Source organism: Streptomyces sp. NPDC086023 (genome assembly GCF_044540325.1).
In the GTDB taxonomy this organism is placed as follows: Bacteria; Actinomycetota; Actinomycetes; order Streptomycetales; family Streptomycetaceae; genus Streptomyces.
Genome location: NZ_JBITRX010000010.1, coordinates 45,810 through 101,579, shown reverse-complemented (window position 1 = coordinate 101,579; position 55,770 = coordinate 45,810). Strand labels below are relative to the sequence as shown.

Annotated in this window: 61 protein-coding genes and 1 tRNA gene (1 of these 62 cut by a window edge); 46 read left to right on the top strand and 16 right to left on the bottom strand. The window is 71.0% G+C overall.

Annotated elements, in window-relative coordinates:
* From thrC to ACIF6F_RS20840, 5 genes are all read right to left on the bottom strand, one after another.
* Positions 1-676, bottom strand: the 5' portion of a protein-coding gene (gene thrC, locus ACIF6F_RS20860) for a threonine synthase (RefSeq protein WP_399948590.1). It extends 395 nt beyond the left edge of the window; 676 of the gene's 1,071 nt are visible here — the first part of the coding sequence; it begins with the start codon at positions 674-676; the stop codon falls past the left edge of the window.
* A 7-nt stretch (positions 677-683) separates the two neighbouring features.
* Positions 684-1,976, bottom strand: a complete 1,293-nt coding sequence (locus ACIF6F_RS20855) for a homoserine dehydrogenase (protein ID WP_399948588.1) — start codon at positions 1,974-1,976, stop codon at positions 684-686.
* 117 nt (positions 1,977-2,093) lie between these two features.
* Complete coding sequence (gene lysA / locus ACIF6F_RS20850) at positions 2,094-3,485, bottom strand: diaminopimelate decarboxylase (protein WP_399948585.1); 1,392 nt, start codon at positions 3,483-3,485, stop codon at positions 2,094-2,096.
* A gap of 30 nt (positions 3,486-3,515) precedes the next feature.
* The gene (gene nrtL, locus ACIF6F_RS20845) at positions 3,516-4,487 is read right to left on the bottom strand and encodes an ArgS-related anticodon-binding protein NrtL (RefSeq protein WP_399948583.1); all 972 of its coding nucleotides are present in this window, start codon (positions 4,485-4,487) and stop codon (positions 3,516-3,518) included.
* 231 nt (positions 4,488-4,718) lie between these two features.
* Positions 4,719-5,219 (bottom strand): response regulator, encoded by a 501-nt coding sequence (locus ACIF6F_RS20840; RefSeq protein WP_399948581.1) that lies wholly within the window; start codon positions 5,217-5,219, stop codon positions 4,719-4,721.
* 105 nt (positions 5,220-5,324) lie between these two features.
* On the opposite strand from ACIF6F_RS20840, the gene ACIF6F_RS20835 reads away from it, so the two are divergent.
* Positions 5,325-5,396: transfer RNA gene (locus tag ACIF6F_RS20835), tRNA-Arg, on the top strand.
* Positions 5,397-5,607: 211 nt separating this feature from the next.
* Here the strand turns inward: ACIF6F_RS20835 and ACIF6F_RS20830 are convergent.
* The 7 genes from ACIF6F_RS20830 to ACIF6F_RS20800 all read right to left on the bottom strand — a co-directional run bounded on the left by ACIF6F_RS20830 (position 5,608) and on the right by ACIF6F_RS20800 (position 12,049).
* Positions 5,608-6,903 (bottom strand): tyrosine-type recombinase/integrase, encoded by a 1,296-nt coding sequence (locus tag ACIF6F_RS20830; RefSeq protein ID WP_399948579.1) that lies wholly within the window; start codon positions 6,901-6,903, stop codon positions 5,608-5,610.
* Positions 6,904-6,980: 77 nt separating this feature from the next.
* Complete coding sequence (locus tag ACIF6F_RS20825; RefSeq protein ID WP_399948577.1) at positions 6,981-7,154, bottom strand: helix-turn-helix transcriptional regulator; 174 nt, start codon at positions 7,152-7,154, stop codon at positions 6,981-6,983.
* Between the two features lie 383 nt (positions 7,155-7,537).
* Positions 7,538-7,696 (bottom strand): hypothetical protein, encoded by a 159-nt coding sequence (locus ACIF6F_RS20820; protein WP_399948978.1) that lies wholly within the window; start codon positions 7,694-7,696, stop codon positions 7,538-7,540.
* 786 nt (positions 7,697-8,482) lie between these two features.
* Positions 8,483-9,376, bottom strand: a complete 894-nt coding sequence (locus tag ACIF6F_RS20815; protein ID WP_399948575.1) for a phosphotransferase family protein — start codon at positions 9,374-9,376, stop codon at positions 8,483-8,485.
* Positions 9,373-10,755, bottom strand: a complete 1,383-nt coding sequence (locus tag ACIF6F_RS20810; protein ID WP_399948573.1) for a helix-turn-helix domain-containing protein — start codon at positions 10,753-10,755, stop codon at positions 9,373-9,375. The genes ACIF6F_RS20815 and ACIF6F_RS20810 overlap by 4 nt, the downstream gene beginning before the upstream one ends.
* 189 nt (positions 10,756-10,944) lie before the next feature.
* Positions 10,945-11,133 (bottom strand): DUF397 domain-containing protein, encoded by a 189-nt coding sequence (locus tag ACIF6F_RS20805; RefSeq protein WP_399948571.1) that lies wholly within the window; start codon positions 11,131-11,133, stop codon positions 10,945-10,947.
* Between the two features lie 7 nt (positions 11,134-11,140).
* Complete coding sequence (locus tag ACIF6F_RS20800; protein ID WP_399948569.1) at positions 11,141-12,049, bottom strand: helix-turn-helix domain-containing protein; 909 nt, start codon at positions 12,047-12,049, stop codon at positions 11,141-11,143.
* 96 nt (positions 12,050-12,145) lie between these two features.
* On the opposite strand from ACIF6F_RS20800, the gene ACIF6F_RS20795 reads away from it, so the two are divergent.
* From ACIF6F_RS20795 to ACIF6F_RS20720, 16 genes are all read left to right on the top strand, one after another.
* A complete protein-coding gene (locus ACIF6F_RS20795) occupies positions 12,146-12,793 on the top strand; it encodes an ATP-binding protein (RefSeq protein ID WP_399948567.1) in 648 nt (215 codons plus the stop codon).
* The gene (locus tag ACIF6F_RS20790; RefSeq protein ID WP_399948565.1) at positions 12,787-13,251 is read left to right on the top strand and encodes a hypothetical protein; all 465 of its coding nucleotides are present in this window, start codon (positions 12,787-12,789) and stop codon (positions 13,249-13,251) included. The genes ACIF6F_RS20795 and ACIF6F_RS20790 overlap by 7 nt, the downstream gene beginning before the upstream one ends.
* A gap of 83 nt (positions 13,252-13,334) precedes the next feature.
* Positions 13,335-14,483, top strand: a complete 1,149-nt coding sequence (locus ACIF6F_RS20785; protein ID WP_399948563.1) for a GntR family transcriptional regulator — start codon at positions 13,335-13,337, stop codon at positions 14,481-14,483.
* Positions 14,480-15,091 (top strand): DUF6624 domain-containing protein, encoded by a 612-nt coding sequence (locus ACIF6F_RS20780; RefSeq protein ID WP_399948561.1) that lies wholly within the window; start codon positions 14,480-14,482, stop codon positions 15,089-15,091. The genes ACIF6F_RS20785 and ACIF6F_RS20780 overlap by 4 nt, the downstream gene beginning before the upstream one ends.
* Before the next feature lie 57 nt (positions 15,092-15,148).
* Entirely contained in the window at positions 15,149-15,616 is a 468-nt protein-coding gene (locus ACIF6F_RS20775; protein ID WP_399948559.1) for a DUF6082 family protein, read from the top strand.
* Positions 15,617-15,888: 272 nt separating this feature from the next.
* On the top strand, positions 15,889-16,056 hold the full coding sequence (locus ACIF6F_RS20770; protein WP_399948557.1) for a hypothetical protein: 168 nt from the start codon (positions 15,889-15,891) through the stop codon (positions 16,054-16,056).
* Positions 16,053-16,772 carry a winged helix-turn-helix domain-containing protein gene (locus ACIF6F_RS20765; RefSeq protein ID WP_399948555.1) on the top strand — a complete coding sequence of 240 codons (720 nt, stop codon included), beginning with the start codon at positions 16,053-16,055 and terminating at the stop codon, positions 16,770-16,772. Before ACIF6F_RS20770 ends, ACIF6F_RS20765 begins: the two co-directional genes overlap by 4 nt.
* Positions 16,769-16,996, top strand: coding sequence for a hypothetical protein (locus tag ACIF6F_RS20760; protein ID WP_399948553.1), 228 nt, complete (start codon positions 16,769-16,771; stop codon positions 16,994-16,996). The genes ACIF6F_RS20765 and ACIF6F_RS20760 overlap by 4 nt, the downstream gene beginning before the upstream one ends.
* Positions 16,993-17,895: a hypothetical protein gene (locus tag ACIF6F_RS20755; protein WP_399948551.1), complete on the top strand. Its 903-nt coding sequence runs from the start codon at positions 16,993-16,995 to the stop codon at positions 17,893-17,895. The genes ACIF6F_RS20760 and ACIF6F_RS20755 overlap by 4 nt, the downstream gene beginning before the upstream one ends.
* Before the next feature lie 59 nt (positions 17,896-17,954).
* A complete protein-coding gene (locus ACIF6F_RS20750; protein ID WP_399948549.1) occupies positions 17,955-18,527 on the top strand; it encodes a hypothetical protein in 573 nt (190 codons plus the stop codon).
* On the top strand, positions 18,524-19,315 hold the full coding sequence (locus tag ACIF6F_RS20745; protein ID WP_399948547.1) for a hypothetical protein: 792 nt from the start codon (positions 18,524-18,526) through the stop codon (positions 19,313-19,315). The genes ACIF6F_RS20750 and ACIF6F_RS20745 overlap by 4 nt, the downstream gene beginning before the upstream one ends.
* 69 nt (positions 19,316-19,384) lie before the next feature.
* Positions 19,385-19,579, top strand: a complete 195-nt coding sequence (locus ACIF6F_RS20740) for a DUF5999 family protein (RefSeq protein ID WP_017236920.1) — start codon at positions 19,385-19,387, stop codon at positions 19,577-19,579.
* A 14-nt stretch (positions 19,580-19,593) separates the two neighbouring features.
* Positions 19,594-21,462: a glycoside hydrolase family 15 protein gene (locus ACIF6F_RS20735; RefSeq protein WP_399948976.1), complete on the top strand. Its 1,869-nt coding sequence runs from the start codon at positions 19,594-19,596 to the stop codon at positions 21,460-21,462.
* The gene (locus tag ACIF6F_RS20730) at positions 21,459-22,385 is read left to right on the top strand and encodes a helix-turn-helix transcriptional regulator (RefSeq protein WP_399948544.1); all 927 of its coding nucleotides are present in this window, start codon (positions 21,459-21,461) and stop codon (positions 22,383-22,385) included. The genes ACIF6F_RS20735 and ACIF6F_RS20730 overlap by 4 nt, the downstream gene beginning before the upstream one ends.
* A complete protein-coding gene (locus tag ACIF6F_RS20725) occupies positions 22,382-22,762 on the top strand; it encodes a hypothetical protein (RefSeq protein WP_399948542.1) in 381 nt (126 codons plus the stop codon). The genes ACIF6F_RS20730 and ACIF6F_RS20725 overlap by 4 nt, the downstream gene beginning before the upstream one ends.
* Positions 22,759-24,066 (top strand): M14 family zinc carboxypeptidase, encoded by a 1,308-nt coding sequence (locus ACIF6F_RS20720; RefSeq protein WP_399948540.1) that lies wholly within the window; start codon positions 22,759-22,761, stop codon positions 24,064-24,066. Before ACIF6F_RS20725 ends, ACIF6F_RS20720 begins: the two co-directional genes overlap by 4 nt.
* Before the next feature lie 136 nt (positions 24,067-24,202).
* Here the strand turns inward: ACIF6F_RS20720 and ACIF6F_RS20715 are convergent, their stop codons facing one another.
* A complete protein-coding gene (locus ACIF6F_RS20715; protein WP_399948538.1) occupies positions 24,203-25,612 on the bottom strand; it encodes a Twin-arginine translocation pathway signal in 1,410 nt (469 codons plus the stop codon).
* Positions 25,613-25,954: 342 nt separating this feature from the next.
* Here ACIF6F_RS20715 and ACIF6F_RS20710 point away from each other — a divergent pair, with 342 nt between their 5' ends.
* The 13 genes from ACIF6F_RS20710 to ACIF6F_RS20650 all read left to right on the top strand — a co-directional run bounded on the left by ACIF6F_RS20710 (position 25,955) and on the right by ACIF6F_RS20650 (position 35,975).
* Positions 25,955-26,365: a 6-carboxytetrahydropterin synthase gene (locus ACIF6F_RS20710; RefSeq protein WP_043224529.1), complete on the top strand. Its 411-nt coding sequence runs from the start codon at positions 25,955-25,957 to the stop codon at positions 26,363-26,365.
* On the top strand, positions 26,362-27,093 hold the full coding sequence (locus ACIF6F_RS20705; RefSeq protein WP_399948536.1) for a 7-carboxy-7-deazaguanine synthase QueE: 732 nt from the start codon (positions 26,362-26,364) through the stop codon (positions 27,091-27,093). The genes ACIF6F_RS20710 and ACIF6F_RS20705 overlap by 4 nt, the downstream gene beginning before the upstream one ends.
* A gap of 53 nt (positions 27,094-27,146) precedes the next feature.
* Entirely contained in the window at positions 27,147-27,770 is a 624-nt protein-coding gene (folE, locus tag ACIF6F_RS20700) for a GTP cyclohydrolase I (RefSeq protein ID WP_399948534.1), read from the top strand.
* A 34-nt stretch (positions 27,771-27,804) separates the two neighbouring features.
* On the top strand, positions 27,805-28,338 hold the full coding sequence (locus ACIF6F_RS20695) for a phosphoribosyltransferase (RefSeq protein ID WP_399948532.1): 534 nt from the start codon (positions 27,805-27,807) through the stop codon (positions 28,336-28,338).
* Positions 28,325-29,146: a class I SAM-dependent methyltransferase gene (locus tag ACIF6F_RS20690; RefSeq protein WP_399948530.1), complete on the top strand. Its 822-nt coding sequence runs from the start codon at positions 28,325-28,327 to the stop codon at positions 29,144-29,146. The genes ACIF6F_RS20695 and ACIF6F_RS20690 overlap by 14 nt, the downstream gene beginning before the upstream one ends.
* On the top strand, positions 29,143-29,868 hold the full coding sequence (locus ACIF6F_RS20685) for a thymidylate kinase (RefSeq protein ID WP_399948528.1): 726 nt from the start codon (positions 29,143-29,145) through the stop codon (positions 29,866-29,868). Before ACIF6F_RS20690 ends, ACIF6F_RS20685 begins: the two co-directional genes overlap by 4 nt.
* Positions 29,858-30,892, top strand: a complete 1,035-nt coding sequence (locus ACIF6F_RS20680) for a radical SAM protein (RefSeq protein ID WP_399948526.1) — start codon at positions 29,858-29,860, stop codon at positions 30,890-30,892. The genes ACIF6F_RS20685 and ACIF6F_RS20680 overlap by 11 nt, the downstream gene beginning before the upstream one ends.
* Positions 30,889-32,001, top strand: a complete 1,113-nt coding sequence (locus tag ACIF6F_RS20675; RefSeq protein ID WP_399948524.1) for a DegT/DnrJ/EryC1/StrS family aminotransferase — start codon at positions 30,889-30,891, stop codon at positions 31,999-32,001. Before ACIF6F_RS20680 ends, ACIF6F_RS20675 begins: the two co-directional genes overlap by 4 nt.
* 74 nt (positions 32,002-32,075) lie before the next feature.
* Positions 32,076-32,840 carry a thymidylate kinase gene (locus tag ACIF6F_RS20670; RefSeq protein ID WP_399948522.1) on the top strand — a complete coding sequence of 255 codons (765 nt, stop codon included), beginning with the start codon at positions 32,076-32,078 and terminating at the stop codon, positions 32,838-32,840.
* On the top strand, positions 32,837-33,538 hold the full coding sequence (locus ACIF6F_RS20665; protein WP_399948520.1) for an HAD family hydrolase: 702 nt from the start codon (positions 32,837-32,839) through the stop codon (positions 33,536-33,538). The genes ACIF6F_RS20670 and ACIF6F_RS20665 overlap by 4 nt, the downstream gene beginning before the upstream one ends.
* Positions 33,539-33,566: 28 nt before the next feature.
* Positions 33,567-34,535: a phosphoribosylaminoimidazolesuccinocarboxamide synthase gene (locus tag ACIF6F_RS20660; RefSeq protein ID WP_399948518.1), complete on the top strand. Its 969-nt coding sequence runs from the start codon at positions 33,567-33,569 to the stop codon at positions 34,533-34,535.
* Positions 34,536-34,623: 88 nt separating this feature from the next.
* Positions 34,624-35,286, top strand: a complete 663-nt coding sequence (locus ACIF6F_RS20655; RefSeq protein WP_399948516.1) for a PolC-type DNA polymerase III — start codon at positions 34,624-34,626, stop codon at positions 35,284-35,286.
* A gap of 59 nt (positions 35,287-35,345) precedes the next feature.
* Positions 35,346-35,975, top strand: a complete 630-nt coding sequence (locus ACIF6F_RS20650; protein ID WP_399948974.1) for a disulfide bond formation protein DsbA — start codon at positions 35,346-35,348, stop codon at positions 35,973-35,975.
* A 158-nt stretch (positions 35,976-36,133) separates the two neighbouring features.
* On the opposite strand, the gene ACIF6F_RS20645 is transcribed toward ACIF6F_RS20650, so the two are convergent.
* Entirely contained in the window at positions 36,134-36,685 is a 552-nt protein-coding gene (locus tag ACIF6F_RS20645) for an NUDIX hydrolase (RefSeq protein WP_399948514.1), read from the bottom strand.
* Positions 36,686-36,992: 307 nt separating this feature from the next.
* On the opposite strand from ACIF6F_RS20645, the gene ACIF6F_RS20640 reads away from it, so the two are divergent.
* The 4 genes from ACIF6F_RS20640 to ACIF6F_RS20625 all read left to right on the top strand — a co-directional run bounded on the left by ACIF6F_RS20640 (position 36,993) and on the right by ACIF6F_RS20625 (position 41,511).
* Entirely contained in the window at positions 36,993-38,864 is a 1,872-nt protein-coding gene (locus ACIF6F_RS20640; protein ID WP_399948972.1) for an ATP-binding cassette domain-containing protein, read from the top strand.
* Between the two features lie 241 nt (positions 38,865-39,105).
* Positions 39,106-40,266 (top strand): NUDIX domain-containing protein, encoded by a 1,161-nt coding sequence (locus ACIF6F_RS20635; RefSeq protein ID WP_399948512.1) that lies wholly within the window; start codon positions 39,106-39,108, stop codon positions 40,264-40,266.
* Between the two features lie 35 nt (positions 40,267-40,301).
* Positions 40,302-41,075 carry a PIG-L deacetylase family protein gene (locus ACIF6F_RS20630; RefSeq protein ID WP_399948510.1) on the top strand — a complete coding sequence of 258 codons (774 nt, stop codon included), beginning with the start codon at positions 40,302-40,304 and terminating at the stop codon, positions 41,073-41,075.
* A gap of 70 nt (positions 41,076-41,145) precedes the next feature.
* Positions 41,146-41,511, top strand: coding sequence for a MazG-like family protein (locus ACIF6F_RS20625; RefSeq protein ID WP_399948508.1), 366 nt, complete (start codon positions 41,146-41,148; stop codon positions 41,509-41,511).
* 69 nt (positions 41,512-41,580) lie between these two features.
* Here the strand turns inward: ACIF6F_RS20625 and ACIF6F_RS20620 are convergent, their stop codons facing one another.
* A complete protein-coding gene (locus tag ACIF6F_RS20620) occupies positions 41,581-42,888 on the bottom strand; it encodes a helix-turn-helix domain-containing protein (protein ID WP_399948506.1) in 1,308 nt (435 codons plus the stop codon).
* A 289-nt stretch (positions 42,889-43,177) separates the two neighbouring features.
* Between ACIF6F_RS20620 and ACIF6F_RS20615 the strand changes: the two genes are divergently transcribed.
* From ACIF6F_RS20615 to ACIF6F_RS20580, 8 genes are all read left to right on the top strand, one after another.
* Entirely contained in the window at positions 43,178-43,612 is a 435-nt protein-coding gene (locus ACIF6F_RS20615) for an NUDIX domain-containing protein (protein ID WP_399948504.1), read from the top strand.
* Positions 43,613-43,652: 40 nt separating this feature from the next.
* Positions 43,653-45,539, top strand: coding sequence for a radical SAM protein (locus ACIF6F_RS20610; protein ID WP_399948502.1), 1,887 nt, complete (start codon positions 43,653-43,655; stop codon positions 45,537-45,539).
* Positions 45,536-46,180 carry a hypothetical protein gene (locus tag ACIF6F_RS20605; protein WP_399948499.1) on the top strand — a complete coding sequence of 215 codons (645 nt, stop codon included), beginning with the start codon at positions 45,536-45,538 and terminating at the stop codon, positions 46,178-46,180. The genes ACIF6F_RS20610 and ACIF6F_RS20605 overlap by 4 nt, the downstream gene beginning before the upstream one ends.
* Entirely contained in the window at positions 46,177-46,908 is a 732-nt protein-coding gene (locus ACIF6F_RS20600; protein WP_399948497.1) for a hypothetical protein, read from the top strand. Before ACIF6F_RS20605 ends, ACIF6F_RS20600 begins: the two co-directional genes overlap by 4 nt.
* A gap of 5 nt (positions 46,909-46,913) precedes the next feature.
* Positions 46,914-47,549: a dTMP kinase gene (locus ACIF6F_RS20595; protein ID WP_399948495.1), complete on the top strand. Its 636-nt coding sequence runs from the start codon at positions 46,914-46,916 to the stop codon at positions 47,547-47,549.
* A gap of 16 nt (positions 47,550-47,565) precedes the next feature.
* A complete protein-coding gene (locus tag ACIF6F_RS20590; protein ID WP_399948493.1) occupies positions 47,566-48,459 on the top strand; it encodes a protein kinase in 894 nt (297 codons plus the stop codon).
* Positions 48,460-48,564: 105 nt separating this feature from the next.
* Entirely contained in the window at positions 48,565-48,723 is a 159-nt protein-coding gene (locus tag ACIF6F_RS20585) for a hypothetical protein (RefSeq protein WP_399948491.1), read from the top strand.
* A gap of 92 nt (positions 48,724-48,815) precedes the next feature.
* A complete protein-coding gene (locus ACIF6F_RS20580) occupies positions 48,816-49,715 on the top strand; it encodes an aKG-HExxH-type peptide beta-hydroxylase (RefSeq protein ID WP_399948489.1) in 900 nt (299 codons plus the stop codon).
* 291 nt (positions 49,716-50,006) lie between these two features.
* Here ACIF6F_RS20580 and ACIF6F_RS20575 read toward each other — a convergent pair whose 3' ends face one another.
* Entirely contained in the window at positions 50,007-51,410 is a 1,404-nt protein-coding gene (locus tag ACIF6F_RS20575) for a helix-turn-helix transcriptional regulator (RefSeq protein ID WP_399948487.1), read from the bottom strand.
* Positions 51,411-52,438: 1,028 nt separating this feature from the next.
* Here ACIF6F_RS20575 and ACIF6F_RS20570 point away from each other — a divergent pair.
* The 4 genes from ACIF6F_RS20570 to ACIF6F_RS20555 all read left to right on the top strand — a co-directional run.
* Positions 52,439-53,506, top strand: coding sequence for a hypothetical protein (locus ACIF6F_RS20570; RefSeq protein ID WP_399948485.1), 1,068 nt, complete (start codon positions 52,439-52,441; stop codon positions 53,504-53,506).
* Positions 53,506-54,267 (top strand): ATP-binding protein, encoded by a 762-nt coding sequence (locus ACIF6F_RS20565; RefSeq protein WP_399948970.1) that lies wholly within the window; start codon positions 53,506-53,508, stop codon positions 54,265-54,267. The genes ACIF6F_RS20570 and ACIF6F_RS20565 overlap by 1 nt, the downstream gene beginning before the upstream one ends.
* 114 nt (positions 54,268-54,381) lie before the next feature.
* Positions 54,382-54,996 (top strand): WhiB family transcriptional regulator, encoded by a 615-nt coding sequence (locus ACIF6F_RS20560; protein WP_399948483.1) that lies wholly within the window; start codon positions 54,382-54,384, stop codon positions 54,994-54,996.
* Positions 54,997-55,029: 33 nt separating this feature from the next.
* Positions 55,030-55,770, top strand: a 741-nt coding sequence (locus ACIF6F_RS20555) for a DUF2637 domain-containing protein (RefSeq protein WP_399948481.1), incomplete at its 3' end; no start/stop codon positions are given.

Here is a 55,770-nt window from a genome sequence, read left to right as displayed (position 1 = left end):
CGGAGGCCTGGAAGCCCCAGACCCGCGGGGTGTGCGTGGCGAGGTCGTCGGCCGCGTACTCCTTGAAGCCCTTCCAGTACGCGGTGATGTTGCCCGCGTTGCCGACCGGCAGGACGTGGATGTCGGGGGCGTCGCCGAGCGCGTCGACGATCTCGAACGCGGCCGTCTTCTGGCCCTCGATGCGCACCGGGTTCACCGAATTGACCAGCGCCACCGGGTAGTTGTCGGAGAGCCGGCGGGCGAGGGTGAGGCAGTCGTCGAAGTTGCCGTCCACCTGGAGGATCTTGGCGCCGTGCACCAGCGCCTGGCCCATCTTGCCCAGCGCGATCTTGCCCTGCGGTACGAGGACGGCGCTGACCATGCCGGCGCGCACCGCGTACGCGGCGGCGGAGGCGGAGGTGTTGCCGGTGGAGGCGCAGATGACCGCCTTGGCGCCCTCCTCCTTCGCCTTCGTGATCGCCATGGTCATGCCGCGGTCCTTGAAGGAACCCGTCGGGTTCGCGCCCTCGACCTTGAGGTGGACCTCACAGCCCGTGCGCTCGGAGAGGACCTGGGCCGGGACGAGCGGGGTGCCACCCTCGCGGAGGGTGACCACGGGAGTCGTCTCCGTGACCGGAAGCCGGTCCCGGTACTCCTCGATGATCCCTCGCCACTGATGGGTGCGATTGCTGCTCATGGGTCCTTTACTCCCCTTCAACACGCATGATGCTGGCGACACCGCGCACGGTGTCGAGCTTGCGCAGCGCTTCGACGGTCCCCGAGAGGGCCGCGTCGGCCGCGCGGTGGGTGACGACGACGAGGCTCGCCTCGCCGTCCTTGCCCTGCTGGCGGACGGTGTCGATGGACACGCCGTGCTCCGAGAACACCGTGGCCACCTGCGCGAGGACACCCGGCTTGTCCGCCACATCGAGGCTGATGTGGTAGCGGGTGACGACCTCGCCCATCGGGCTGACCGGCAGCTGGGTGTACGCCGACTCGCCGGGCCCCGTTGCCTCGGCGAGCTTGTTCCGGCAGACCGCGACCAGGTCGCCCAGGACCGCGGAGGCGGTCGGCGAGCCGCCCGCGCCGGGCCCGTAGAACATCAGCCGGCCGGCCGCCTCCGCCTCGACGAAGACGGCGTTGTACGCCTCGCGGACGGAGGCGAGCGGGTGGCTGAGCGGGATCATCGCCGGGTGGACACGGGCGGTGACGGACCGGCCGTCCGCCGCGCGCTCCAGGATGGCGAGGAGCTTGATGGTGCAGCCCATCCGCTTGGCGGATGCGAAGTCCGCGGCACTGACCTCGGTCATGCCCTCGCGGTACACGTCGTCGAGGCGGACGCGGGTGTGGAAGGCGATGCCGGCGAGGATCGCGGCCTTGGCGGCGGCGTCGTACCCCTCGACGTCGGCGGTCGGGTCGGCCTCCGCGTAACCGAGGGCGGTGGCCTCGTCGAGGGCCTCCTGGTACCCGGCGCCGGTGGAGTCCATCTTGTCGAGGATGAAGTTCGTCGTGCCGTTGACGATGCCCATCACGCGGTTGATCTTGTCGCCGGCGAGGGACTCGCGCATCGGGCGGACCAGCGGGATGGCGCCGGCCACGGCGGCTTCGTAGTACAGGTCGAGTCCCGCCTGCTCGGCCGCCGCGTGCAGCGCGGCGCCGTCCTGGGCCAGCAGCGCCTTGTTCGCCGAGACGACGGAGATGCCGTGCTCGAAGGCGGTGGTGATCAGGGTGCGGGCGGGCTCGATGCCGCCGATGACCTCGATGGCCACGTCGATGTCACCGCGTTTGAGCAGCGCGGTGGCGTCGGTGGTGATCAGCGCGGGGTCGATGCCCTCGCGCACCTTGGAGGGACGGCGCACGGCGACGCCCGCGAGTTCCACGGGCGCGCCGATCCTGGCTGTGAGGTCGTCGGCGTGCGTCGTCATGATGCGCGCCACCTCTGAGCCGACCACTCCACAGCCCAGCAGCGCCACCTTCAGCGGACGCGTACGCATCATCTCGACCTACGCCTTTCGTCATGACCCGGCTTGCTCGTGCAAGCACGGTGTGAACCAGTCTCACGCACTGGACAGGACTTTCCATCCCCTGTCCAGATCGCGAGATGTCTATTTCATTTATCCGAGGTCGAGACGCAGGAGATCCTCCTCCGTCTCGCGCCGGACGATCACGCGCGCCTCCCCGTCGCGGACCGCGACGACGGGCGGGCGCAGCGCGTGGTTGTAGTTGCTCGCCATGGAGCGGCAGTACGCCCCGGTCGCCGGTACGGCGATCAGGTCGCCCGGCGCCAGGTCGGCGGGCAGGAAGGCGTCCCGGACCACGATGTCACCGCTCTCGCAGTGCTTGCCGACCACGCGCGACAGCATGGGTTCCGCGTCGGAGCGGCGCGAGACGAGCGCCACGCTGTACTCGGCGTCGTACAGGGCGGTGCGGATGTTGTCCGACATGCCGCCGTCGACGCTCACGTACGTCCGCAGGCCCTCCAGCGGCTTGACCGTGCCCACCTCGTACAGCGTGAAGGCGGTGGGGCCGACGATCGCGCGGCCGGGCTCGACGGAGATGCGGGGGGTGCGCAGGCCCGCGGACTCGCACTCGCGGGTGACGATCTCGCCGAGGGCCTTGGCGATCTCGTGCGGCTCGCGGGGGTCGTCCTCGGGCGTGTAGGCGATGCCGAGGCCGCCGCCGAGGTCGATCTCGGGCAGCTCCACGCCGTGCTCGTCGCGGACGGCCGCGAGCAGCTGGACGACGCGGCGGGCGGAGACCTCGAAGCCGGCCATGTCGAAGATCTGCGAGCCGATGTGCGAGTGGATGCCGATGAGCTCCAGGCTCTCGTGGCCCAGCGCGCGGCGCACGGCCTCGGCGGCCTGGCCGCCGGCCACGGCGATGCCGAACTTCTGGTCCTCGTGGGCGGTGGCGATGAACTCGTGGGTGTGCGCCTCGACACCGACGGTGACGCGGATCTGGACGCGCTGGCGCCGTCCCAGCTCGGCGGCGACGTGGGCGACGCGGGCGATCTCCTGGAAGGAGTCGAGCACGATCCGTCCGACGCCGGCCTCGATGGCGCGGCGGATCTCGGCGACGGACTTGTTGTTGCCGTGGTACGCGATCCGCTCGGCGGGCATCTCGGCGGCGAGCGCGGTGGTCAGCTCGCCGGCGGAGCACACGTCGAGGTTGAGCCCCTCTTCCTTGAGCCAGCGCACGACGGCCTTGGAGAGGAAGGCCTTTCCGGCGTAGAAGACGTCGGCGTCGGTGCCGAAGGCGTGGGCCCAGGCGCGGCAGCGGGCGCGGAAGTCGGTCTCGTCGAGGAAGTAGGCCGGGGTGCCGAACTCCTCGGCGAGGCGCGTCACTTCGAGGCCGCCGACGGACACGACGCCGTCGTCGTTGCGGCGCACGGTCCGCGACCAGACCTTCTCGTCAAGGGCGTTGAGGTCGGCCGGCGGCGCGGTGTAGTGGCTCTCGGGCAGCACGTCACCGTGGCGGGGGCCTGCGGGGTGTGCGGAACGGCTCATGACGGCGTGGCTCTTTTCTGCGGTCTGCGTCTACGAAGTCTCGGGTGCGTCGATGCCGAGCAGGGACAGGCCGCCCGCAAGCACCGTCCCGGCGGCCTCGACGAGGGCCAGGCGGGAACGGTGGGCGGCCGAGGGTTTCTCGTCGCCGAGGGGCAGCACCGTGTGCTGGAGGTCGAGCAGGGCATCCCCGAGGGTGACGAGATGCCTGGCCAGCCGGTCGGGCGCGCGTTGGTGGGCGGCCGCTTCCAGTACGAGGGGGTACTCGGCGAGGGCGCGGAGTACGGGGTCGTGGTCGGGGGTGGCCCCGGCCTCGGGCGCGAATCCGAGCCGGGCGGCGTTGCGGAGCAGGGCGCGGGCGCGGGAGTGGGCGTACCGGACGAGGAAGAAGGGGTTGTCCTCGGTCTGCACGAGCAGGGTCGCGGGGAACGCGGGTGCCTCGGCGGGCGGCACGCTGAGCATGGCCCACCGGGCGGCCTGGTCGCCGTACCGCGCGACGGCGTCGGCGTCGCGGCGGGCGAGGGGGGCGACGTTCGGCCCGTCGTAGGGGTCGGCGATGCCGCGGGCCCGGAGCAACCGGACGACGACCTCGCGGACGACGCGGCGGCGGAGGTCGGTGGCGGTGTCGACGTCGAAGGGCTCGACGGGCAGGGGCGCGGAGGCGAACCCGTACGCGGCCCCCTTCCCACCCACCTCGCGCACCAGCTCGCCCGCGGAAGCCGGACGCAGCTCGAAATTGAGGAACCCGCCCCCGGTGACGACGACGCTCCGGATCCCGGGCTCGCGGGACAGGGAACCGGCCAGCACCTCGGCGACCCGCCGGGGCCCGCCCTCCACACCCTTGCCGACCCGGAAGGCGACGGGGGTGGCGTACTCCCCCACCCCACCCGGCCGGGTGCGCTCGACGACCACCCGCTCGGGCACGGTCACACCGCACAGCTCACCCCGCGCGACGGCACTGCGCACGGCACGCGCCACGGTGCGGGAGAGATCGGCGGGGGTCACGGGACAAGCGTATGGGAGAGGCCCCCCCTCCCCGCGAACCGATTCCGGCATGTGAACGCCGAGCCACCGGAATCCCCGACGCCCAAGCCCCCCGGGGGCCCGCCAAGCACTCGGGCACGGGGGCACCCGGGCACCCCAGGACCAAGGAACCCAAGCACCACCCGGGCACCACCCGGACACTCAGGCACCCGGACACTCAGGACTCAGGCAAAACCCAGGACTCAGAGACACTCAACGAATGACGGACCCGGCCCCCATCCGCCCCTCACCACTCTCGTCCTCGCCCTCCGGCCGCTCGTCGGCAGCCGGCCGGGTGTCGATCAGTCGCCGCACGAGCCGCACCAGCTCCGCCGGCTCGAAGGGCTTGGCGAGGAAGGCGTCCACCCCGGCCGCGACCCCGGTCTCGGCGTCGTACTGGGTACAGGCGCTGACGATGGCGACGGGCAGGTGGCACGTCCGCGGATCCGACCGCAGCCGTGCCGCGGCGTTGATCCCGTCCAGCCGCGGCATCACGACGTCCATGGTCACGACATCGGGCCGCACCTCATGGACCACGTCCAGGCATTCGGCACCATCGCTCGCGGTCACGACCTCGAAGCCCTCCAGCTCGAGGTTGACCTTGATCAGCTGCCGGATGACCTTGTTGTCGTCGACAACAAGCACCCGGCCCGACGCGCCTGGCACAACTTGAGAGTAGGTCCGCTCCGGGTCCCGCGTCCGGGTTTTCCCCACTTCCACCCCCTGCGGGCGACCCGCCCCCACAGACCTGCGAAACCCGTTCCTGATCACCCCTCCGGAGCTGGTAGTGTTCTTCCCGTCGCCGCAAGGCAACACCCCGCCCCCGTAGCTCAGGGGATAGAGCAACGGCCTCCGGAGCCGTGTGCGCAGGTTCGAATCCTGCCGGGGGCACCGCAGTTCAGGTGCCTAAAAGGCCCTCTGACCAGGCAACTAGCCAGGTCGGAGGGCCTGTTGTTTTGCGCAGCCATACGCCACCTCACGCACCTCTAGGACACCCCCTGTGGGACATGCGTGGGATCGGACATCAAGTGTCATTCCAGACAAACCAAGACACATCAAACGCCCCGAGGGTGAACCCTCGGGGCGTTTGATGTGATGATCGTCACGCGTATTCGGCGTAGAAGTTCTCGACCTTCTGGTTGGCAATCGCGGCTCGGCCATGTATGCACTTCGCATACCGGGCCAGAAGCACCTCCACGGAGTTGCCAGCCCTCCGGGCGGCCTCCGTGGGGTCCATGCCCGCATTGAGCCAAGCCGAGAGGGCGGCGTGACGTAGGTCATACGGGATGCCTGCCAGCGGGCTCGCGACCAACTCCGGCGGAAGACCAAACTCGCGCGCCTCGGACCAGACACGTCCATATGTGGATGACCCGACTACTCCTCCGCGCTCGTTGAAGAACAGCCGCCCGTCGTCGGCGACCCCGAAGGTCTCAATCCCATCCAGAAGCATCCAGACCAGCACCGGAGGTAGGGGCACCACCCGGACGTCCTCCGGTGCCCGGTTCTTCAGCCCCCGGTCATCATGAACTTCGCCAGTTTTCGTCCACTTCTTCCCGACTGTGGGCCGCGTCCGGTGGAGAGTGGCCGAACCCCACCCCTCCTTGGGGAGGTAGCAATCCGGGAGCGCGAGGCCCACAGCCTCGGCCGGCCGGATGCCCGCGTAGTACATCGCCCCGAACATACCGACCAACCGACGACCGCGAGCCCGCCCGAAAGACCCTACGTAGGAGGTCGCATCAATAAGGTTCGCGGCCTGTCGAGGATTCGCGACAACGCGCGGATCAACTTCTACGACTTTCTTGCTGACCGTCTCCTTCACCTGGCCGACCGGATTTTCTGCGAACTCGCCGATCTCCGTCGCATAGTTGAGTGCCGCCACGAATCCCTTGCGCTTTCGCTTCGCGAACTCTGTGGACGCTTGGGTGCCGTCGAGCTTGAGTTTCAGGGCGTCGAGGACGGTATGCACGATCTTCTTGTCGTCCAGGGCCCTCAGGGGCGGGGAATTCTCCGCGACCCAGTTGAGGACCGCCCGGGAGTCCGCTGGAATCTCGCGATCATTCGGTCCGGGGAGAACGAAAGCCCAGTCGCGCAGGGCCCGCTGTAGCGCCATGTCAGCGGGCCTGCCAGGGGTCTTGGGAAGGATGGCCTTGGTGACCGCCGTCAGCGACTCGTTGATCTCGTCGCGGTAGTTCGGTGAGGCCATCGGCCACCTTCGCCCCATGTAACTCAGAGCAAACTCGTACCAGGTCGGGCCTTGCGGCTGCTCCTCCATGGAGCCCGGCAGGCCGCTCTCCGTGTCGAACTGCTCACCGGCCTCCTGGGCCATGAGCAACCGGGCGCGCAGCTTGTCTGCCAGCCCCTGGGTGGCCCGCGACCGCGAGAAGGGACGGCCGGCCACGCCCCACCGCACCTCGAAAGTGTCCTTGCCCTGACGCCGCTTCGTCCTGACCTGCCATATTCGGACGTCAGTCGTTTTCAAGCTGCCAAATCCTCTCTTTCCTGCAGCCATTCGAGAAAGTCGCCACGCCATAGCCGCAGCTCACCATTAGGAAGCTTGAAGGACGCCGGCGCGACACCCAGCTCCCTCCATCGGTAAAAAGTTCTACGCGATACACCGCCGAGCTCTGAAAGCACCTCGGGAACCGTCATGAGCACATCGCCCGCTCGCGACTTTTCGCTCTGTCGCCGCCGCCTCACGAAACCACCTGCTCGGAGCGGCGGTAAGCCACTACGAGTGGAAAGCAGCCTCCACAGGGCCACATCAGGGCAAGGAGCGGCGCAAATTCGCGTGAGGAAGGATTTTCTTCGAGCCGGAGCACGTCGCAGTTCCTAAGGGTTCATCCGAGCGAACCGGGGGGGCAGGGGTTCCCTTGGCTTCGCATCCGTAGTCGGCCCTCGGCGGCCGACGGGAACAGGAGTCGCGATCTGGTCCACCGCCAAGCAGCCAGAACACGTCCCTGATGATCCGGACGATCCCCGGTTTCGGAAACCGGGGATCGTCCGCTACATTGCGCCCTGCACTCAGCACCCCATCAGGCCGTAAGGCTGTATCGGTGAACGCCCCCGTGAAGTTCACGGCGGGACAGCAAGCCTTCTTTCGTCAGTCGTTCAAGGCCGACTTGGGCTGTCGGCGTTGAGCAGCCAACAGCCCTCGCCACCTGGCCAGCCGTCACTTCCGGGTGATTCGCCACCCATGCGAGGATCTTCTGGCCGAGCAGGAGATCCTGCTGCTTCTGGGCAGCCACGAATAGCCCGGCGCAACAGAGGCAAAGACACAAGGCGGTCGAGACGCCGACAAGATCGCCTTGCAGTGATGCCGTAGCGGCGTTGATTGCCCCCACAGCAAAGAGGACTGGGGATGCATATCGAAGGGATCCGGACAGGGACAGGGAGGCTCCTAAGAGAATCGGGCCGCAGGTTAGCGGCGGATAAATCGGTGGGTGTGTAGGTTGACATGCGGATGCGCTTTGCTCCAGTCCTGTCCTGTAAATACTTGTCTGCCGAGAGCGATACCGCCCCTCTCGCCTTTTTCGTGGCCTCGGGCCGGCATTCACAGGGTCGAAGAGCCCGAGGGCATGGGGGACCCCCGCTCAGCGTGCGAGGTGAGCTCTGCCGCGGCTACGGCAACCACGGCACCGCAGGTGTCGGCAGCAGCAGCGGAGTGGCTCGGGTGCTCAACGGCTGATCGGGCCGGCCCGGCTGCAAGAGTGGTCGAGGAGGCGCGTACGGAACCCCAGCCTCGATATTTCAGCCAACGGCAAGAGGATCGACCGATACGGCTAAGCCGACACGTGCGGAAGCGACGGCGGCGACGGAGCCATCCTCATCACCTGGTGAGACCACTGGGTCCGAGCAATCGCTGCACAAGGCAGGGCTGCACCGTCAGGTCCCGGCGAGCGCCGGCGTCCTGTGCTCGGGCCGGTCACCGACAGCTCGGCGACCTTCTAAAAGCTGCTTTTCCCTATCGATCAGGAGGATCATCCAACAGCGTGCCAGCCCCAGGGCCGTGGTCCCTTCCGTCCTCGCAGGCAGTCAACTCGGCTCTGGGCTTCGGTTCTCGCCGACAAATCAAGGTCCGCGATCTGCAGGGCGAAGGTAACGAGCCGGAGCTCACGAATTCCGCGGAGCGTTGGGTAGCCGGGCCAGTCCATGACGTCGTACCCGTACTGGTCGCAGTAAGCCCGGTATCGGTCGGTGGATAGGCTCCCAAAGGTGTCGGCCTCGATCGCGGTCGACGTGAGGTCCCACTCCGGGGGGCCGATGGATGTGCGTTCGTAGTCGAGAAGGACGGCCCGTCGCATCGGTGTCTTGATCACCGCGCAGTTCCCCGTCCAGGCGTCGCCGTGGACCACACAGTCCCCCCGACCGCTGGGCAGGTCCCGCCATTGTCCTTCGAGCTCGCGGAGACGGTTCAGGAGCCAGGCACGATCCTCCTCAGCCACGGCGCGGGAGGCGGCGAGCCGCTCCTCGATCCGGACGAACGGGTTGAGCCGGCCGATCGCGAAGCCGGGGAGGGGGAGGCGGTGAAGCTGGGCCAGGAGGCCGGCGAGGTCTGCCTCCGTGCCGGCCTCATGCGGAGGAAGGAGTTCCCAGAAGGTGGCCGCTCGACCGCTCGCGATCACCGGCTGGTCTATCGCGAGAGGTTCGACCGTGGGCACGCCGGCCGAAGCCAACCATCGCGCCACGGCGACTTCGCGAGCAGCGGCCTCGTTCTGACCGGGCCTGGCGATCCTGACGACGACGTCGGAGGCGAGCCTCCACAGTGCGTTCTCACCCAACCGGATGAGCGTGGCGCCGCAGGCAGAGAACCCTCTCGCCGCCACGACCTCTGCGAGCACCGCCCGGGACAACTCGATGTCGGCCGTGGTCATGCCAGTACGGCACCGATCCTGGCTCGGAGCTCGGCGAGCTCCGGCCTCCGGCTGAAGGGGGCGGCAGCCTGCGCAAGGGAGACGACGTCGGCAGCGGCACGACGGGAGCTCAGGCGGCCTACCTCGTCGAGGGCCTTCGTGGCCACAGCCGCAGCGCGATCCGGCTCGCGGGTCGACATCAGCAGCGTCGCGAGTTTGGTCCCGGAGAGTGCACGGGACCGAGCGAATTCCGGGGTGTGGCCTTCGACTGCGCTCTCCAACCGGTGCCGCGCCAGTTCGACGGCGGTCCTGTCTCCCGCGAGCATCGCCACATCGAAAAGTGCGTGCCCCGTGTCTCCGAGGTGCTGGGCGTGATCGTAGAAGAGCATCCAGGGAGCCTCCTCTCTGAGGCTCTTCGCCCGGGTCACGATGTCATCGGACAGGCCGATGACATCACGGGCCTCCTTGGCTTGCTTCATCTTGGCCAAAGCCCGCGCCCTGGCGTTGTGGAGCATCGCTTGCTCGCGCGGAGTGAGTCGATCGGACCGTACCAGGCCCACTTCCGCGAGCGTGAGGCCCTTCTGCGGTCGGCCGCGCCAGATCTCCTGCCTCGCGTGCCAGTTGAGAGCGCTGGCCCGCAGGCTCCAGTTGTCAGCTTCCTCGGCACACTGGCGCCCCAGCTCCAGGAGCGCGGCGGCCTCGTCGTGCTGGAGCCGGTCAAATGCCGCGGCTCCGAGCACAATCGCCAGTCGGCCGACGTCTGTGAACAGGTCCTGCCTGAGCGATGGAGGGCAACTCAGATCCAGAAGGGCGCGAGCTCTGGCCATCTCCCCTTCGGCGGCACTCTGGACGAGTCCGTCTCCACCGAACCGAGCGTCCCACCGGGACAGGGTGGTGGAGGCGGCCCGGACCTGTTGGATGTCCTCCGCGCGAACCTGCCGCGGGCGGGGCGGCCCAGCGGGCAGGGCTGTGGCTGCAACGCCGAGGCCCCCGAGTAAGGTCATCAGCTTGCGGCGGTCCACTGCAGACATCCTCTCTAGGTAGGCGACCGGGATCCCTCCCACCCTGCCCGAGAGCCAGTCTTCCATGCCGCTCACGACGGGAAGGGTCACGTCCTTGTCCGCATGGGAGCCCTCTTGTGGCTCCTCTTGTTCCACGTACCGCCACAGTCGTGTTAGGGCGCCGCCGGCGTCGAGCGCGACATCGAACTTGGCCGCCAACTGTGCGGTGCACCGCCTCTGGTTCTTCTCGATTCGTTCTACGTACGTGGCGCTGAGCTGCACCAGCTCGCCTAGGGCCTTGGAGGAGAGGTGCCGCACTCTGCGCCAGTTCCGAAGTTCCTTGCCCCACCAGGCTCGCGCCGATTGGTTCTCGTCCAGCGGTACCGGCTTCTGTGCCATGGCTCCCCCTTTCGGCTTCTCCATGCGGACAAGAGGCTTGTCCGCATGGGCAGATTCTTTGAATACCCCACTCTGGACTTCGAGTTCGGCGAAACCGCCAGACTCCACTCACCCGGGCGGGAAGGCCGTGGGTACGACGAAGCCCGGCTCCTCCCAGGGAGGCGCCGGGCCAGCACAGGCGGGCAGGAGTCAGATCGTGCCTTGGTCCACCGCAGCGGTGAAGGCCGCCCATGCGTCGTGGCCCAGGCTGATCGTGCCGCTGTTGGGCCGCTTGGAGTCACGCACTCGGAGGCCGTCCCTCGCGAACGCGCACTCCACGCACTCGTTGTTAGGCGAGCCGCTGTACGAGCTGGTGAAGTATTCGAGCTGGTCTTCCACGTGTCCTCTACTTACTTGCGAGATGCAGGAATCGATCACGCGCCTCGGCGATGAGGGCCGCCGATGCGGAAGGGTCAAGCGCCTCCTGGCGCAGGTAGGCATGGCCGCCCGCGTACTCCTCAAGCGCTTCGGTGTGCTCCAGGAAGACGCCGCCGGTCTGGTGCTCCAGAAAGACGACATCGAGGGCGGGCCCACCGAATCCACCGTAGATCACGTGGCTGCCGAGTCCCGCGCTGTAGACCCCGCCTTCGAAGGGGAGGACCTGGATCGCGATGGTGTCCTGGCTGCCGCGCTTCAGAAGCTGCGACATCTGGGCCGCCATCACCTCGGGGCTGCCGACATTGCGCCGTAGCACGGCCTCGTCGAGGAACACCTCATACCGGGGAGGCACGTCTCGGTCAAGAATCTGCTGCCGCCGCATCCGCAGGCTCAGGCGGTCCCCCAGGTCGTCCTCCGGCAAGGACCAACCCGGAGTCGTCTTGATGGACTTGGCGTAGTCCATTGTCTGCAGCAGGCCGGGGATCACTCCGCCGGCGAGCTGGCGGATGTGGGTCGCCTCGTCCTCCAGGGCCAGCAGAAGCCGCATGTGCTCCGGTAGATCGCCGCGGTCCATCCACCATCCACCGGTGTCCTGGCTGTTCTTGGCCAGGTCGACCAGCTCCAGGCGCTCCTCGTCCGATGCCCCGTAGAGCCTGCAGAGCTGATCCACGAGCGGCCACCGCACCTTGGTCTTCGCGCGCTCGTAACGGCTCAGCGTGGCCTTGGAGATGCCTACTCCAGCCCCAGCTTCCTCCCCCGACAGTCCGGACTGCTTCCGGAGGGCTGCCAGACGGATGCCGAGCAGGCGAAGGCGGGTGGTCGGACCTTCCCACCCGGGGACATCAGCCGAGGCGGCTGGCCCTGTCGGTGTCAGCATGGCGTACTCCCCTTACGCGAGTGCCGCCATCCTTCCCGCTCGTACGGGGCGGCCACAAGGCAAGGTACACGGCACGGTTTCGGCAGCGGCATATGCATGATCCGCTCATGCGGACACTCTCACCGTGAGAGTTTCACGGGCTGCCGGGCGGCGACATACTCCAGTCGCGCCACCAAGCAACCGGTCGTTCGCACCCCTGCTGACGCTGTGATGCGGCGCCCTCCCGCACATGCACGTTCCCCGAGCAGTCCGTCGCCTCGTACGCCTGAGGAGCCCCCCATGGCACATGAGCACACCCTCCGGACCCCTGAACGTCCTTCCTCTCGCCTGGCACCGCTCCGGAACGCCGTCGCCGTCTCCCTGCCCAGCTCGCCGGCGTGCGTCCGAACGTCGCGGCAGGTCGCGGCGGAAGCGATGGAGCGGTGGGGTGGCATCCCCGCGGCGGTGGCGGCTGACGCGCTCGTCGTCGTGTCCGAGCTGGTGACGAACGCGGTCCTGCACGGCGGTGAGGGCAGCGCCGAGGAGGTCGTCGGGCTGCACATCGAGCACTGCGGCGACGAGCTGGTGGTCGAGGTCACCGACGGGACCTCGAAGCCGGCCCGGCTCAAGACCGCAGGGGCCGCGGAGACAGGGGGCCGAGGTCTTCTCCTGGTGACGAGGCTGGCCAAAGACTGGGGTCTCAGCGACAAGAACCGCACCACTTGGGCTCGCCTTACAACTCGCCCCCAGGAGCGGGCATGCTGATCGCGCGCAAGGACGAGACCACTCTGGAGTGGCTCCGGGCCTCGCTCGCGCGGTCTGTTGCGGACGACCCGCCGGACGACGAGGAGGACCTGCTCGCCGCCATCGACGCGGTCATGGATCCCTGCCACGCGCCGGCGCCCCCGGCAGCGCCTTCCGTGACCGGTGCCCTGCTGGACCGTCTCCCCTTCCGGCCCCGGCGCCGCGAGGAGGTCGCGCTGAAGGCCGGCGCGCTCTCCGAGGAGGACGTGGCCCGGATCCTTTTCCAGTTCAGGCGCGCGACCGAGCCGGCCATCAACCGAGCGACGGTCCGGGTCCGGCCCGTTCCGACCCGGCTGATCACGCAGGCGCGTGCGCTCCACCAGGGCATGTCCGAGGGCGATGAGACGGTCGGCTACCTGCGCCGGTACGCCCAGGTGCTCCTGAACCTCCTGGACCTGGTGAGGGGTGACACCTCGTGACGCCCCCTCCCCCCGCGCTCGTCGACCTCCCCCTGCTCGTCCACACAGCCCGTTCCCTTCTCTCGTCCCGCTGCCGGAGCATCATGACCCCCGACTTCGAAGCCGCCCCCGACCCGCAGAGCGCCGAGCCGGTCGGCGACCCGACGCTCATCCGGATCCGGTCGGATCTGGCGGCGCTGAGGCGGCTCGGGAAGCAGTACGACACGGTGTCCGGAGGCGACACCGAGGGCGTGTTGCGGTTGGTGACGCCCTGGCTGCCGGTCGCCGAAGGGCGTCTGCAGGCCGCGGAGGGCTCGCCCGCCGACCAGGCCCGCTGGCGGAGCCTCATCGACGAGGTGCACACCAGGTCCGACGCCGGCTTCGTGACGGCGAACTCGGCTGCGAGGCGCCTGCTGCGGGAGCTGGCGGAGGCGTTCTTGCCGGGGCCGAGCGTGCGCGAGATCGCGGACCGCGTGCGCAGGGGAATCGCCGACGGCGTCCTTCCTCCCGGAACCCTGCTGTCGCGTCTTCGGATCCTGGCGGACGCCGGACTGACTCCGGCCTCCGGCACGCGTGTGGACCTCGCTCTCCAGGACCTCGCGGCCGACGGCCTGGTCGTGGTCCGGCACTCGAACCAAGTCCTGGTGGCGGGCAGGAAGACGTGCGACCAGGTCACCATCGCGGCCGACCTGCTGCGCGCACTGGTGTCCACCGGTATCTATCCCCTGATGTCGTCCCTGCCCGGCCAGCAGGATCTGTCCCGGCTGCTCGCCGCCGAGAGGCCGATCGTCAGCCGGGCCTTGCACCGGCTGCACGAGGAGGGGTACCTCTCCGTCCAGCCCAGCAGGCGAGCGGTGGTCCGCCCGGTGCCGCCGGTCCCGGTGAGCGGGCCGCCCACGCTGGAGGACTTGGTCGGGCGGCTGCGCAGGGCGGCGCCGTCCGGTACGAATCTCGATCGTGCCAGCCTCCGCAAGAGCTGCCGCCGGGCCAAGACCTGGCAGCACCGCCGCTCGGCCCCCGACGCCGAATCGCTGCGGGAGGTGCGCCAGAGCCTGGTCGCCGCCGCCGCGGACCTGCTCCCGCTCGCCGCCCGCCGGCACCCGGACGACCCGGACGCACACGCCGTCCTCGGGTACACCGTCACCGCCGCGCTGCACGACTGGCCGGCGGAGCGGGAGATCGAGGTCTGGCGTCTGGCGTGCGTGGCCACCGCCGTCCTGGACGTCCTCGACCTCGCGGGGGCTGCCGCGTGAGCACCGACCGCCTGCCCCAGCCCCGGAGCGCGATGAGCACCGCCCCGATGCACCCCTACCTCGCGCGCGAGCTGGCCGCCCGGGCGGAGAGGGCTGACGAGCACTGGGCCCGGCTGGCCCGGCTGCAGCCGGCCGACCAGCTGGTCGGCGCCGGCCGCCACATGGATCACGTCAACGCCGCGTTCCTGGCGCGGGCCGTGGCGGACTACGGATGGCCCGGCGTGCCGCTCGTCGGCGAGGAAGGCGCGAGGGCCGCGTGGCGACTTGCCCTTCGCGCCGACACCCGGGCCGACATCCAGCGGCTCGCATCCCGGCTGATGCACGAGGCCGTGGACCAGGGCGCCGCCTCCCTGCGGCAGTGGGCTCACCTCTACGACCGGTGTCTCGTCAACGGGAACCTGCCGCAGCTCTACGGCACCCAGTACCGCCTCGGCCCCGACGGGCCCGAGCGGCAGACGGTGTCCGAACCGGCTGGCGATCTCGACGCGCGCCGGGCCGCGGTGGGACTCCCGCCCGCCGGCCTCGCGCTGGGGAGGCTGCGCGACCGTCTGGCCGCGGCCCCGTCCTTCGGCGCGGCGACGCCCTCTGTCCTCGCGGGCGCGGCATGACCACCGCTTTCGCCCCGGGCGACATCACCCACACCCTCTGATCGAAAGGACTGTCTGATGAGGATCGGTACCGCGGTACTGCTCGCGGGCGCGGCTGTGGCCGGCGTCGGCGTGGCCCGTCTGCGCCAGGAGGCGAAGCACCAGCGGGAACGGGTCGACATCGCCCTCACCCGCAACCAGCTGGACTGGCTGGAGAAGGTCTTCACGGACCCCGGCGTGGCGGCGAAGTGGGCGCCCGCCGGCATGGAGCCCGAGGAGTACATGGGGCTGATGTCCGCCAACCACATGCTCTGCACCCTCAGCCTGCGCGACCGGCTCGGCCACGTGAGCAAGCACCAGCTCCGCCTCTACGCCTCGATGATCATGGGCAACGAGACGGCCCGGCGGTACTGGGAGAAGTTCGGGAACCTCCGCGCCGAGGAGGCGACAGGAGACCCGCGGGCCGAGCGCCTCCACGACGCCCTGGCCAGGGCCGCGGACGAAGCCGGACGGGCCGGGCGCGAGAGCCAGCCCGCCGCTGCCTGACGCGGAGGGGACGTCCCGCGCCGTCCTGACAGCGCGGACCTAGACCGGGGCCTCCCTCATCCGAGGGAGGTGGCGCACCCGTCCGCGCCCCGGCCGCACCTCCGTGGAGGAGTTCGCGGCCGGCCCTCCCCTCACTGACGCGGCGGGTCCGAGGGGTACGGCATCCCACACCCCAAGAGAACCCCTTTTATACAGATATGCCCCCCTGGAGTAGGGCGGTGCCCTGGCCGACCGCTTGATGCGGCAGCGGCCGGCAGACGCGGAGGAAACCGATGACCTGGTGGGGAGCCCTGTTCGTCGCCACGTTCTGCGGCGCGGCCCTCTTCCTCGTGGAAATCGTGCCCCGCCTGCCGGGCCGACGCCCCGGCAACACAGGAGCAGCGCCACCGCCCCACGACGACGAGCACGCCCACGACGACCAGAAGGGAGCCTGCCCGTGAGGGCCTCTTCGACGATCCTCCGGAGCACCGCCCCGGCACTCCCCGCAGCCGACCCCGGCCTGCCCGGCCCCGGCCAGGCAGGAGTCGCCGCGCCGCAGCTCTCCCGCGCCCGCGGAACAGGTGCGGGTCCCGACCTGCCGATGCTCCTCACCCTCCGCAAGGAGCTGCGCTCGGGCGACTGGCGGCCCGGGACGGTGCGCACCCAGGCCGGCCTGCGGACCCGCTTCGGCGAGACCCAGCTCATGGCCACGGCCGTGACCCGTGTCCTGCGCGACGAGGGCCTGGTCGCGCTCGACGGGTTTCCCGGTGTGCGGGCCCTCGGGCCCGCAGGCCGACCGCCGCACCGCACCAGCACCGCGACCGACCTGGTCGTGGAGGCGATCCGGAAGCGGCTCACCGACCACACCTACCAGCCCGGCGAGCGAATGCCGTCCCAGCAGGCTCTCGCCATCGAGTTCGACACCTCACGGACGACGGTCCAGCTGGCCCTTGTCCAGCTGAGGCTGGAGGGCCTGCTGCGCCCGAACCAGACGTCCGAGACGCCCGGGACGTACGTCCTCGATCCCTCGCGGGAGGCCCGGGAGGCTCTTCTCCTGGCCGACCTGCGGGTGGCGATGCGCCGGGGCGGGTGGACGCGGGCGGAGTACCCCGACGTCGTCGAGCGCGCGCTGCACGTTCTCGTCGGCTCCGCCGCACGAGCGGGGGGTGAGCCGTGACCGACGTCTTCACCGTGCTCGTCACCCTGCTGACGCTCGGCCTGGCCGGGTTGAGCGTCCGGCTCAGGCAGAAGAAGCCCGCGGCGGCCGTCCCGGGCGGGCGGAACGGGTTTCCGTCCTGCGCCGGCTTCCTCGTCCTGGTGCTGCTGCTCATCGCCTCCACGGCGGTGGTCGAGCACGCCCCCTGGCCCCAGCCCTCTGCCTCGCCGAAGGAGTCCCCGTGAGCGAGTGGACCCAAGAGCCCGTGACCGAGCCCGTCTACGACCGGGCCGATCCGCAGAGCGGGCGCGCGCTGGTGAACTTCCACCTGCGCGAGCTGGGGATCGGCGAGAGCAAGCTCGTCAGAACCGGCGCCGACGGCCAGCGCTTCTGCCGGCACGTACTGCCCCAGGGGCTGGGGGTGTGCCGCGCCCACGTGCTCACCGAGGCCGCGTGGCCCGAGGGCGCGGAGCTGTGCGTGACGGTGGACTGGGCGCCGGACGCCGCGCTGCGCCGCGACGGCTGGACGGGCCGGGTGCCGGCCGGGGCGGACGCCCACTGGCGTGAGCGGATCGCCGCGACCGCCCGAGCCCTGGAGTCCCTCGGGTACGTCGTGGAGCCGAGCCGGTTCCGGTGCTCGCCCCGCTGCCACGCCGGTGCCGAGCTGCTCGTCTACCGGATGCCCGCGGGCGTGCCGCCGAGGCAGGAGCCGACGGCCTGGGCGCTGTCGGAGCCCGTTCCCCCGCACTTCCAGCGACTCGGCTGGTATCCCGACCGCTCGCCGCAGGAGATCGTGCGCGACGCCCTGCTTGAGGCCGGGCTCGGCCTTTTCCGGCGGGAGCCGTCCCCCTTCGGCCAGGTCGCCGTCCGTGACATCACCCAGACGGTGTGGCCGCCCGAGGCCGACCGCTGTACCTGGCTGACCTGGTGGCCGGCCGCCGCCTTCGCCCGCGCCCCGGGCACCGGGCTGGCGCCCGCCGGTGCGGAGGAGCGCTGGCGCGAGTGCCTCGGCCGCCTGCAGCAGGCCCTGACCGGCGCCGGCCTCGTCGTCCGTTCCCGGGCACGCCCCTGGAACCCGGACACCGACGAGACCGCCGACGTCCTCGTCTACCGCGCCGCCTCCCCGTTCTCGACTTCGGAGTGACCGTGTTCTTTCTGCCTCTCCGCCGACCGGCGGACCCGGCCGTCGTACGGACGGCGACCATGCTGACAGCCGACATCGACGCACTGCGGCCGGTGACCGGCCGGCGCACCGACTGGCCGGCGGAGGCCATCGAGGGTGCCTTCCGCCGCGTCTACACCTCGACGCAGCCGTGGCTCAGCCTGGCCCGGACCCGGCGCGACACGACGGACTCGCCGGCCGACCGGGCCCGGTGGGACGTGTGGATCGCGGCGCTCACCCCGCCCGAGCACTCCGTCCGGGGCACCTACGCCCAGGCATGCGTCCTCGTCGCCCAGGGCCGGGAGATGCTGCGGGCGCTGCGCGAGACGCTCGCCCCCTGTCCCTCGGTCGGGTCGGTCGCCAAGGAGATCGAACAGCTCATCCAGACAGGGGACCTGGCGCCCGCCGCCCGGATTCCCCGCAGATCGCTGGCCAGGCGCCTTCGGGTGCCGGCCGTGTACATCGACCTGGCGCTCGCGGACCTGGCCGAAAGGAAGCTGGTGGAGATCCGCGCCAGCGGGAGCGCCGTCGTCCTGGACGCCGGTGCCCGCGCGAGTGCTCCCGGTCTCCAGCAGAGCCCCGCCATAGACGAGACCTCGGCGGGAGCGGCATGACCGCCCTCACGCCCTCGCTCGTCACGGCTTCTCTGCCGCCCCTGGAACGGCAGGTCCTGGAGCTGATCGCCGACGGCCACAGGGACCCGGAGGTGGTGGCCCGGCTCGGGCTGGGCACCGTCGCGCGCGTGCGGTACCGGCTCAACCAGATCGCCCGGCATTTCGGTCTGGAGGCCGTGGTCCGGCCGCAGCTCGTCCACCACGGCTACGCCTGCGGCGCGGTGCCACCGCCCCCTCTGCTCCACCCGCTCCTCCTCGACGCGGACGCGTTCGACCTGATCCGGGCGCTCGCCGCCGGCAAGACCCTCACCGCCTACGCACGCCGACGAGGAACGACCTCCTACCAGGCCACTTACCTGCTGGAGAGGACCTCCGCCAGGCTCAAGGCCACGACGCGGCCTTCGCTGATCCGGCACGCCTGGCAGCGGCAGATCCTCGGCAACACCCCGTTCGCCGCCGACCTCGCCGCCCTGCACGCCCAGCGCCCGCGCCTGCCGGAGACCGGGCGAGGGCTGATCGTGCCCCTGCTCAGCGGCTACCGCCTGGCGGCCCCGGCCACCGGGCGCTCCCCCACCCGGCACCTCGACATCGCCGACGGCGAGGAAGCGCTCGTCGCCGCCCGCTTCCTCGCCGACCGCGAGGGCTACGCCCCCCTGTGGATCGTGAAGCCCTCGCAGCCCGGCTTGCCGTACCGCGTGAGCTGGGGCCGGCGGGACGCGGCGGCCCAGCCGCGGCACGGCTTCGCCGCCGACCCGGTCCTCGGCCCCGATCACCTCCGGTCCGCCTGACCCCCGGCCGCGTCCGGCCTCGCTCGCCTCCGTCCCCTTCCCTGCTCCTTCTCGTTCAAGGACTGCCTCATGTGCCAGCACCAACCCGCCTGTCCATCCGCTGTATCCTCCGACCGGGAGGCGGCCAAGCCGGTCGCGAGCCACCCCGAGCAGGGCTGGACCCTGCTGTGCAACGGTGTCCTGCTCTTCGAGGACACCGGCGAGCTGCTGCCCGACGGCCGGATCATCGCCCCGCACCGCCCCACGACGGCGGTGGCCGCGTGACCGCCCTCCCCTACATCCCCCGCCAGCACACCGCCGGCCCCGCCCCCGCCGCCGGCCCGCGGATCGAGGACCACGGGCAGCTGGGCGACCAGAAGGGCAGCGCCCTGGTCCGCCGGGACGGCTCCGTCGTCTGGCTGTGCATGCCGCGCTTCGACTCCCCCGCCGTCTTCGCGAGCCTCCTGGGCACCGAGGAGCACGGCTTCTGGCAGATCGCGCCCGCCTGCCTCATGGACGGCACCGCCGTCCCGGGGTCGGGCCGCCGGTACGTGGGCGACTCCCTTGTCCTTGAGACCACGTGGGCCTGCGACACCGGCACAGCGGTCGTCCGCGACTTCATGGTGCCCGGCGGCGGGTCTCCGCGCCTGGTGCGGATCGTGACCGGCGTGACCGGGGCAGTGGCCATGCGGTCGCTGCTGCGGGCCCGCCCGGACTACGGACGCACCGTGCCCCGGATCGCTGCCTTCGACCGGCGGCACGCCATCGACCTCCCCCAGGGCGAAGACGCCCGGCTGTGGCTCGACGCCGACGCCCGCGTACGCGCCGAAGGCGCCGACCTCGTCTCGGACTTCACCGTCACCGCGGGCGAGACGGTCGCCTTCGGGCTCTCCTGGCGGGAGGGCGTCGACAGCCCGCCGCCCGTCCCCGTCGACGACGCCCTGCTGGCCTTCACCCTCGACTTCTGGGAGGCGTGGGCGGCCCGCTGCACCTACACCGGCCCGGACCGCGAGGCGGTCGTCCGCTCCCTGCTCACCCTGGGCGCCCTGATCTACGCCCCGACGGGCGCGATCGTGGCCGCCCCGACCACCTCCCTGCCGGAGGAGATCGGCGGCACCCGCAACTTCGACTACCGCTTCGGCTGGCTGCGCGACGGCGCCTTCGCCGCCGGCACTCTTCGCCGGTACGGCTACCTGCGCGAGGCGGTCTCCTGGGCGATGTGGGCGGCGCAGGCCGCCGCCCGCGCCGGCCGCCTGCAGATCATGTTCGGCGTCGGCGGCGAGACGGAGCTTCCCGAGCGGGAACTGGACTGGCTGCCGGGGTACGAGGGATCGAAGCCGGTCCGTATCGGCAACGCCGCCGCGGGCCAGCTCCAGGTCGACGTCTACGGCGACCTCGCCATGGAGCTCCACGAGCTCGCCCTGGCGGACGGCAGCTGGGCCCGGCGTCTCGGTGCTCTCGTCGTCGCCCTCGCCACCGAGCTGGAGCAGGTCTGGCACCGGCCGGATTCGGGCATCTGGGAGATGCGCGGGCCCGAACAGCACTTCACCCACTCCAAGATGATGGCCTGGGCGACCGTCGACCGGGCCGTCCGCACCATCGAGGCCGGCCACGCCGACGGCCCGCTGGACCGGTTCCGGGCGCTGCGCGACAAGATCCACGCCGAGGTGTACGAGCACGGCTACGACTCCGACCTCGGCTCCTTCACCCAGTCCTACGGGTCGCGCAAGGTGGACGCCTCGCTCCTGCACGGCCTGCTCTCCGGCTTCCTGCCCGCCGACGACAAGCGGTTCATCGGCACCGTCGAGGCGGTCCAGCGCGAGCTGGGCACCGACGACGGGTTCCTCCTGCGCTACCGGACCCACGCCGGCGAGGTCGGACCCGACGGATTCGCCGGTGAAGAGGGCCGGTTCCTGATCTGCACCGGGTGGCTGTCCGAGGCCCTCGCCGCAATCGGCCGGCCCGACGACGCCCGCACCGCCCTGGCCAGCCTGCTCGCCGTCCGCAACGGGCTCGGCCTGCTCGCCGAGGAGTACGACCCCGCCACCGGCCGCCAGCTCGGCAACTTCCCGCAGGCGTTCAGCCACATCGCCCACCTCGACGCGACCGCCGAAATCACGGCCCTCGACGCCTGCAGCATCCCCGAGCCGGCGGGAGCGGAGTCGTGACGACCAGGACCCGACCGCGTCCGGTGCTGAGCCGCTGGGACCTGCCGCACTGGATGCCGGACAGCAGCCAGACCCTGCCCGTCCGCTGCGGCGAGGACTTCACCGCGATCCGCGTCCCGGCCGACCTCGCCCGCCCGGCGCTGACCGCGCTGGGGCCGCGCACCGGCCCCGTCCTCGCCAACAAAACCACGAAGACCTGGCACTTCCTCCTGCCGTCCCACTCCGTCCTCCCGGACGACTGGCCCCCCGGCGTGCGGGTCATGCCGAAGGGCAGGTCCATAGGCATCCCCCCGCTGACCACGACCGGCGGCCTGGACGTCCACTGGGCCGTGCCCCCCGGCCTGGGCTCCACCTCGCCCGCCGACCTGCACCGCGTGCTGCACGACCCCCGGCTCCTGACCGCCAGCGGTGCTCCCGCGCCAGCCGAACCGCCGGACACCGCGGCGGCGCCGGTCCGCGCAGCCGCCCCGTCCACGCCGCGCCCGCTCACCCCGGCCCAGCGGGACGTCGGACGGCTGCTGCTCACCGGGGCGTCGGACGCGCAGATCGCCGAGGAGCTGGGCCTGCCAGTCGGGATCGTCCGCCGGCACCTGACCTCGATCGGCCGCCGCTTCGGCGCCCCGACCGCCGCCCGCAGGGCCGCCGCCCTGCTCGCGGGCGGCCACGTCTCTCCGCCTCCGGTGCCGATGCTCGCCCCGGACCTCGCCGAGACCGACCTCACCGTCCTGCGCGTCCTCGCCGGCCTCGCCACGGACGACGACCTTCCCGACGAACTGCGGCCCGCCGGCCCGTTCCTCGACCGCGTCGACAAGCTGCGTGAGCGGTGCGGCGCCCGCAGCGACCCGCACCTCATCGCCCTGGCCGCCTTCTGGGAACTCCTTCCCGGCATCCACCCCGCTCCCGGAAAGGAGCAACTGCCATGATCCGCAAGGCACGCTTACCCGTTCCAGCCCTCAGAGGCGGGTGGTCCGCCCTCGATCTCCTCGAAACCGTGCCCGGCCTCATGCTCCTCGGCATGAACGCCGCCGGTCTCGCCCTGACCGGAAGCCTGATCGCCGACGAGATCGGCAGCCCCCGCGGGCTCGCCGCCGCGTCCGTGCCGGACCTGGAGCCGCACGCCGAAGAGCAGCCGCAGCACGACGCGGCCAACGCCACGGCAGACACCAGCACCAGCACCAGCACCAGCACCAGCACCAGCACCAGCACCAGCACCTACCGCTACCAGCCCGACGCGCTGGGGCCCGCCCGCCAGGACCTCCCGCTGACCCACGGCACTCTGCGCGGGGAGGGCTGGTCGTGACCCCCGACCCGCTCGCCCGCTACATCGGCGACCGGCCGCCCACCCTGGACGAACTGGACCAGGAGCTGCGGAAGACCGCCGCCGAGCACCCCGCGCTCTGCGCCTTGTCCGAGATCGGCCGCTCCCGCGAGGGCAGGCCCATGACCATGCTGACCGTCCAGGGCGGCCCCAAGCACGTCCTCGTCCTCGGCGCCCCACACCCGAACGAGCCCATCGGTCTGACCGTGGTCACCACGCTGGCCCGGTACCTCACCGAGCACCCCCAGGCACGGGAAGACGTCTCCTGGCACCTCGTGGGATGCGCCGACCCCGACGGCGTCGCCGCCAACGAGCACTGGTGGGCCTCGACGTGGCCACCGACGCTGGAGGACTACCACCGCGGCCTGTACCGGCCCCAGGCCCGCTGCCAGCCCGAGTGGACCTTCCCCACCCCCTCGTTCGACGCGACCCTGCCGGAGACCCGTGCCCTCATGAGGGTGATCGACAACGTACGGCCAGCGCTGACCGTCTCTCTCCACGGCAGCGACTCCGGCGGCGTGTGGGCGATGGCCTCCCGCGCCGAACCCGCCCTCCCCAAGATCATGGGAGACCTGGCGGCCCGGTACGGCCTGCGCGTCGAGCAGACCCCGTCGGACTGCATCGCTCTGCCCTCCTTCGGGCCAGGCGCCTACCTCCTGGCGCCTCCCGCCGCCACCGAGCCGGACGCCTCTCACGGCGGGGGCGACGACCGCGAGTGGGAGCCGGCCGGATCCAGCAGCGCCCATTACACCGCCCGGCACGGCGGCCTCGGCCTCTTCCCGGAGGTCCCGATGTGGGACTCCACCCCCATCCAGCTCTCCCCCCAGGAAGCCGTCGACGTCCTCAAAGACGCCCGCTGCGTTCTCGGCGACCTCATCACCGAGCTTGCAGCGGCTTCGGAAGAAGAGACCGTGTTCCTGGCCTCCGCGAAGGAGGTCCGCTCGATCACCCCCCTGATGATCCGGCAGATCCAGGAGAACCCCGAGGCCGGCCGCGACCAGGACCTCGTCCTCCTCGTCCCGGCGCGCGCCGCGGGCATGCTCCTGCGGCACGCCGACCAGCTCCTCGCCGGCGCCCCGGACCACGACCAGCTCCAAGCCCTGCGCGCGAAGACCGAGGCCGTCCTCATCGCCTGGTGTCACCGGGCGGAAAAGGCCCTCCGGCCCCGGCCCGTGCCGCTGTCGTGTACGGCCGGCTACCAGGCGGACATGGTCCTGTCCCTGGCCGGCCTGCACCCGGCAGCGTCCGCCGCAACGCCAGGCCCGAAGGTGCGCGATGACCGCTGACGGGTCTCTCCTGGCCGACCGTCGCCGCGCCCAGGGCATCCACGGACAGATCATCGTCCCTCTGGCCCAGCCGACCAGATCGATGCTGCCCCGGGTCCGTTCCCCCCGGCGGCAGGGGGCTGCGTACGTCGGACGCCTATGCGGCGGTGCCGTCCGTCCGAACCGGAGCGGGCAGGGCCCTCAGGCGCTCGGCCAGTTCGGCGCCCGCACCGGTCGTTGCCGGGTCGAGGATTCGGGTAAGGCGGGCAAGACGGCTGCGGGCAGTGGCTCGCAGCCTCGCGGGCGGAATGAGGTCCAGGACGTTCAACGCGCGGCCAGCTGCTGCCTCGGGAGCGTCGTGGGCTTCGGCGAGGGCGAGCACGAGGGTGGCCGCCACCCATCCCGGGGTGTGCTCGGGGGCTGCCGCGATGGATGTGCGGGCTACGCCGGCGGCCCGGTCGTAGCGCTCCAGGGTGAGGTGAGCTTCGGCGACGTGGAGGCGGTGCTCGGCACGGTCGTATCCGAAGCGGCCTGGGATTTCGACGGCAGTCCGCATGATCTCGTCGCTCTCGCTAACGACGTCGTCCGCGCGGGAGGCGTCCCCCAGTGCGGCAAGGGTGGGCAGCAGGGCCCAGCCCAGGAGCTGGGCGCGGCGCAGGCCGGCGGGCGCGTGCTGGAGGCCGTGCTCGGCGTGTCCGCGGGCGTGGTCCCAGTCGCGTCGGGAGGTGGCGACCATGGCCAGGGCTCCGCTGGACCAGGCGGTGAGTGCCGTCTCGCCGGTGGACTTGCCGATGGCTCCCGCCAGGGTCAGGTGAGCGCGGGCGCCGGCGCGGTCGTCGAGGTGGTAGGCGAGGTTTCCGAGGAGCGCGGAGAGCCAGCCGACTTGCCGGTGCAGGCCGCGGGCGGTGTCCCGGTCGGCTGCGGCGACCACGGTGGACAGCAGGTTGCGGGTAGCTCGGACCTCGTCGTGGAGGGTGGACGGCGGGTGCTTGCTGTAGTTGAGGGCGTAGTGCTCCACTGCGGCCTCGGCCAGGGCGACGAGCGACGGCGAGCCCTCGGGCGCGTCCAGGAGGGCCCACTGCACGGATTCACGGATGGCGGGCAGCCCGCTCTCGGTCGTCATGGATGCCTTTCGGTCGATGCCCTGTTCCTCACGCTGCCGCCGACCGTAGTCGAGCGGCAACGGAGCCGCGCACGTACTGCACCACAGGTGGTTCGTGGCGAGCCCGAGCTGGTCCGGGCGCGCCCCGTATGCCCGGGAGATCATGATCCTGTACTCGTCGCCGGGCTGCGCCTGCCCATGCTCGTACCGGCACAGCAGAGCCTGCGACAAGGCCGGCGGCAGCAGGTCGTCCGCCAGGTAGACCTGAGCGACCTCGCGGATCGCCTGGGCTCGGGACCATCCCAGAGCCAGGCGCCATGCCTCCAGCGCCGTGAGTTCGGGAATTTCGGCCCGGAGCACGGTGACGGTGCGCTCCTGGCTGTCGCCGTCTCGCTGGCACTGGGCCCGCAGCCGGGTCGCTTCCCGCTGGATCTCCGCCCGCCGCGCTCGCGATACCTTCCCCACCGTCCGCCCCCTCGTCGCCCTGCCACGCCCTCACCCCTCGGGATGCGGACGGGCTTTGACCGAAGCAGTCAATGTTCCTACAGCACACGGTCAATGACTGTCCCTCAGCACGAGGCGCATCGTAGGAGCCAGCGCTCCAACTGCCCTGAGCGACACCAGTTCGCCGGACCGCCCCATGGCCGCAGGCGGATCGTATGGGCCGCGCTCGTCGGGACGCGTTCGCCGGCCGCGCGGGGACCGCCGGCGCCCCAGGAATCCGTACCGGAACTGGCGACTCCCGAGCGAGGCGCCGAAGAGGGCCGCAGACGCCCTCGCTCCCTCCGTCACGAGAAAGGGACTCCCGTGGAGACTGCCCCTGTTCCCCTGCCCACCGGCAGGTTCACGATCAGCAAGACGTTCGACTTCGAGGCCGGTCACCGCCTCGCCAGCCTCCCGCCCGAGCACAAGTGCTCCCGGCAGCACGGCCACACCTACCAGGTCGAGGTCGTGCTCTCCTCGGCCTCCCTCCAGGGGCCGGGCTTCGTGACGGACTTCGGTGACCTCGCCCCCTTCAAGCGGTACCTCGACAGCGAGCTCGACCACCGCAACCTGCACGAGGTCCTCGACTTCGAGCCGACGTCCGAGCTGCTGGCGCAGTACCTGGCGGGCTGGTTCCTCGCGAACATGCCGCCGGGGATCGCAGGGCAGCTGGCCGCCGTCCGCGTCCGCGAGACCCAGCGGAGCTGGGCCCGGTTCGAGGTGGCCGCCCCGTGACCGGCGCCGCGGCAACCCTGAGCGGGCCTCTGGGACAGCTGATCGTCGCCGAGCGCTTCGGTGTCGAAGTGCCCACCTTCCAGGGCGAGGGTCCGAGCTGCGGCCACCCGGCGATCTTCATCCGCCTGTCGCGCTGCAACCTCAGCTGTACGGCGTGCGACACGAAGGAGACGTGGGACTGGAGCCAGTTCAACCCGACGGAGGTCTCGACGCGGCAGTCCGTGCCGAACCTCCTGGCGTGGGTGAAGCCGTCGCCGGTCGAGCTCGTGGTCATCACGGGCGGCGAGCCGCTGCTCCAGCAGCGAAACCTGATTCCCCTGGTCCAGCGGCTGCTGGAGGAGGGCCGACGGGTCGAGTTCGAGACCAACGGCACGGTCATGCCCGACCCCGCCCTGCTGATCTCCGGCGTCCGGTTCAACGTATCGCCGAAGCTGGCGAGCTTCGGGATGGACGAGGCCAAGAGCATCGTGCCGTCCGTACTCGGGGCGTTCGCCGCCTCCGGACAGGCCGCGTTCAAGTTCGTCGCCTCCTCCGTCGCCGACGTCGACCGGATCGCCGAGCTGGTGGACCGGCACGGGCTCGCGCCGGTGTGGGTGATGCCGGAGGGCACCACCGTCGAGGCGATCACGTCGACGACCCGGGTACTGGCGGACGCGGTCGCCTCCAGGCACTGGCACCTCACCACCAGGCTCCACGTCCTGGCCTTCGCCGATCCCAAGGGCCGCTGACCGGGCAACCAGGTTGCCCGGCCCTCCTCTTCTCCTGCGAAAGCGAGATCCACATGACGAGTACCACCGTCGCCCCGCCGGCGCTGGCCGTACCCCGCCAGCCCGGGCGCGGCATCGACACCGACCGGGTCGCCGACCTCATCAGCCAGCTGCTGGTCGAGCTGGGCGAGGACCCGCAGCGGGACGGTCTGGCCGAGACGCCGAAGCGTGTCGCTGCCTGGTGGAACGAATTCCTCTCCCCGGGCAACGCGCCGGCGGCCACCCGCTTCACCGAGCCGCAGTTGACCAGCCAGCTGGTCGTGGTGGGCGGCATGAGCGTCTGGTCCCTCTGCGAGCACCACATGATCCCCATGAACCTGCAGGTCGTAGTCGGCTACCTGGCGGAGGGCGAGGTGGTGGGGCTGTCCAAGTTCGGCCGCGTCGCCCAGCACTTCGCCGGCCGACTGCAGGTCCAGGAGCGCTACACCCGCGAGGTCGCCGAGCACCTCGCTGGTGTGATCGGCCGCGAGGACATCGCGGTCGCCGTACGGGGCCTTCACCTGTGCATGAGCATGCGCGGGGTGCGGATGGAGGACGCCCGCACCACGACCCTGCACTCCGGCGGGCGCTTCACCACGGACCCGATCCTCAGCCAGCAGTTCCTCCACCTCGCGACCAACCAGTTGAACGCCACCTGACACCAGCGAGCGGACCTAGAAGGAGGTGTAAGCCATGAGCGCATCCCCCGCGCCGGCGCCCGAGGAGGCCGACCAGGCGGGCCCGCTGTACCTGACCTGGGACGACATCGGGCTCGCGACGACGGCGCTCGCCCAGCAGACCCTGGCCGCCGGTGTGCCGCAGGCCGTGGTGGGGATCGTGCGCGGCGGCCTGATCCCCGCCGTGTGGATCGCCCACCGGCTCGGCGTCCACGACGTCCGGACGATCGAGGTCACCCGCACCACCAGCGACGCCGTCAACGCCGCCAAGACCCCCCTGCCGACGGTCCGGACCCCGGCGTCGCTCGGCAACCTCACGGGCCTGGACGTGCTGCTCGTCGACGACATCGCCGGCAGCGGCACCACCCTCGCCCACACGGCCCAGATGCTGCGCGACCTCGGACCCGCCCGGGTGCGTACCGCGGTCCTCGCCGTGAACCGAGCCAACTGGCCCGCGGGGTCCGAACCCCACGACCGGATCGACCACATCGCCCGACTGACGACCACCTGGGTCGTCTTCCCCTGGGAGGAACAGCATGACCAGCGCTGACCTGGACGAGCAGTACCGCACGAGGCCCGGCACCCCGATGATCGGCCCGTACAGCACCAACCAGATGGACGACTTCTACGCCGCCCTCGCCCGCGGCGAGGCCAAGCCGTCCGGTCTGATGAACCTGATGCAGCACCTCATCGCCGCCGAGGGGTGCGCGGAGGGCGCGAACGTGCTCGACGTGTGCTGCGGACGCGGGCTGGCCCTCCCGCTGCTGCACCGGTACGCGCCGAAGATCGGCCGTTACGTCGGCCTCGACATCAGCTCGGCCAACCTCACCGAGGCCCGTGCGCGGCTGATCGAGCTGCGCAAGGAGTACGGCGTCCTGTTCCCGCTCGAATTCGTCGAGTGCGACGTGTCCGAGCCGTGGCCGCAGCTGCCGCCGTTCGACGTCGCGATCTACACCTCCGCGCTGGAGCACCTGCCGTACGAGCTCGGGGTGAAGAGCCTGGCCGCCACCGGCGCCGCGCTCGCCCCGGGCGGGGTGCTGTACCTGTCGACCCCGCAGGCGTTCGGTCCGCCGCCGCGTCCGCTGCAGTACCGCGTCCACGTCTACGAGTGGACGTGCGAGGAGGTCGTGAGCGCCGTCGAGGCGGCTGGCCTGGTCGTGGAGGACGTGATGGGCCTGCTGCCGCCCGAACCGGACGAGGTCGCCGCCGAGCTCGCCAAGCGGTACGGGACCGACGCGGTCGACTGGTACCGCGACCTGGCTGCCCGGGTGCCGAAGGCGCTGCTGGACACGGTGTCCTCCGTGATGGTGCCCGACCGGGCGACCGAGCTGCTCTTCGTGTGCCGGAGGCCGGCATGACCGCCCTGACGGTTCCCGGGCCCCGTCAGGCGGCCGGGGAGGAGCGGGGCCGACCGCTGTGGGTGAGCGTGGAGGGCATCAACGGGGTCGGGAAGACCACCGCCGCCCGTGCCGCGGCCGCCGCCCTGGGTGCGCGGTGTCTGCTGCTGGACGAGCTGACCGACCAGGCCGCCGACACGCTGCCCGGCCGGGTGATCACGGCCCTCTCGGCGGCGGAGGACGTCTGTCTGCGGACCGGGCACCCGGTCGTGGAGACGCTTGCGCTGCTGGCGCTGAAGTTCCGGGAGGTCGAGCGCCTCACGCCCGAGCTGCTGGCCGGCGTCGACGTGATCGTCGAGGACCGGGGCGTGGACAGCGTGGCTGTGTGCCAGGGGGCGATCCTGCACACCGAGCACCCGGCCACGCCCGCTCGGGCGGTGGCCGACCAGATCCTGGCCACCGCCCGCCGCTGGCGCCCGATGCCGGACGCCACCCTCCTGCTGACGGGCGACCGGGAGACGTGCGTGGCTCGGTTCGCCGCCCGGATCGGCCGTACCGTCCCGGCCGACGCCCGGGAGATCATCGAGCAGACCGAGCACCTCTACCGGGAGCTGGCCGCTGCCGAGCCGGGGCGGTACACGGTGATCGACGTGACTGGCTACGCCCCGGAGGAGACCGGGAAGGCGGTCGAGGACGCCGTCCGCGCGATCGTGGAGCGCCGGGAGGTACACCGTGCCTCGTGACATCACTCTGCTGTGGGCGTTGCGCTCCCCGTGCTCGTTCGCCTGCCCGCACTGCTACTTCGGGGAGCTGGAGGAGCACAAGAAGGCCCTTCCCGACGGACTCGGCGTGCTGTCCCACATCCCCGTCCGTGACCTCGACCGCACCGTGCTGGAGGCGTTCGCGCGGACGCTGGCCGACTCGCCGGTCGAGCGGGTCGTCCTCGCCGGCGGCGAGCCGCTGGACTGGCTGCCCACCCTCAGTCTGATCAAGACGATCAAGGATGCCGGGTGTGAGGTCGTGGTGGCGACCAACGGCGTGCCGCTGAACCGGCCCGGTATCGCCCGGCGGCTCGTCGACCTCGGCGTCGATGGGGTCTCGGTGTCCCTGGACAGCGCGGATGCGGCTACGAACGACCGGCTGCGGCCCTCGCGGTCCGGGCGGGTCGGGCACCGCGAGGTCCTGGCCGGCATCCGCACCCTGCTCGACGAGCGAGACTCCGGTCCGGGGCCCCGGGTCGGCATCTACACCGTGGTCATGCGCGACCGCCCTCAGGAGATCACCGACGTCGCCCGGCTCGCAGCGGAGATCGGCGTCGACTATTACGTGCCGCAGCCCATCTCCCTCCCGGCCGACCACAAGCTCTTCACCGAGCGCTGTCACACCGCCGCAGATGTGCCCGCCGTCGAGGACCAGCTGCGTCGCCTCCAGGAGGACCCACGCGGGCTCACCCTCCCCGGCCCCTCCTACACGCGGCAGTTCCTCGCCTCGATCGCCACCCAGGACAGCGGTCGGGTCGAGGACTGCTTCGGCGGGGCGCAGTTGTTCTTCATCCAGCCCGACGGGTCGCTGTGGGACTGCCCCTCCGACCGCCGGATCGCCGCCACCGCCGCCTCCGAACAGCGCAGCATCGTCGGCGCCGACGCGAGGACCCTGTTCACCGACCGCCCGGCGTGCACGGACTGCTCGCACTTCTCCAGGGACTGCGTGAACATGGGCCCGCTCGTGCTCGGCATGCCGCGCCTCCTCGCCCGGGAGGCAACGTGACCGCCCTGCCACCGGTCCCCGCGGCAGGAAGTCTGGGCGAGGGCATGCTGGCCGCGCTGGCCGGCATGCCTGACCCCGCCGGGGCGTTGTTCGCTGATCGGTTCGAGCAGGACCTCACCGAGAGGTTCACCAGCCGGCACGCGGTCGCGGTGTCCTCCGGTACGACGGCGCTGCACGCCGCGTTGTCCGCCGTCGGAGTCGGGCCGGGCGACGAAGTCCTGGTACCGGCCCTGACCGTCGTCATGACCGCCGCGCCGCTCGCCCAGCTCGGCGCGACGCCGGTCTTCGTCGACAGCGACCCCGACACCCTCGACCTGGACTTCGACGACGCCGCCGCGAAGGTGACGGCCCGGACGAAGGCGATCGTCCCGGTCCACCTGTGGGGCAGGATGGGCGACCCAGTCGGCCTCCGCTCGTTCGCCGCGGAGCACGGGCTGGCCGTGGTCGAGGACGCCGCCCAGGCCGCCGGTTCGTCGCGCGGCGGCGTTCCGGCAGGCGCGGTCGGCGATGCCGGGTGTTTCAGCATGAAGGACGGCAAGATCCTCTGGAGCGGGGAGGGCGGGTACGTCCTGACCGACGGCTCGGCTCTCGCCTCCCATGTCCGGGCCTTCCGCAGCCACTGGCTGACGCCCCCTCCCGGTGGCCGCCCTCAAGAACGGCTCGCGGTCAACGGGCGCCTGGCCGAGCCGCTCGCGGCACTCGCGCAGGCCAACCTGCGCAGGTTCCCGGACCTGCTGGAGCGCCGCCGCACCCAAACCGGGTACCTGCTCCAGGCGCTGGCCGGTGTCCGAGGTCTCACGCCGCTGACGCCGGCGAAGGACGAGGTGTGGAACCACTACGCCCCGCTCCTGCACATCCGCCTGCCGGAGCGACGGGCCTTCGCCGAGCACCTCGCCCGGCAGGGAGTGCCGAGCTCCACCGGCACCTTCCGGCTCGTGCCCTGCGACACCCGGCCCATGTTCGCCGCCAGCGACCGGACTCCGTGCCGCGGGACCGCCCAGATCCTCGACCGCACCCTCGCCCTCGTTCTCACCGAGCGCGACGACGAAACGGTCCTCGACCGCTACGCCGCCGTCATCACCCGGGAGGCCGCCGCATGGTGCCCATGACCGGCGCCCCGAACCGATCCGCCGGCGGCGTTCCCGTCGGCGGCCCGCCGTCCTTGTCTGCGAACGGAAACTGCATGACCACCACACGCTCCCTGTGCAGCCGTGGCCCGCTGATCTCCGCCGAGGGCCTCAACGGCGTCGGCAAGACCTACCTCACCAACCGCGCCGTCGAAGCCATCGAGACGAAGCCGCTGATGCTGGACGAGTTCTCCCAGCGGGCGAACGGACGCCCGGGCCTGGGCGAAAAACTCCTCCAGTCCCTGCGCGAGGCCAGCGCCGGGGACCCGTTCCTGCGTGGCGGCACCCCAATGGCCGAGGCTCTGCTCCTCATGGCCATCAAGCGGCACGACCTCGACACCGTCCTGCCCGACCTGGCCCGCGGGCAGACCGTCGTCGAAGGCCGCAGCGTGGACACCACCGCCGTCTGCCAGGCGCTGCTGCTGCACCCCGACGACCCGGACGCCGCGCTGAAGACGGCGGTCGACCTCCTGGGCCTCGCCGCCTCCTACCGGCCACTGCCCGACCTCACGATCCTCGTCACCGACGACGCCTCAAAGGCCCTGGAGCGTGCGCAGCGGCGTGACCGGTGCGTCTTCACCGACGAGCAGGCGGAGTTCATGCGCAAGGCGTGCGTGCTCTTCGAGCGTCTCGCCGCCACCGACCCGGCCCGTTACCGCGTCGTGGACCGGCGCCACGTCGACGAGTACGAGGCGGCCGGCCTGATCCGGCAGTGGATCGAGAGCGCCGGCGGCGAGCTCGCGTGTCTGGTGGAGCCGTGGCAGGGGCCGGGCGCGGGCTGCATGTGCTGCGGGCAGCCCACGAAGGCCGAGGCGGCATGAGCACCGCCGCCCGTCTGCCGCTCTGCCCGGCCGACCGGTCCGCAGGGATCCAGTGCTCCCCGGCGGTCCCAGACGGGGTGGAGGCTCTGATCCTCGACTTCGACGGCGTCCTAGCCGACACCGTCGGCCGGCACGAGGAGGCGCTGCGCGCGGCCCTGCAGCCGTACGGTGTCGACCTGGACTCCGGCTGGTACGGCCGGCACGTCGGCCTGTCCATCCGCGACCTCCTGGCGGCGCTGCCCGGCGCCCGGTCGCTGCGCCACGACGAGATCGTCCAGCGCAGCCGCGGTCATCTGCTGGCCTCCGTGCACACGATCACGCCGATCCCGTGCGTCGTGGAGCTGCTGGAGCAGGCCCGGCGTGCCGGGGTGCCGTGCGCCGTGGCGTCGGGCGCCAGCCGACTGCTCGTCGACCCGGGGCTCGACGCACTGGGCCTGAACGAGGCGTTCGCGGCCGTGGTCCGGCGTGAGGACGTCGTCCACGGCAAGCCGGATCCCGAGCTGTTCCTCACCGCCGCCCGCCGCCTGGGCGTCGCGCCGGACCGCTGCCTGGCGGTCGACGACGCTCCCGACGGCATCGCCTCCGCCCGCGCCGCCGGCATGCAGGTGATCACGGTGGCCGGCGGCCACCTGACGCCCGTCGGCGAACAGGCGGCGCAGCCCGTCGCATCACGCCTGCAGACCGAGCCCATCCGATGACGGCACGACGTCGTCCGACCCCGGGAGCATGATGCCCGTCCTGCACTCGACCAAGAACCTGCACGTCATCGAGGAGCCGACCGCGACGCGTGAAGGCGTCGGCATTTTCGAGTACACCGACCACTACACCGTCTTCCACTACGGACGGATGCCGGATCCGATCCCCGGCAAGGGCGAGGCGACCTGCCGGATGGCCGCCTTCAACTTCGCGCTGCTGGAGGAGGCCGGAGTGCGGACGCACTTCCGCCGGTTCATCGCACCGAACCGGATGGAGTTCACCCTCGCACGTCTTCCGGAGCAGGTCCGCCGGCCCCTCACGCCCGCTCGCGGCGGCTACCTGCTGCCCCTGCAGGTGCTCTTCCGCAACGAGCTCCCGCCGGGCAGCTCCGTCCACCGGCGCCTCGCCGCCGGCGACCTCACCCCGGCCGACGTCGGTCTCGCCGCGGTCCCCGCGGTCGGCGCGAAGCTGGAGCGACCGCTCATCGAGTACGCGACGACCCGGGACGACGTGAACCGCTTCATCACCCCCGGCGAGGCCCAGCGCCTCGCGGGTCTGGACGACGAGCAGTTCGCGGCCCTGCGGGAGATCACCTGGAAGGTCAACGCGGTGCTGACCGACCATGCCGCCGAGGTCGGGCTGAGCCACTGCGATGGCAAGGCCGAGTACCTGGTGACCAGCGACCAGCAGCTGGTGCTCGCCGACAGCCCCGGCACGCCGGACGAGAGCCGCCTGATGTTCGCCGGTGTCCACTGCGGCAAGCAGATCCTGCGCGACTGGTACGTCAACACGGGCAACGAGGTGCCGGTCAGCAGGCTGATCGCCGCCGGTGTTCCCAGGAACCGGTGGCCGCAGCCCGCGCCGCTGCCGCCCGAGTACGTGGCGGTGATGACGGACCTCTATCAGTCCCTGAGCGAGACCTGGACGGGAGAGCGGCGCTGGAGTGCACCGGATCTGGAGACCGCGACCCGGGCCGTCACCGACCTCGTCGGCCGATGACCGCTCGCCCCGGCGGCCGGAACCCCAGCCGTCTCCTCACCGCAGCCGCAGGTCAGGGCAGCACGGGACGTACGCGAAGGGAGAACTCATGGGCGGCTTGACCCAAGACCCCGCCTTCCGAGCCACGACGTTCGTCGTCATCGACTTCGAGACGACGACCCCCACCGGCTACCCGGCCCAGCCCATCGAGGTCGCCGCGCTCGCCCTGCGGTTCGAGGACGGCGCGTGGACGGAGACTGGGCGATACACGTCCCTGATCCGGCCGCCCGAGTTCGCCCCCGTGACCCCGGCGGACACCGCTCAGACCGGGCTGACCGCCGAGCAGCTCCAGCAGGCTCCCACCCCGGCCGAAGCACTGGGGGCGCTGGACCAGCGGCTCACGGCCGGCACCCCGTATTTGCTGGTGGCCCAGCACGCGGCCACCGAGGCGAACGTCCTCCACAACCAGGCCGAACACAGCCCGACGCTGGCCAGGACGGACCTCCTCGACACGATCCCGCTGGCCAAACGCCTGATCCCGAACCTGCCGAACTACAAACTCGACACGCTGCTAGCCCACTTCGGCATCCCGCAACCCACGGACCGGCACCGCGCCCCGGCCGACGTGGATGTCACCGCGAAGGTCTTCCTGCACCTCATCAGCGCCGCAGACGAAGACCCGCGGGTCGCCAGCCTCGCGGCACTGGTGAGGACCGCCGGCCGCACCGCCAAGGCCAACCTCCCTGTGCAGGCCGGTCTCTTCGACGTCTGACCCCCTCGGCGCACGACCGCCGTACGACCGATCCGAGAAAGGACGTGCTCGATCCGATGATGAAGGAAGAGCGGGAACTCGCCGAAGTGCCCTTCTGGTTCGACCCGTTGTGCCCCTGGGCGTGGGTGACCTCCCGATGGCTCCTGGAGGTGGAGACGGTCCGGCCCGTACGCGCGGACTGGCGGATCATGTCGCTGGCCTACCTCAACCTGGAACAGCGTGAGGGGAAGGGGCTCAGCGACGACTACCGCGCGCTGATGGAGAAGGCATGGGGCTCCGTGAGGGTCTGCGCGGCTGCCGCCGAGCACGCCGGCCAGGACGTCCTCGGCCCTCTGTACACCGCCATCGGCACCCGCCTGCACAACCAGCGGCGCCGCGAGGATCCCGCCGTGATCACGGAGGCGCTCGCCGAAACGTGCCTGCCCGCCTCGCTGGCCTCCGCCGCGACGAGCACGGAGTTCGACCGCCTCATCAAGGACTCGCACAACGAGGCGTTCGACGAGGTGGGCCTCGATGTCGGGACCCCCGTTCTCCGGGTCGCCGGCACAACCCTGTTCGGCCCGGTGCTCCGGCAGGTTCCCCGCGGCGAGGCCGCCGGCCAGCTCTGGGACGGCCTGCTCCACGTCGCGGCGACGGACGGGTTTTACGAGCTCAAACGGAGCCGGGACAGCAAGCCCTCCTTCGAGTGACCGAATCCGCACGCCTGCAGGAACGACACCCCGACCGCCCCCGAGCACGAAGGATGAAGCCCATGGTTCGGCAGCAAGGCGAGCAGGGCCGCCGGCGTGCCGACCAGCGCGTCCCGGGCACGAAAGCCCGGGACCAACGGCGCCTCGGGACAGACCCTCTAGGCCGGTGCGGTGACCGCTCGTCTGATGCGGTGTCCGACCAGGCGCTCGGCCACCTCCAGCGGGTACCAGCCGGCGCCGGCCACCTCGGACTCCTGGATGCGTCCGACGTCACCGCGGACCGTGGTGAAGGCGTATCCGATGTCCAGGTGGTAGTGCTCCGGCTCGTCCTTCTGCGGCCGGGCCGGCACCTTGCCGTACTCGACGTAGACGGGGGTCGGGGACACCACGGAGACCTGCCGGGGGTCCATGCCGGTCTCCTCGGTCAGCTCACGCACCGCCGCCTCGACCAAGGTGGTGTCGGTCGGCTCAAGGTGACCGCCTGGCTGAAGAGTGAGGCCATAGGCGAGGTGCTCGATGAGGAGGATCTCGGCGTCGTCGCGGACGAGCAGGGCACCGACGGTCACGTGCATGGGGAACCTGCTCCGCGAGGCGAAGTCCCGGCCTTCCGCCAGAAGCCGCAGAGGCTCCGACAGCTGCTCGGCTTCGTCCGGGTAGCGCTGCAAGTAGGCACCGAGAGCGTCCGAGATGTCGGAATCAGAGATTGCCACGATTCGACTCCAGCGAGGGGTACGTGCGGGGAGGGTCGCACTCTACAAGTCCGGCGGGGGCCGTGGTTCACCGCCGCGCCCGCCTTCACCATAAAGGGTTCGCCTTCGGCGTTTCGGCCAACCGCCTTACATAGAGGGCCCGTTGGGGGGCCTGGGTGGGTGCATTCTCCACGCTCCGACACGCGCCGAATCTCGGGGAACCAACGGCGTCCGAAAGACACCAGTTCGATATCCCGGCGGGGTCGTTGAGCTTCACGACCCGCGCCGGCCGACCGCTCAGGAGGAACCGCCGTTGACCTCGAAACCCATGAACGAGCAGCAGAACACGCCGCCTCCGCCGCCGCCGGCGGAGATCATCTACACCGGGCAGTACTCCATCAACCCGCTCGCCGAGGTGTCCTTCCGGCGGATGTGCGCGCAGATCCCCGCCGTCCTGGGCCGGATCGCGCGGCTGTCCTGGCGGATCGACCGGCGGGCCGTGCAGCTGCTTCTCGGCTGCCAGCTGGTCACTGGCGTCTCGGCCGCCGTGCTGCTGACGGCCACCGCCCGCGCCATGGAACCCGTGCTCGGAGCCGGGTCCGCCGGAGACCGCCTGCGGGGTGCCCTACCGGCGCTGCTCGTGGTGACGGTCGCCGCCGCCGTGGCTCGGACAGCGCGGGCGGTGGCTTCGTATGCGGGGCGGCGGATCACGCCGCGGTTGACGACGGAGATGGATTCGGCGCTGGTCGAGGCGGTGTGCCGAGTGGAGGCGGCTGCGTACGCGGAGGACGGTTTCTCCGATCGGCGTGAGGCGGCCGAGATGGGGGTGATGCGCACCCACGTGATGGTGGCCGACGCGCAGCAGTTCGTGTCGGCGGTGATCCGCATGGTCACCGCCGGAGGCGTGCTGTCGGTGCTGAACCCGCTGATGCTGCCGCTGCTGCTGCTCGCCGTGCTGCCAGCCGGTGTCGGGGCCGTGCTGAGCGCGCGGGTGGACTACGAGATCCACTACGGCAACATCGCAGATCGCAACGTACGCGGGATGATGCGCTGGTGGGCCACCGAGTCCAAGTACAGCGACGAGGTCCGCGCGAACTCCATGGTCGACTATCTCGTCTACTGGTACCGGGCCCTGTCGGACCGGTGCGATCGGCGCACCCTGGCCGCCGCGCCACGAACCCTGCGGATCGCTCTGTTGTCCGCGCTCGCCGGCGGCGTCTGCCTGGCGGCGACGTGGGGTGCGCTGGCGTGGCTGGCGGTCTCCGGCCGGATCGACCTCGCGGTCGCCGCGACGGCCGTGATCGCGGTGCAGACCATGCTCGCCGCCTTGACCCAGGTCGTCACCGGCGGCGCCGCGGTCTTCCACACCAGCCTGTACCTCGGCGACATGCAGAGCTTCCTCGACGAGGCCGCCGACCGCGCGCCCCAGCGGGGTCCTTGCCGTCTGGCCGCGCCGGTAGACGAGATCCGTCTGGAAGAGGTGGTCTACCAGTACCCGGGCAAGGACAAACCCGCCGTCGACGGCGTCTCGCTGACCCTGCGGCGCGGCCAGATCCTCGCGATCGTCGGGGCGAACGGTTCCGGGAAGAGCACCCTGACCCGGCTGCTGACCGGCATCTACCTGGCGGACAAGGGCACGGTCTCGTGGAACGGCACCGACCTCGCCGACGCCGACCCGGCCTCGGTCTGGCGCCTGACCGGCCTGGTGCCGCAGATCTTCGGGCAGTGGCCGCTGCGCCTGCGCGAGAACGTGACCCTCGGCCAGCCGCGCACCCACGACGACGCCCCGGTCTGGGAGGCCATCGACGCGGTCGGCCTGCGCGACGCCGTCGAAGACCTCCCCGCCGGTCTCGACACCCTCCTCGCCCGGGACCTGTGGGGCGGCACGGAACTCTCCGGCGGCCAGTGGCAACGCATCGCGTGTTCCAGGGCCCTGTACCGCCAGCCCGAACTGCTCATCCTCGACGAGCCCACCTCCCAGATGGACCCCCGGGGCGAACACCAGATCTTCGAACAGATCAAGGCCATCGCCGCCGACCGCATCACCATCGTGGTCACCCACCGCCTGGAAAACACCAAGATCGCCGACCACATCATCGTGATGGAGCACGGCCGGATCACCGAACAGGGCCGGTACGACGACCTCACCCACGGCGGCGGAACCTTCGCCGAACTCCTGGAACTCTCCCAGGACCGCTGACCGACCTCACCGCCCCCTGTCGCGCCCCGCCAGGCGGACAGGCCACATCAAGGAGGGCCCATGCCCCGTCCCCCGCCACCAGCGCCACCTGTGACTTGCGCTCCTCGTACGCGTCGCACCCGAGCGCGAGGTGCACGGCGTGAGGCCGGCTGGTCCGTCGCGCGGACCGCCGACCTCGACGTCCTGCACTGCTACGTCCTGCGCCCCTGAGCATCCGCCCGCGAACGAAAGGAAGTACCTCGTGCCGGACGTCGAGAAAACCATCGGCGAGATCTGGACCCTCTACGGCCGCCATCAGCTCAGCCGGACCTTCGACCTGCCGGAACTGGACGAATGGGCCTGGGATATGTCGCAGGCCGGGCCCGGAATCAGGGTGCTCGGCGAGGTCGCCGGCCTGCGCGTCCTGGACCTGGGATCCGGAGTTGGCCGACACGCAGCTCACCTGGCCGCCCTCGGCGCCGACGTCACCGCCGTCGACGCCTCCCCCACCCAGCACCAGCGCGCCCTCACCCGCTACCCCGACACCCCCGGCCTGCGTCTGGTGTGCGCCGACGCCGTCGACCACCTGCGGGAAGCCGACCCCTACGATCTGATCTACTCCGTCAGCGGCGTGCCCTTCGTGGATCCGCACCGCCTTCTGCCTGCCCTGGCCAACAGCCTCAGGCCCGGTGGCCGGCTTCTGTTCAGCGCGCTGCACACCAACTCGAACGGCGACGGCCCCTCCGGCTCCGTCACGGCCCGTCCCGAAATCCTGCGGCTCCCTGGCACGGACATTGAGCACCAGATGCACATGTGGGTCCTCGAACCGCAGCTGTGGGAGGACCTCCTCGTCGACCACGGCCTTGTCATGGAGACGGTCACGACGATCGACTCCCCGCAGCCCGACCAGCCCCTGTCGTACCGGCTATACGCGGCTCGCCGCCCGAAACGGATCCGCAGCCGGCCCCGGACATCGGCGTCGCCCGCGCCCCACGCGGCGCTGGGGGTCGGCATCATCGTGCACGGCCCGGATGGTGTCCTGCTGGGGCGCCACAGGCTCGGCACGTGGGAATTGCCCGGCGGATCGCTGGAGCCCGGCGAGACGTTCCTCAAGGCCGTGGTCCGAGAGCTCGCCGAGGAAACCGGGTTGATCGCGAATCCGGCCGACGTGCAGGTGCTCGGCACGCTTCTCGATCATGTGGGCGGCGTCCTCCGGCTCACGGTGCCCGCGCGGATCACCCGCTGGTCCGGCACACCACGGGAGCTGGAGGGAACGATCGGCTCGTGGCGGTTCTGGAGCCTCGACGCGCTGCCCCAGCCTCTCTTCGTGCCGAGCAGCCAGTGCCTGACGGCGTGGAAGCAGGAACTCCCCCTCGACCACCCGCCGGCCGACTTCCAGCCCTACAACACCCGCCTCGCTTAGTCCGACGGCTATCACCTCAGGAAAGGAGCACCGTCATGACCCGACCGTCGCGCCCTTCGCTTCTCGCTGTCTTCGGTCACCCCGACGACGAAGCGCTGCTGGCAGGAGGCGTCCTGGCGCAGCACGCCGCCGCAGGAGCGGACACGGCCGTTGTCACTGCGACGTGGGCCACTGGCACCCATCGGGCCACGGAGCTGGCCGATGCGTTGACCGTTCTGCGCGCCGGGGAACCGCGGATGCTCGGCTACGCCGATGCGCGCGTCCCCGAGTCGTCCCCGGGCCGGTCGCGGCTGTGTGACGCGCCGATCGACGAGCTGGTCGAGGCGATCGTCGCGCACATCAGGGCGGTACGCCCGCAGATCCTGATCACCCACGACGCGTACGGTCAGCTGACGGGTCATCCTGATCACGTCCGCACCCACCAGGCGACCGTCCTCGCTTTTCACGCCGCCGGCCTCGAACACCGCTACCCGGACGCGGGACCGCCCTGGCGCCCCCGGGCCCTCTACGCGGCCACGCACCCGCACTCGCGTGCCGGCACGCTGAGCGCGCTCATGAAGCGGGCCGGCAAGACAACCCTGAGCGTCCCAGACGAGCAGGTCACCACGACGGTCGACGTGGGCAGCCATCTCGACCAGAAGTGGAGAGCCATCCTCGCCCACAGGAGCCAGGTCGCCAGGGAACGCCCCCTGCCCGGCATCCTCTCCCGTCTCGGTCCCGTCGACCGGGAGCCGCTCATCCGGACCGAGTACTTCACTCGGCTCGCCACCGGCCTCGCGCCCGGCATGCTGCCGGAACTGACCAGCTGAAGAGCGCGATAACCACAAATCGAATCACCGTCGCGCTACGCGTGCCGGACCCAAGACCATGGAGCCCGTTTTGAGCCCCTCCCCGTGGGAGACCATCGGCCGACTCGCCGATCTCTTCACCCGTCTCGACACCGCGCGCGGGATCCCCGCAGAGCAGCAATGGACCTTGCAGGTCCTCAAACTCACCGAGGAGGTCGGCGAGTCGGCCCAGGCCGTGATCGGCGCCTGGGCCACCAACCCCCGGAAGGGGCAGAGCCACACCTGGGGCCATGTCCAGGAAGAGGTCGCTGATGCCGCGATCACCAGCCTGGTCTCCCTGCACCGGATGTTGGGTGACGAGGCGCCTGCCTTCTTCGAAGCCCTGCTCGCCCGGAAGGCCGCGAGGTTCTTCGACCTGGACGATGACACCGGTGCGCCGCCTCGCGAAGGGGCGTGAAAAACGGTGCGGGCGGCCGGGGAGTCACGTGGCAGAGGACCTGCTGGCAGGCGCGCTCTCCAGGTTTCGTCAACCGGCGGCCAGGGCCAGGAACTCCTCGACGCCCTCGGCAGCCGGCACCTGCCTGAAGGCAGGGACGAGGTCCTGGACCAGGGCTTCGCAGCGCGGTGCTCCGATGCGGCGGGCGAGCCGGAGCGCTTCCCCGGCTGTGCGGGCGGCGATCTCCGGCTCCTTGAGTTCGAGGTGGCTCTTGGCCTGGTAGGCGAGGAAGACCCCTTTGGTCTTGTCGCGCTCGGGGGGCAAGAGGGCACGCCCTTCGGTGATCAGCTGGTGGGCGCGGGCGGTGTCGCCGAGGTCGAGGAGGGCCTGGCCGGTGTCGACGGCGAGATCGGCTTCGCCGTACCAGGAGCACCAGGCCGGCAGGGGTTTCGCGGTCGAGGCCGCGAGGAGTCGTTCGGCTGTGGTGAGGGCTCGTCGGGTCTCCCGCTCGTCTCCTTGGGCCGCCAGGGCCCGGGCGAGGCGGAGGTGGAGAAGGCTGCGGGCGGCGGGGTGGTCGGTGCGGGTGATGGCGTGGGTGAGGATGCCGACGGCGGTGGGGTGGTCCTTGCACCAGGCGGCCTGATAGGCGAGGTCTCCGAGCATGGCGGCGCCCATGTCGCGGTCTCCGGTGGCGTGGGCGCTGTGGAGGGCGGCGACCCAGTGCTTCTGGGCGGTCGTGTGCTGTCCGCGGTCGAAGCGGTGCCAGGCGGTTGTCTGGGCGAGGGAGGCCGCGAGGTGGTGGAGGCGCTGGCCTGTCGGTTTGTCGTAGCGGCCGTGCTGGATCATGTCGGTGACGGTGGTGAGGTGTCCGTCGAGGAGCGCGGTGAGGTGCTGGCGCTGCTCGGTGGCGATCGAGCTGAGTCGCCGGGTGCTGTCTTCGAGGAGGGTGACCAGTTCGCCCCCTACGTTCGTGGGGCCCTTCGCGGAGGGGAGGACGACGGCACCCGAGCCTGCCCAGGTGGCGGCGAGGCCCGTGAGGGCTACGCCCGAAGCGGAAAGAAACGCACGTCGGTCCATGGTGCTGGTGAGGGCCTCTCGCAGGGCGGGCACGGTGCTGGACGGGCCGAGCGGGACGACGCCGGTGTCGCCGGCGAGGAGCCAGTTCGGCCAGTTGGTCGGGTCGACGTCGTCGGCCGGCATTCCCAGGGCCTCGGCGATGTCGTACTGGGTGTCGGCCTCGGGGACGGCTCCCCGCTCCCACTTGCGCACGCGTTGCTTGTCCACGCCGGAGCGCAGCCCGCGACGGGCTGCGGCGGTACGGACCCCGGCCGCGAGGTCGGGCCCGGTCAGTCCGCGTTGCCACCGACGGTAGGCGAGCGGGTGGGTGAACTGGTCCACACCGATATACAAGCACCGGGCCGCACCCTCCGTCCCATCTTTCGACCGAAGGGGACTACCGGGGGACTACCGGCAACCCCTTTGCCGGAAGGGACAGTTGTCGCATCCTCGAAGTCCTGCACGAGTGGCGACTACAGCCCGATGCGGCAGGTCTCTTCGGCCTCTGCGGACTCCACCGGGAGCTTCCTCGCGAGACCTAGACTCAGCGCTTCCGTCCCGACCGGTCCTCGTTGCCCGACTTCGGGTTGTGGCCGGCGGGCGCGATCCGACGACTCCTGAGGAGAACCCCGTGCCCGAGAAGACCACCAAGGCCAAAGCGCTGTGCTACATCGTGCGCGACGGCCGACTGCTGGTCCACCGCCACACCGACTTCCCCTGGGAGGAGGTAGGCGTCCAGGTCCCGGCAGGCAGCATCCGCGAGGGCGAGACGCCCGAGGCGGCGGCGCTGCGCGAGGCCCGCGAGGAGACCGGGCTGACGGACTTCAAGGTCGTGCGCAAGCTCGGCGTGACCTCGTACGACATGGGTCCGTACCGCGCCGAGATCCAGGAGCGGCACGTCTTCCTTCTGGAGCTGACCGAGCCGACGCCCGCGCGGTGGCCGAGCCAGGAGGACCACGACGGACACGGTGAACCGACGCGGTTCGAGTGCTTCTGGATCCCGCTGGAGACCGCGCACGTGCTCCAGTCCGGGCAGGGCGCGCTGCTCGGGCTCCTGGACGTCTGACCCCACCCATTCGCCTCGACCCGCATCAGGGAGGCAGCCGATGTACAGCACCCCCGCCCGGCACAGTCCGATCGACGAGCTGTACCGCAGTCTGGAGACCGACGATGGCGAGGCCGCCGTCTCGGTGATCCTGAAGGTGCGCGGGGAGACCTGCGACATCGACTGCATGTACTGCTACGAGAAGCGCAAGGAGGCCCCGGGAGGCGCGCGGATCGACGCCGGGCAGGTGCGCCGGCTCGCCGAGATCTTCCCGGGCCGCCGGCTCGCGGTCGAGCTGCACGGCGGTGAGCCGCTGACCGCGGGCCGCGAGCACATCGCCGATTTGTTGCGCGAGCTCGCCGTGCAGCCGTCCGTGGTTCGTGTCTCGATGCAGACCAACGGTGTCCTGCTGGACGACGTGTGGCTGGACCTCTTCGAGTCCGTGTACCCGGGGCTGCGGATCGGGGTGTCGCTGGACGGGGACGCGAAGGGCAACGCCTGGAGGGTCGGGTACGACGGGGCGCCGGTGTACCCGAAGGTGGCTGCCGCCCTTCGGCTCCTGGCTGCCCGCGGGTGGAAGGCCGGGGTGATCGCGGCGGTCACCCCGGCCGTCGCCGGCCGCGCCGAGGAGGTCGTGGATCACCTGGCTGGGTTCGAGGCGGTCAACGCCGTCAGCTTCGTTCCCTGCTTCGACACCCCCGTGCGGCGGCCCACCGCCGTTTCCGGCCGCCGGGTTCCGGCGAGCCGTCGGCTTCAGCAGGCGGCCGTCGGTGCCGAAGGCGGGCCGGCCTGGGCGATCAGTCCGTCGCAGTACGCCGAGTTCGTCCTCGCCGCCACGGCCCGGTGGATCGCGGGCGGACACTTCACCCGGCTGAAGCTGGAACCGGCGGTGTCGACGATCCGCCGACTGCGGGGGCTGGGGACCGGCTTCTGCCACTTCTCCGACCTGAAGTGCGATCACGTCTTCACCTTCTACCCCGACGGCCGCCTGGGCAGCTGCGACGAACTCCCCTGGCCCCAAGCCCAGCTCACCCGCCTCGACCAGACTGCGGGAGAGCCCCACATCGTCGCCGCCCAGCGCCGGCTCCCGCTGCTGAACCAGGGCAAGGACCTGATGGGACGGTGCACCGGCTGCTCGTACCGCTCGGCGTGCGGCGGAGGGTGCATCGCCACCCGCTGGCGCTACGAGAAGGCCGGCGACCAGGACGCCTACTGTGACTACCGCATGCGGATGATCGACGGGATCGCGGCCCTCCTCGCCCAGCCCGCCCACCCGGACGGCGCCTGGTGCCGCACCACCCGGTGGCGCCCGCAGACCCCGAACAGCATGCGGGACATCGATGTCTTCCTCTCCCGGTGGGACCGCCCCGACGCGGACCGTCCGCCGGTGCGGCTGCACACCAGCGCATACGGCAACATCAACACCGTCGGCGAACCCGGCGTACACGAGGCCGACGACCTCGACCCGGGCCACCCGCAGTGGCACGAGGCGATCGAAGCCGGTGTCCGCCCACTGGTTGACGCCGTCACCGGCCCGTGGGGCTGCGTCACGTACGACAGCTGCGAGGGCCACTCGTACGACGGCCTCGGCATGCTCCCCACCGAGCGCCGGGTCGGGGTCCTGCCCCGCGACCGCGCGGAGTACGCCCGCGTGGCCGCCGCCCTGTGCCGTGCGGCCACCGCCGCGGCCCCCGCCCTGCCCGCTTCCGTCCAGGTGACGGTGGGCCGCGCCGAACTGGATTGCGAGAGCAGTACACGCAGTGTCCCTGTGGTCGACCTGGTTCTGCTGCCCGCGCCCGGACACGGCTGGGCGGCGTACTTCGCGGCCGTGGACGAGGCGACCCGGGCCGTCGCCGCCGCCCTCGGCGGCGAGCGGCCGACCGGCTACCGGTGCGCCTGCCCCGTCCCCACGCCGGATGTGTCCCTTCGTGAGGGAGTGCCAGCGTGAGCGGGGAATGGGTCCTCGACGAACTGACCGTCCACCAGCTGCTCGGGCGCATCGCGTACTTCCACGTCCTGCTCATCGCCCCCGATCTGCCGGCAGCCGATCGGGCGCCGGTATCCGGACCGGCCTGCTGCCGCCACCGGACTCCCGTCTCCCGGTCGCCGGAGACGGTGCTGGCGGGCTCCGCGTGGGGAGCGCTCCTGGAGGTCGCGGCCGAGCTGCCCGGCCACCACCGGCCGTGCCCGCGCACGTCCGGCACGTGCTGTGCGGCCTGTCGTGTCACCTCGGCCGCGGCGGCGGTAGGGAGCGGCTGGGCTGCGGCCGAGTACCGGGCCTACCACCAGCATTCTCCGGCGCCGGGGCTCCTGGATGCCTGCGGACGTGCAGCGGCCAGCCGGGTGGGGCGGGTCTTCGCCGCCCGGCACACCACCGCGTGCGCGGCCCTGGACCGGCTCACCGCCGAACCGCCAGCCCCCGAAGCCCTGCCGGGTGTGGACGAACTGCCGCTGACCGGCGAGCTGCTGGCCCTGTGGGCGGACCCGGCCGCCACCACCCAGGCGCCCGTGGTCAGTTGGCTCAACCACTGCACCGGCGGCCTGGGCGACGTCCGCCGTGTGCTCGAATCAAGGAGGAACCCGTCGTGATCCACATCGCCGAGACCGTCGCCATCGGAAGCGTCGAAGGCTTCCTCACCGCCGACGAGCGGGACCAGCTCGCCGCCCTGATGCGCGCCTTCCTCACCTCCGAGCGCCGAAGCCACTTCGGCGAGCAGCGCAGCAGCTCCATCCACGAGATCCCCGGCCACACCCCGGAGCAGGCGATGGCCGTGTACGAGCCGGCCGGGCGAGTGGAGATCCCGAAGATCCCCGAGCAGGCCGAGCAACTGCTCCAGGACGCCTTCGACCGGGCCCGCCCCGCCTTGTCCCGCGTCATGCCGTCGATCACGACGTGCCGTCCGTGGACGTACGTCGAGTACGGGCCCGGCCAGCACATCACCTCTCACCTCGACGGCATCGCCCCCGACCCGCTCGCCTGGCCCCGGCAGATCGCCGGCATCAGCGTGGTGATCAGCGAGGCGGAGGCCGGCGGCGGGTTCTACGTCGAGACCTCCTCCGACAGCCGCCTGTGGAACACCCGCCTCGACCACTCCCCCGGCAGCGGCTACGCGCCCGGCATGTGGCTGGCGCACGACGGCGCCGACCACTCCGCCGGCTGGTTCACGCAGATGCCCCGTACCCGCTGGACCGTGAGCCCCGCCCAGGGCACCGCCCTGCTCTACGGCTCCCAGCTCGCCCACGGCACGGAGCCGGTGGTCCGTGGGCGGTGCGCGAAGTTCATCAGCTGGCTGACCGCCGAAGCCGGCGAGCGGTGAAGGGGATGCTGCTGGCCATCGAGGGCATCTCCGGGGCGGGCAAGAGCACCCTGCGCGACCGGCTCCTCGCCGCCGCCCGCGCCGAGGGCCTGCCGCTGGGGCACATCGGCCAGTTCTCCTGGCTGTCGCTCCCCGCCACCCGGACGATCGTCCGCCTGCGCTCTGGTCTCCGCGCCGCCGACAGCACGGAAGCGATCTCCGCCGCCCGCCTCGACCTGGACCTGCACGGCCGCCACAATCTGGCCCCTGCCCTTGCCCGCGGGCACGTCGTCGCCGACCGACTCACCCTGTCAACCGCGTGCCAGCTCGCCCTGGTCCACGGTCTGCCCGTGACCGACTGCGTCCGGCAGCTCGCCCACGCGCCCGCCGCACGCGCGAAGCTGACCATCCTGCTGACCACACCGGCCGGCCTGTGCCTTGAGCGGCTCTCGCGCCGGGCCACGCAACGCCGCTTCGGCGAGGACCCCGACACCGCGGCACGCCTTACCGACCTGTACGACCAGGCGACCACGGCCTGGACCGAGGTGACCGGGCTACCCGTCCTGCGCCACCCCTGCAGCACCGGCACCGACCTCGACACCCTGACCGCTATGTGCCTGAGCGCCTTACGTCAAGCCCCCGCGCCCACCGCGCGCGTATAGGAGGAGTGCCCCCGACATGCGTCTGCATCCGATGCACCCGGCCGCCTGGGTCCTCGACCAGCTCGGCACCGACGGATGGCAGGTCCACAACCTGCTCTCCTTCACCCGCGCCAGCACCCTGGCCCTCGTCAGCCAGAACGAGATGGCGCCCGTGGTCCTCAAGGCCGGGTTCGGCAGCAACCACGTCCTCGCCGAACTCGACGAGAAGGACCGCCCGGCCGCGTACGGCTTCTACTGGTACGCCGAGATGACCCCGGCCGAACGTGCCCTCGCCCGCGAGGACTTCCGCCACGAGATCTCCGTCGCCCGCGCCGCCACCGGCGCCGGACACGTCGTCCCGCTCCTGGAGGAAGGCGCCACCGACCGGTTCGACTGGTACACGATGCCCTACTGCCCCGGCGGCTCCTTCCGCTCCTGGCTCACGGCCCCACGCGACGAGAAGACCACGGCCGCCGGGCTGGGCATCCTGGCCGACGTCGCAGCCGGCCTCACCCACCTGCACGAGCGCGGCATCGTGCACCGCGACGTCTACCAGGAGAACGTCCTCGTCCACGACGGCCACGGCCTGATCACCGACCTCGGCGCCGCCCGGCTCACCACCGCCGCCCGAGGCCCTGCCGGGCGCGGCCCGGAAGTCCACTGGCCCCCGGAATACGCCTCCTCGTACAACACCGCCACCCCGGCCGCCGACGTGTTCAGCCTCGCCGTCCTGGTCCACCGCTTCGCATGCGGCGACATCCCCCGCCACGGCACCCACCGCCTGGACTCCGCGCCAGCCCCGCTGCGCCCGCTGCTCACCGGAGCACTCGCACCGGACCCCAGGGACCGCCCCACGATGGCGGACCTGCACGACGGTCTCCGGCAGGCGGCCGACCCGACTTCCGCGCCGCAGCCGCGCCGCGGGCACTAAGCACACCTCCGGAAGGAGGGCCTGCGGTGCGCTCCGCCCGAGCACCCCCGCTCTGCCCGAGCACACGACACCCACATCCCAACCCATGAGAGGGCAAGACCAACCATGACCGAGAACCAGACGACCCCCGAGTCCTTCCTCGCCGCCGTGGACACCCTCCGCGCCGACGAGGGCGCCGTCCGTGCCACCGCCCACACCTCCAGCGTCTCCGCCGACGGATGGACGGCCACTGAGCCGGCCGCCGCCGAGGGTACCGACGCCTGAGACACCCTCTGACGCCGGCGGCGACCCGCCGGTAGTCACCTTGGGGCCGGCCCGACGGGCCGGCCCCAGCCCAGCTCCGGGAAGGAACCCTTATGCCCGCACCTCTCGACTTCGCGTTCTCCCCCATCCAGGGCCTGCGCCGGGACCGCACGCAGCGGATCCACAGCCTCTTCCGGGCCGACGCGGGCCGGACCGAGCGGCCGGCCGACACCTACTGCCTGGCCCATCACGCCCTCGAAGGCGCCGAAGCCTCCGCCCGCACCGGGGACACCACCACCTTCGACTGGTACCAGGACCACCCCGACGCGAACGGGATCGCCCTCGCCACGCCGACGGCCGTCGGCCCCCGTGTCATCGTCTCGCCCGACCCGGACCTCATGCTGCGGTCCTCGATCTCCGACACCGCGTACTACGTCCTCGGCCCCGACACCACAGCCGCCTCGGCGGACGAACTCGCCCTCACCGCATCCGCCTTCGACGCGGCAGCTCGGCACGGGTTCGGCGATCTGCTGGCGGACCACGCAGTCGTCACCTGCCTGCTCCGGCGCAAAGCGCTCGGCGACACCCTCATCAGCTGGGCCATCACCCGGCTTCCGGGAACCGTATACACCGACCACGTCGGCGCCCCGCCCGTACTCGGCCGCGACCTGGTCCACGAAGCCGGCCACAACTGGCTCAACGACGCCCTGGCCTCGATCGGCTGCACGCTCGACGAGGCGGAGACGTTCCACTCCCCCTGGCGAAACTCACCGAGGCCCGCTTTCGGCTTCCTCCACGCCTGCTGGGCATTCCCCCTGACCATGATCTACACCGCCCGCGTGCTCACCGAAACCAGTGGTGGCCTCCACCGCTTCCTGGCCGGCTACCTCGATCAGCAGCGCCGGCTGCTCGCGACCACTACGGCCGATCACACGAAGGCGCTCGCCCTCGTCCCCCACCCCGAGCTTCAGCAGCGTCTGCAGAGCGTCTACGCCGAGGCTCTCTCTCTGTAAACGCTCCAGGTCACCACGTGGGTCTGGCTTTGCTCACGACTCGTGAGCAAAGCCAGACCTGGATCACGGTGGCATCCTGCCGCAGCTTGATCCCCCAAGCCTGGACATAGGCGAACACGTCCGTCAGGGCGCAGGCAGGGGGTCGGGCGTCGCGCCTCCGCGCTCGGCCAGGAGTATCAGCGATGCGCGAGAATGTTCTGGTTGACCATGATCGCAGCGGACTGGATCACCCCACCCTCGCGCGATCGCCGTTCAACCGCGAACACGCACCGACCTTTTAGAAAGATCCGCTCAGATCTCGTCGGTCGGATCCCAGATGTACGGGAGTGTCGGGTCCTGCTCGTACAGGTCCCGCCCAATCTGCTCCAGGAAGTGAATCCTGTGCCGGAGTTGGGGCAGCAGCTCCTGGATCCGTCCCGACGCCTCCTTGGGGTCGGCCGGCAGATTGGCCCTGACCAAGGTCTTCATCTCCGCCCGGGCTTCGGGTTCGGTGGCAGCGTGAGGAAGCTTCACGATCGCGGTGTAGACCGAGACCTCCGAGACGCTCCAGGCTCCGTCCTCCTCCTTCACCGCCCAGATGACCGACTGGGCAGAGGGGGACAGGGTGAGCTGGCACCCGTCTCCCATGAGCCGGCTGAGCACCGGGAGGGGAACGGCGTCAGCCCCGGCCAGCGCGGCTGCTTCTTCTGCCGTGGGAACGGATATCCGTCCAGTAATCGCGTGAGCGATCCGACGTCGAGCCGCGGCAGCCGGCGGAGCCGGCGGCTGAACCTGCGACTCTTCTCCTGCAGCGCCGAGTGCGGTGTCCACGTCGCGCGCCTCCTCCTCGCCGTCCTCGTTTGTCCACCAGGTGATTACGACCATGCGACAGTCGGGAAGTGCTGCCGGATACAAGACGTGCGAGACGACGTCGATCGGCTCCCAATCCATCGCCGGAATCGACATCCGGAAGATGTGCCCGTCCCGATTCTCCGTCAGCTCGTTCGTCGCCTCCCAGATGCCCCGCACATCCGCGTCCTTGCAGACGTCGCCGATCAGTTCGATCAGTTCGGCCGAGTCGGTCCCGCGGGCGAGGGCGAACTTCAGCATGCGGACGTACTCGCGAGCATGACGTTCCCAGTCGTGATACTGGACGCGCGCCTCGCCTGACGTGAGCGCCCACCTCATGAGATTGGCGCCAGGCTCAAGGACCCAGGGCCACCACTGCGCCATCGCCGGGTTGAATCCGATGATGTTCCAGTGGGCGTCGCACAGATAGGTGGGAGCCGGCATCTGCTTGTCGATTAGCAGGCGCAGGCCACTGCGAACTCGCGGATCTGCCGTGGCCCCGCTGTCAGCAGCGGCAATGGTCAGGTTGTTGTAGAGCAGCAGGGCGATGTACTCGTCCCGATCCAGCTGGAGCAGTTCCGCGAGGCTGTCGCACTGGGCGCGGTCGAGGCGATTGCGGCCGTCGCCGCGTTCGAGGGCTCGCCACCACCTCTCCGACCTGCCGACCGCGGTCGCGCACTCTTCTTGGGTCACTCTCCGGCCTCGACGGTGCCCGGCTGCCTTGCGCCAGGTCTTGAGCTGGCCAGCGAAGCCCATGACCTGTCCGGCCCACGGGGTCTCCTGCCCTTCGCGCTCCCTGCCAGCCGTCCGCTCCGCGCCTTCCCCGCCGCTCCCGGGGCCCGGGTGGAGGGGCTCAGTCGCGCCCATCCGCTCTCCTCGATCGTCGTGTGCTTCCCCTCGCATTGAGGGCTACCTTCCCCGAGCGGAGGCAACAAAAAGAGGGGGGACCTTGCGCGATACGCGCCGGCCCTCCCCTGCCTCTACTCCAGAGTACGAGATCATTTTCGGTGGCCAGGATCACCTTCTTCCACAGGGTGACGCGCCCCACACCTACCTACGTTCCCGTAGGTAAGAGGCCGAGGGGCAATAGAGACGCGATCCGCTCGAATCGGACAATAAACCGGCAAGGATTTTCCGGTTCCGAAACCGGCAATTAATTGCCGGTTTTTTCTCTCTGTGCACCCTCTGCGCCTTCACGGCCTCTTCACGACCAACTCTCGACGACTCCCCTCCCGCCATCCCCCCTTACGGAAAAGCCAAGTTGGGGCCCAGGCAGCTCCCCAGGACCTTCCGGCATCACCAGTTTCTACGCGCGTAAACGCGTCTTGAGATGGCGTTGACGATGAATCCAGGGCGGGTTTAAATCCTGGACATCACCAGGTCGGCGGCGTGATCGCCCCGCCGTCGAGGAAAGGAGAAAGAAGATCATTTCCGTTGAGCGGTAGACGGAGGCAGGCACCTACGGCCCCGACCCCTCACCTGGGGGCATCGCGCCCCACACGGACAGTGACGAAAACTAGTGCAAAGTATGGACTTGCGCCGGTGCTCTGCGTATGTTCGTCGTCCCCCGCCGGGCAGCCCGGCGACCGGCGAAAGAGCGATATGAGGATCCGAGTAAGCACCTAGAAACGCCGCGGCGCCCAGGAGAGCCAACTCCCGGGCGCCGGAATGCGAAGAGTCTTACCTTTCCGCCGAGCCAACGGCGGACAGGCGACCCGTCACCACCGCACCGGCCCTTCCTACGGGGCAACACCGGAGCGGCTTGTACTACAAGGAGAGTCTTGCATGAGCACGGCCCTGCGCGGAACCCCGTCTTCTGGGACCGGGCCCGTGGAGCCCACTGCGGCCACGGCTGTCACGGACCGTCCGGCACGCCGGCACGGCGGTGAGGTCTGATGGCCCGCATCCGCACGATCAAGCCGGAGGCTTGGGAGTCGGAGGATCTCGCCTCCGTCCCTGTGACAGCCGTACTGACCTTCATCGGTCTGCTCACTCAGGCCGATGACGCGGGCCGGCACCGCGACCTGCCAGCCGTGATCGCCGGGCGACTGTGGGCCCTGCGTCCCGACCACACCCCGGCACACGTCGCCCAGGACCTGGAGCAGCTGGCCGAGCGTGGCCTGATCTGCCGTTATACCGGCTGTGACGGAAAGACGTGGCTGCACATCGTCACGTGGGACCGTCACCAGAAGATCAACCGCCCTTCGGTGTCCCGTCTGCCGCGCTGTCCGCTCCACGAGGCCAAGAAGCCGTGCGGCGAATGCGGCACCCGCGCGTGCCCGGCGCAGGGCCACCTCGGCCGCCGCGAGGGCGACCTGGCGGCGCCTGTCTTCGTGAGCCCTCACGAAGACCTCATGCCGACTGATCCGCCGCCCCTGGGCATCGAAGAGGTCCCCGTCGCTCCCTCAGCCTCCCGCGTGATGGGGGTCACTTCGCCGGAAGAGCCTGCCATCTGGCGGGGATCTGAAGAAGCCGCAGGTCAGAGCGATATCGCTGGGTCCGAGGACGTGGCGGAGGCCACATTCACTGAGGGTTCCGGTACTGGATCTAGGATCTTGGATCCTGGATCTTCCCGTAGGGGGCGCGAGGCGCCCGCGCCGGTCCCCTCCTCGGAGCAGGTGCTGGAGTCCGCCGAGGCGGGCGAATGGTCGGCGAAGCGGCTGATGGCGGAATACCTCCGCGGATGCAGCCGCCGTCCGCCGAAGACGTTCCTCGGGCACCTGGGCAAGGAGATCCGCCAGATGCTGGACGAGGGCTTCGAGCCCGACGCGCTGCGACCCGCGCTCGACCGCCTGCGGGCCAAGGGCCTGCACCCGAGCGTCCTGGCGAGCCTCGTCAACGAGGTGGTCAACTCGGCGCCGTCCTCCGCCTCCGGCGCGGGCCCTTGGGCAGCCGCCGCCCCCGCCTACACCCCGTACCTCAATCCCACCGCCCCGACCGGGACCTTCGGAGTCGCCCTGTGATCCGCTCTCGCCTCGACGACCCTCAGACGGCCGCCGACAACCCGGCGATGGCCTGGATTCAGCGCAAGCTCGCCGAGCGGGGCATCGACCCGAACGCCACTGCGCCGCTCGCCGACCGCCCGGAGCCGACCCCGGCCCTGGACGCCGCCCAGGAGCGCATCCCGTACGAGTACCGCGCCGCTCAGACCGAGCATCCGGACGTCGCCCGCTGGGTACGCTCCATCGCCGACGCTGCGGTCGGGCACGCCGCCAACGCCCTCGCGCCCCACATCGGCCGGACCGGCCAGCGCGAGATCACCCACGGCCGCAGCCTGCTGCTGTGGGGGCCCACGGGCGCCGGCAAGACCCACGAGGCGTACGGGGCGATCCGCGCGCTGACCGCCGCCGGGTGCGGGGTTCGGTGGGAGGCGACGACCGCGGCGGACCTCTACGGCGCGATGCGAGCCCGGAACGGACTCGATCCCGAGTACCTGCTGCGCCGGATCGTCCGCGTGCCGCTGCTGCTGCTGGACGACCTCGGCGCCGCCAAGAGCACCGAGTGGACCGAGGAGATCACCTTCCGCCTGCTCAACTGGCGCTCGGAGCACCGCCGGCCGACGATCATCACGACCAACCTGCCGCCGGTCCGCACCGAGCACATGGACCCTCGCCAGCCCGTCCTGCGCGACAAGATCGGCGACCGCGTCCTCTCCCGCCTGTCCGGCATGTGCACCCCGGTCCACCTCGGCGGCCCAGACCGCCGCTTCCGCGTCGCCGCCTGACGGCCCCGCGCCCCTCTCACCACCTGCTTTCACCGCCGGCCCCAGCCGCGCCGACCGCCCCCTTCGCGTGCCGCGCCGCTCCTGCCTGCCCGGCGGCATCCCCTGGAGACACCCATGCGCCACATCACCACCAACAGCAGCACCCCGGCCCCGCCCGTGCGAGGCATCGCCGACATTTCCTGGCACGCCCGCGGAGCCTGCCGGGGCCTGGAAGCCCACGAGGCCGACCGGCTGTTCTTCTCGGCGCCGCGTGCCCTAGCCGACATCGCCGAGGCGAAGTCGTTCTGCCACACGTGCCCCGTGCGGCAGGACTGCTTCACCCACGCCCTCGACAACGACATCCGGTGGGGCATGTGGGGCGGACTGACCCGAGAGGAGCGCCGGCCCTGGCACGCCAAGGTCGCCAAGCGTCTCGACTACGCCCGAGTGCGTGCCGCGATCATGGGGCGGGACGTGTTCCTCACCGCCGCCGAGCGAGACGCCGTCGCCCGCCACGCCTACGTCCGCAAGTGGACCCCGGAGCGCCTCTCGTACGTCCTCGCCGTCGATCTCGACCATGCCCGCGACCTTCTGCGAGACGCGGGCCACGCCATCGCGGACCGCGACCGCTACTGGACGCCGGCGGACCCGGACGACGACGAGGCCGACGCCATGGACGAAACGTTTTGCCCTGTCCCCCGGCAGGTCCAGACGGATGACCTGATCGACGCCCTGCGGAAGGCCGCATGAGCCGTCGCAGCCCCACGAACTTCGCCTCCATCCATGCCGACCGGAAGGTACCTGTTGACCGAGGAGACCGCGGACCGATACGCCCTGACCGCAGCCGTGATGGTGATCGCGGTGCTGACAGGGTCCGGCTTCTGGCTCTCCTACGCCCACCTGGCGGAAGTCGCCGCACGACACGGCCTCGACAGCTCGCCCATCCGGCAGTGGGCCTGGCCGGCCACCCTCGACGCCTTCATCGTGGCGGGTGAGCTGCTGATGTTCCGCGCGGGCCTGCGCCGGCGGACGGACTGGTGGGCGATCGGCGTGACCGCCACCGGATCCATCGGATCGATCGCCCTCAACGTCCTCGGCGTCAGCGGCGCGACCCCCGGCCCAGTGCCGCACCTGGACTACGTCGTCGCCGCAGTCCCGCCCACGGCCAGCATGCTCGCCTTCGGGGTGCTGATGCGGCAGATCCACCAGCGCGTCGCCCGCCCCCTGCCGAACGAGGAGCAGGTCCGGGTCCCCGAACCCGGACCGGAAGCCCAACCCGGACCGACCCCGGAACCCGGACCAACCCCGGACCACCACCCGAACCCGGAGACCGAACCCGGACCAGAGACCGAACCCGGACCGACCCCGGAACCCGGACCAGCCCCGGACCACCGCCCGAACCCGGAGACCGAACCCGGACCGGAAGCCGAACCCGGACCGACCCCGGAACCCGGACCAGCCCCGGACCACCGCCCGAACCCGGAGACCGAACCCGGACCGGAGGCCGAACCCGGACCGACCCCG

Excerpts from the sequence above, each read along its gene's own strand:
- ACIF6F_RS20575 (WP_399948487.1), bottom strand. The coding sequence starts at position 51,410 with ATGGGCGCGACTGAGCCCCTCCACCCGGGCCCCGGGAGCGGCGGGGAA.
- ACIF6F_RS20590 (WP_399948493.1), top strand. The coding sequence starts at position 47,566 with ATGCGTCTGCATCCGATGCACCCGGCCGCCTGGGTCCTCGACCAGCTC.
- ACIF6F_RS20670 (WP_399948522.1), top strand. The coding sequence starts at position 32,076 with ATGACCACCACACGCTCCCTGTGCAGCCGTGGCCCGCTGATCTCCGCC.
- ACIF6F_RS20665 (WP_399948520.1), top strand. The coding sequence starts at position 32,837 with ATGAGCACCGCCGCCCGTCTGCCGCTCTGCCCGGCCGACCGGTCCGCA.
- ACIF6F_RS20795 (WP_399948567.1), top strand. The coding sequence starts at position 12,146 with ATGATCCGCTCATGCGGACACTCTCACCGTGAGAGTTTCACGGGCTGC.
- ACIF6F_RS20800 (WP_399948569.1), bottom strand. The coding sequence starts at position 12,049 with ATGCTGACACCGACAGGGCCAGCCGCCTCGGCTGATGTCCCCGGGTGG.
- ACIF6F_RS20695 (WP_399948532.1), top strand. The coding sequence starts at position 27,805 with ATGAGCGCATCCCCCGCGCCGGCGCCCGAGGAGGCCGACCAGGCGGGC.
- ACIF6F_RS20585 (WP_399948491.1), top strand. The coding sequence starts at position 48,565 with ATGACCGAGAACCAGACGACCCCCGAGTCCTTCCTCGCCGCCGTGGAC.
- ACIF6F_RS20815 (WP_399948575.1), bottom strand. The coding sequence starts at position 9,376 with ATGACCACGGCCGACATCGAGTTGTCCCGGGCGGTGCTCGCAGAGGTC.
- ACIF6F_RS20750 (WP_399948549.1), top strand. The coding sequence starts at position 17,955 with ATGCTGACAGCCGACATCGACGCACTGCGGCCGGTGACCGGCCGGCGC.
- ACIF6F_RS20740 (WP_017236920.1), top strand. The coding sequence starts at position 19,385 with ATGTGCCAGCACCAACCCGCCTGTCCATCCGCTGTATCCTCCGACCGG.
- ACIF6F_RS20825 (WP_399948577.1), bottom strand. The coding sequence starts at position 7,154 with ATGACGGTTCCCGAGGTGCTTTCAGAGCTCGGCGGTGTATCGCGTAGA.
- ACIF6F_RS20745 (WP_399948547.1), top strand. The coding sequence starts at position 18,524 with ATGACCGCCCTCACGCCCTCGCTCGTCACGGCTTCTCTGCCGCCCCTG.
- ACIF6F_RS20580 (WP_399948489.1), top strand. The coding sequence starts at position 48,816 with ATGCCCGCACCTCTCGACTTCGCGTTCTCCCCCATCCAGGGCCTGCGC.
- ACIF6F_RS20770 (WP_399948557.1), top strand. The coding sequence starts at position 15,889 with ATGACCTGGTGGGGAGCCCTGTTCGTCGCCACGTTCTGCGGCGCGGCC.
- ACIF6F_RS20725 (WP_399948542.1), top strand. The coding sequence starts at position 22,382 with ATGATCCGCAAGGCACGCTTACCCGTTCCAGCCCTCAGAGGCGGGTGG.
- folE (WP_399948534.1), top strand. The coding sequence starts at position 27,147 with ATGACGAGTACCACCGTCGCCCCGCCGGCGCTGGCCGTACCCCGCCAG.
- ACIF6F_RS20685 (WP_399948528.1), top strand. The coding sequence starts at position 29,143 with ATGACCGCCCTGACGGTTCCCGGGCCCCGTCAGGCGGCCGGGGAGGAG.
- ACIF6F_RS20660 (WP_399948518.1), top strand. The coding sequence starts at position 33,567 with ATGATGCCCGTCCTGCACTCGACCAAGAACCTGCACGTCATCGAGGAG.
- ACIF6F_RS20855 (WP_399948588.1), bottom strand. The coding sequence starts at position 1,976 with ATGATGCGTACGCGTCCGCTGAAGGTGGCGCTGCTGGGCTGTGGAGTG.
- ACIF6F_RS20655 (WP_399948516.1), top strand. The coding sequence starts at position 34,624 with ATGGGCGGCTTGACCCAAGACCCCGCCTTCCGAGCCACGACGTTCGTC.
- lysA (WP_399948585.1), bottom strand. The coding sequence starts at position 3,485 with ATGAGCCGTTCCGCACACCCCGCAGGCCCCCGCCACGGTGACGTGCTG.
- ACIF6F_RS20630 (WP_399948510.1), top strand. The coding sequence starts at position 40,302 with ATGACCCGACCGTCGCGCCCTTCGCTTCTCGCTGTCTTCGGTCACCCC.
- ACIF6F_RS20690 (WP_399948530.1), top strand. The coding sequence starts at position 28,325 with ATGACCAGCGCTGACCTGGACGAGCAGTACCGCACGAGGCCCGGCACC.
- ACIF6F_RS20610 (WP_399948502.1), top strand. The coding sequence starts at position 43,653 with ATGTACAGCACCCCCGCCCGGCACAGTCCGATCGACGAGCTGTACCGC.
- ACIF6F_RS20785 (WP_399948563.1), top strand. The coding sequence starts at position 13,335 with ATGACCCCCGACTTCGAAGCCGCCCCCGACCCGCAGAGCGCCGAGCCG.
- ACIF6F_RS20640 (WP_399948972.1), top strand. The coding sequence starts at position 36,993 with ATGAACGAGCAGCAGAACACGCCGCCTCCGCCGCCGCCGGCGGAGATC.
- ACIF6F_RS20650 (WP_399948974.1), top strand. The coding sequence starts at position 35,346 with ATGAAGGAAGAGCGGGAACTCGCCGAAGTGCCCTTCTGGTTCGACCCG.
- ACIF6F_RS20595 (WP_399948495.1), top strand. The coding sequence starts at position 46,914 with ATGCTGCTGGCCATCGAGGGCATCTCCGGGGCGGGCAAGAGCACCCTG.
- ACIF6F_RS20560 (WP_399948483.1), top strand. The coding sequence starts at position 54,382 with ATGCGCCACATCACCACCAACAGCAGCACCCCGGCCCCGCCCGTGCGA.
- ACIF6F_RS20790 (WP_399948565.1), top strand. The coding sequence starts at position 12,787 with ATGCTGATCGCGCGCAAGGACGAGACCACTCTGGAGTGGCTCCGGGCC.
- ACIF6F_RS20775 (WP_399948559.1), top strand. The coding sequence starts at position 15,149 with ATGAGGATCGGTACCGCGGTACTGCTCGCGGGCGCGGCTGTGGCCGGC.
- ACIF6F_RS20570 (WP_399948485.1), top strand. The coding sequence starts at position 52,439 with ATGGCCCGCATCCGCACGATCAAGCCGGAGGCTTGGGAGTCGGAGGAT.
- ACIF6F_RS20810 (WP_399948573.1), bottom strand. The coding sequence starts at position 10,755 with ATGGCACAGAAGCCGGTACCGCTGGACGAGAACCAATCGGCGCGAGCC.